Origin of the sequence: Pseudomonas sp. IT-P176 (genome assembly GCF_949767245.1) — a bacterium.
GTDB lineage: Bacteria > Pseudomonadota > Gammaproteobacteria > Pseudomonadales > Pseudomonadaceae > Aquipseudomonas.
The window spans coordinates 1-50,769 of record NZ_CATKPN010000051.1; the positions used below are offsets into that span (position 1 = coordinate 1).

Annotated in this window: 44 protein-coding genes; 32 read left to right on the forward strand and 12 right to left on the reverse strand. The window is 61.5% G+C overall.

Annotation, left to right across the window (positions count from 1 at the left end; translation table 11 throughout):
• Positions 1–226 precede the first annotated feature (226 nt).
• The 7 genes from prmA to ACM6IP_RS15230 all read left to right on the forward strand — a co-directional run bounded on the left by prmA (position 227) and on the right by ACM6IP_RS15230 (position 9,916).
• The gene (gene prmA / locus ACM6IP_RS15200; RefSeq protein WP_095171151.1) at positions 227–1,105 is read left to right on the forward strand and encodes a 50S ribosomal protein L11 methyltransferase; all 879 of its coding nucleotides are present in this window, start codon (positions 227–229) and stop codon (positions 1,103–1,105) included.
• A 30-nt stretch (positions 1,106–1,135) separates the two neighbouring features.
• Positions 1,136–2,389, forward strand: a complete 1,254-nt coding sequence (locus tag ACM6IP_RS15205) for a DUF3426 domain-containing protein (RefSeq protein ID WP_414861775.1) — start codon at positions 1,136–1,138, stop codon at positions 2,387–2,389.
• A gap of 186 nt (positions 2,390–2,575) precedes the next feature.
• Positions 2,576–3,586: a tRNA dihydrouridine synthase DusB gene (gene dusB / locus ACM6IP_RS15210; protein WP_095171147.1), complete on the forward strand. Its 1,011-nt coding sequence runs from the start codon at positions 2,576–2,578 to the stop codon at positions 3,584–3,586.
• Positions 3,583–3,903 carry a DNA-binding transcriptional regulator Fis gene (fis, locus tag ACM6IP_RS15215; protein WP_003186237.1) on the forward strand — a complete coding sequence of 107 codons (321 nt, stop codon included), beginning with the start codon at positions 3,583–3,585 and terminating at the stop codon, positions 3,901–3,903. Before dusB ends, fis begins: the two co-directional genes overlap by 4 nt.
• Positions 3,904–3,985: 82 nt before the next feature.
• The gene (gene purH / locus ACM6IP_RS15220; protein ID WP_159993535.1) at positions 3,986–5,593 is read left to right on the forward strand and encodes a bifunctional phosphoribosylaminoimidazolecarboxamide formyltransferase/IMP cyclohydrolase; all 1,608 of its coding nucleotides are present in this window, start codon (positions 3,986–3,988) and stop codon (positions 5,591–5,593) included.
• Between the two features lie 153 nt (positions 5,594–5,746).
• On the forward strand, positions 5,747–7,039 hold the full coding sequence (gene purD / locus ACM6IP_RS15225) for a phosphoribosylamine--glycine ligase (RefSeq protein ID WP_414861776.1): 1,293 nt from the start codon (positions 5,747–5,749) through the stop codon (positions 7,037–7,039).
• A 102-nt stretch (positions 7,040–7,141) separates the two neighbouring features.
• Positions 7,142–9,916 (forward strand): response regulator, encoded by a 2,775-nt coding sequence (locus tag ACM6IP_RS15230; RefSeq protein ID WP_414861777.1) that lies wholly within the window; start codon positions 7,142–7,144, stop codon positions 9,914–9,916.
• A 23-nt stretch (positions 9,917–9,939) separates the two neighbouring features.
• On the opposite strand, the gene ACM6IP_RS15235 is transcribed toward ACM6IP_RS15230, so the two are convergent.
• The 3 genes from ACM6IP_RS15235 to ACM6IP_RS15245 are packed head-to-tail and all read right to left on the reverse strand — an operon-like array spanning position 9,940 to position 12,113.
• The gene (locus ACM6IP_RS15235; protein WP_414861778.1) at positions 9,940–10,572 is read right to left on the reverse strand and encodes a hypothetical protein; all 633 of its coding nucleotides are present in this window, start codon (positions 10,570–10,572) and stop codon (positions 9,940–9,942) included.
• Complete coding sequence (locus ACM6IP_RS15240; protein ID WP_414861779.1) at positions 10,569–11,264, reverse strand: hypothetical protein; 696 nt, start codon at positions 11,262–11,264, stop codon at positions 10,569–10,571. Before ACM6IP_RS15240 ends, ACM6IP_RS15235 begins: the two co-directional genes overlap by 4 nt.
• A gap of 60 nt (positions 11,265–11,324) precedes the next feature.
• Complete coding sequence (locus ACM6IP_RS15245) at positions 11,325–12,113, reverse strand: hypothetical protein (RefSeq protein ID WP_414861780.1); 789 nt, start codon at positions 12,111–12,113, stop codon at positions 11,325–11,327.
• 247 nt (positions 12,114–12,360) lie between these two features.
• Here ACM6IP_RS15245 and ACM6IP_RS15250 point away from each other — a divergent pair, with 247 nt between their 5' ends.
• The gene (locus ACM6IP_RS15250) at positions 12,361–12,957 is read left to right on the forward strand and encodes a MarC family protein (RefSeq protein WP_095171137.1); all 597 of its coding nucleotides are present in this window, start codon (positions 12,361–12,363) and stop codon (positions 12,955–12,957) included.
• Here the strand turns inward: ACM6IP_RS15250 and ACM6IP_RS15255 are convergent.
• The 5 genes from ACM6IP_RS15255 to cobG form a co-directional block, all read right to left on the reverse strand.
• Entirely contained in the window at positions 12,935–13,141 is a 207-nt protein-coding gene (locus ACM6IP_RS15255; RefSeq protein ID WP_414861781.1) for a hypothetical protein, read from the reverse strand. The two genes, ACM6IP_RS15250 and ACM6IP_RS15255, sit on opposite strands and share 23 nt — an antisense overlap.
• A 177-nt stretch (positions 13,142–13,318) precedes the next feature.
• Positions 13,319–15,022, reverse strand: coding sequence for a precorrin-3B C(17)-methyltransferase (gene cobJ / locus ACM6IP_RS15260; protein ID WP_414861782.1), 1,704 nt, complete (start codon positions 15,020–15,022; stop codon positions 13,319–13,321).
• The gene (locus ACM6IP_RS15265) at positions 15,022–15,753 is read right to left on the reverse strand and encodes a precorrin-2 C(20)-methyltransferase (RefSeq protein WP_095171163.1); all 732 of its coding nucleotides are present in this window, start codon (positions 15,751–15,753) and stop codon (positions 15,022–15,024) included. Before ACM6IP_RS15265 ends, cobJ begins: the two co-directional genes overlap by 1 nt.
• Positions 15,753–16,379, reverse strand: a complete 627-nt coding sequence (locus ACM6IP_RS15270; RefSeq protein ID WP_095171133.1) for a precorrin-8X methylmutase — start codon at positions 16,377–16,379, stop codon at positions 15,753–15,755. Before ACM6IP_RS15270 ends, ACM6IP_RS15265 begins: the two co-directional genes overlap by 1 nt.
• Positions 16,372–17,679, reverse strand: a complete 1,308-nt coding sequence (gene cobG, locus ACM6IP_RS15275) for a precorrin-3B synthase (RefSeq protein WP_414861783.1) — start codon at positions 17,677–17,679, stop codon at positions 16,372–16,374. The genes ACM6IP_RS15270 and cobG overlap by 8 nt, the downstream gene beginning before the upstream one ends.
• 133 nt (positions 17,680–17,812) lie before the next feature.
• On the opposite strand from cobG, the gene cbiE reads away from it, so the two are divergent.
• The 11 genes from cbiE (at position 17,813) to ACM6IP_RS15330 (ending at position 27,511) form a co-directional block, all read left to right on the forward strand.
• Positions 17,813–19,024, forward strand: coding sequence for a precorrin-6y C5,15-methyltransferase (decarboxylating) subunit CbiE (gene cbiE / locus ACM6IP_RS15280; protein WP_414861784.1), 1,212 nt, complete (start codon positions 17,813–17,815; stop codon positions 19,022–19,024).
• The gene (locus ACM6IP_RS15285) at positions 19,017–20,114 is read left to right on the forward strand and encodes a cobalt-precorrin-5B (C(1))-methyltransferase (protein ID WP_401130841.1); all 1,098 of its coding nucleotides are present in this window, start codon (positions 19,017–19,019) and stop codon (positions 20,112–20,114) included. Before cbiE ends, ACM6IP_RS15285 begins: the two co-directional genes overlap by 8 nt.
• A complete protein-coding gene (locus ACM6IP_RS15290; protein ID WP_414861785.1) occupies positions 20,111–20,839 on the forward strand; it encodes a cobalt-precorrin-6A reductase in 729 nt (242 codons plus the stop codon). Before ACM6IP_RS15285 ends, ACM6IP_RS15290 begins: the two co-directional genes overlap by 4 nt.
• Positions 20,840–21,042: 203 nt before the next feature.
• A complete protein-coding gene (locus tag ACM6IP_RS15295; protein WP_095171113.1) occupies positions 21,043–21,345 on the forward strand; it encodes a type II toxin-antitoxin system RelE/ParE family toxin in 303 nt (100 codons plus the stop codon).
• Between the two features lie 3 nt (positions 21,346–21,348).
• Positions 21,349–21,639 carry an addiction module antidote protein gene (locus tag ACM6IP_RS15300; RefSeq protein ID WP_414861786.1) on the forward strand — a complete coding sequence of 97 codons (291 nt, stop codon included), beginning with the start codon at positions 21,349–21,351 and terminating at the stop codon, positions 21,637–21,639.
• A 96-nt stretch (positions 21,640–21,735) separates the two neighbouring features.
• Positions 21,736–22,137 (forward strand): DUF2946 domain-containing protein, encoded by a 402-nt coding sequence (locus ACM6IP_RS15305; protein ID WP_414861787.1) that lies wholly within the window; start codon positions 21,736–21,738, stop codon positions 22,135–22,137.
• A gap of 61 nt (positions 22,138–22,198) precedes the next feature.
• Positions 22,199–22,678, forward strand: coding sequence for a copper chaperone PCu(A)C (locus ACM6IP_RS15310; protein ID WP_095171161.1), 480 nt, complete (start codon positions 22,199–22,201; stop codon positions 22,676–22,678).
• Positions 22,679–22,750: 72 nt separating this feature from the next.
• On the forward strand, positions 22,751–23,152 hold the full coding sequence (locus ACM6IP_RS15315) for a DUF2946 domain-containing protein (RefSeq protein ID WP_256585539.1): 402 nt from the start codon (positions 22,751–22,753) through the stop codon (positions 23,150–23,152).
• A gap of 90 nt (positions 23,153–23,242) precedes the next feature.
• Complete coding sequence (locus ACM6IP_RS15320; protein ID WP_414861788.1) at positions 23,243–25,372, forward strand: TonB-dependent copper receptor; 2,130 nt, start codon at positions 23,243–23,245, stop codon at positions 25,370–25,372.
• A 115-nt stretch (positions 25,373–25,487) separates the two neighbouring features.
• A complete protein-coding gene (locus ACM6IP_RS15325) occupies positions 25,488–26,870 on the forward strand; it encodes a PepSY-associated TM helix domain-containing protein (protein WP_414861789.1) in 1,383 nt (460 codons plus the stop codon).
• Positions 26,871–27,088: 218 nt separating this feature from the next.
• The gene (locus ACM6IP_RS15330) at positions 27,089–27,511 is read left to right on the forward strand and encodes a hypothetical protein (RefSeq protein ID WP_414861790.1); all 423 of its coding nucleotides are present in this window, start codon (positions 27,089–27,091) and stop codon (positions 27,509–27,511) included.
• A 71-nt stretch (positions 27,512–27,582) separates the two neighbouring features.
• On the opposite strand, the gene ACM6IP_RS15335 is transcribed toward ACM6IP_RS15330, so the two are convergent.
• Complete coding sequence (locus ACM6IP_RS15335) at positions 27,583–30,975, reverse strand: hypothetical protein (protein WP_414861791.1); 3,393 nt, start codon at positions 30,973–30,975, stop codon at positions 27,583–27,585.
• Positions 30,976–31,255: 280 nt separating this feature from the next.
• Between ACM6IP_RS15335 and urtA the strand changes: the two genes are divergently transcribed.
• From urtA to ureC, 11 genes are all read left to right on the forward strand, one after another.
• Positions 31,256–32,521 carry an urea ABC transporter substrate-binding protein gene (urtA, locus tag ACM6IP_RS15340; protein ID WP_095171104.1) on the forward strand — a complete coding sequence of 422 codons (1,266 nt, stop codon included), beginning with the start codon at positions 31,256–31,258 and terminating at the stop codon, positions 32,519–32,521.
• A gap of 132 nt (positions 32,522–32,653) precedes the next feature.
• Complete coding sequence (urtB, locus tag ACM6IP_RS15345; protein ID WP_414861792.1) at positions 32,654–34,153, forward strand: urea ABC transporter permease subunit UrtB; 1,500 nt, start codon at positions 32,654–32,656, stop codon at positions 34,151–34,153.
• Positions 34,153–35,232, forward strand: a complete 1,080-nt coding sequence (gene urtC / locus ACM6IP_RS15350; protein WP_414861793.1) for an urea ABC transporter permease subunit UrtC — start codon at positions 34,153–34,155, stop codon at positions 35,230–35,232. Before urtB ends, urtC begins: the two co-directional genes overlap by 1 nt.
• A complete protein-coding gene (gene urtD, locus ACM6IP_RS15355) occupies positions 35,229–36,089 on the forward strand; it encodes an urea ABC transporter ATP-binding protein UrtD (RefSeq protein WP_414861794.1) in 861 nt (286 codons plus the stop codon). The genes urtC and urtD overlap by 4 nt, the downstream gene beginning before the upstream one ends.
• A gap of 68 nt (positions 36,090–36,157) precedes the next feature.
• Positions 36,158–36,856, forward strand: coding sequence for an urea ABC transporter ATP-binding subunit UrtE (urtE, locus tag ACM6IP_RS15360; RefSeq protein ID WP_095171098.1), 699 nt, complete (start codon positions 36,158–36,160; stop codon positions 36,854–36,856).
• Positions 36,857–36,886: 30 nt separating this feature from the next.
• Positions 36,887–37,726, forward strand: coding sequence for an urease accessory protein UreD (locus ACM6IP_RS15365; RefSeq protein ID WP_159993501.1), 840 nt, complete (start codon positions 36,887–36,889; stop codon positions 37,724–37,726).
• A gap of 66 nt (positions 37,727–37,792) precedes the next feature.
• Entirely contained in the window at positions 37,793–38,095 is a 303-nt protein-coding gene (locus ACM6IP_RS15370; protein ID WP_159993499.1) for an urease subunit gamma, read from the forward strand.
• Between the two features lie 9 nt (positions 38,096–38,104).
• Positions 38,105–38,638 (forward strand): GNAT family N-acetyltransferase, encoded by a 534-nt coding sequence (locus ACM6IP_RS15375; RefSeq protein ID WP_414861795.1) that lies wholly within the window; start codon positions 38,105–38,107, stop codon positions 38,636–38,638.
• Between the two features lie 6 nt (positions 38,639–38,644).
• Positions 38,645–39,178 (forward strand): GNAT family N-acetyltransferase, encoded by a 534-nt coding sequence (locus tag ACM6IP_RS15380; protein ID WP_095171091.1) that lies wholly within the window; start codon positions 38,645–38,647, stop codon positions 39,176–39,178.
• A complete protein-coding gene (locus ACM6IP_RS15385) occupies positions 39,175–39,480 on the forward strand; it encodes an urease subunit beta (protein ID WP_414861796.1) in 306 nt (101 codons plus the stop codon). The genes ACM6IP_RS15380 and ACM6IP_RS15385 overlap by 4 nt, the downstream gene beginning before the upstream one ends.
• A gap of 139 nt (positions 39,481–39,619) precedes the next feature.
• A complete protein-coding gene (gene ureC / locus ACM6IP_RS15390) occupies positions 39,620–41,320 on the forward strand; it encodes an urease subunit alpha (protein ID WP_414861797.1) in 1,701 nt (566 codons plus the stop codon).
• Between the two features lie 54 nt (positions 41,321–41,374).
• Here the strand turns inward: ureC and ACM6IP_RS15395 are convergent, their stop codons facing one another.
• On the reverse strand, positions 41,375–46,459 hold the full coding sequence (locus ACM6IP_RS15395; protein WP_414861798.1) for an NEL-type E3 ubiquitin ligase domain-containing protein: 5,085 nt from the start codon (positions 46,457–46,459) through the stop codon (positions 41,375–41,377).
• 392 nt (positions 46,460–46,851) lie between these two features.
• Here ACM6IP_RS15395 and ACM6IP_RS15400 point away from each other — a divergent pair, with 392 nt between their 5' ends.
• Complete coding sequence (locus tag ACM6IP_RS15400) at positions 46,852–47,757, forward strand: RHS repeat-associated core domain-containing protein (RefSeq protein ID WP_414861799.1); 906 nt, start codon at positions 46,852–46,854, stop codon at positions 47,755–47,757.
• 5 nt (positions 47,758–47,762) lie between these two features.
• On the opposite strand, the gene ACM6IP_RS15405 is transcribed toward ACM6IP_RS15400, so the two are convergent.
• Both ACM6IP_RS15405 and ACM6IP_RS15410 read right to left on the reverse strand, forming a co-directional pair.
• Positions 47,763–48,068, reverse strand: a complete 306-nt coding sequence (locus tag ACM6IP_RS15405; protein WP_095171081.1) for a chaperone modulator CbpM — start codon at positions 48,066–48,068, stop codon at positions 47,763–47,765.
• A gap of 39 nt (positions 48,069–48,107) precedes the next feature.
• On the reverse strand, positions 48,108–49,049 hold the full coding sequence (locus ACM6IP_RS15410; RefSeq protein WP_414861800.1) for a DnaJ C-terminal domain-containing protein: 942 nt from the start codon (positions 49,047–49,049) through the stop codon (positions 48,108–48,110).
• Positions 49,050–49,341: 292 nt separating this feature from the next.
• On the opposite strand from ACM6IP_RS15410, the gene ACM6IP_RS15415 reads away from it, so the two are divergent.
• Entirely contained in the window at positions 49,342–50,616 is a 1,275-nt protein-coding gene (locus tag ACM6IP_RS15415) for an Hsp70 family protein (protein ID WP_159993485.1), read from the forward strand.
• The last annotated feature ends 153 nt before the right edge of the window (positions 50,617–50,769 follow it).

Consider the following 50,769-nt stretch of genomic DNA (forward strand, 5'->3'; position numbering starts at 1 on the left):
TTCAAAAGTGAGCCGCCGTCAGGCGGAACCATAGGTGGCCGTTACCGCAGAAATGGATATGTCCTCGGCCCAATCCAACACCCCGGTCAGCCCAGAGGCCGCCACGCAAGCAAGCTCCCTCGCCCCAGCTCACAGCCCACTCCCACAAAACCTTCGCGCTCGCGTAAACTTGCGGGCTTCTCGCAGACCGCTAGGCTGCAATCAATATTTTTCAAAGGTGCCCGCCATGCCTTGGCTGCAAGTCCGTCTCGCCATCAGCCCAGAACAAGCCGAAACCTACGAAGACGCTTTCCTTGAAGTGGGCGCCGTCTCGGTGACCTTCATGGACGCCGAAGATCAGCCGATCTTCGAGCCGGAACTGAACACCACCCCGCTGTGGTCGCACACTCACCTGCTGGCCCTGTTTGAAGGTGGCACCGAGCCTGGCCCGGTGCTGGCTCACCTTGAGCTGCTGACCGGCGGCCCGCTGCCCGAGCATCACAGCGAAGTGATCGAAGACCAGGACTGGGAACGCAGCTGGATGGATGGCTTCCAGCCGATGCAGTTCGGCCAGCGCCTGTGGATCGTGCCAAGCTGGCACGCCGCCCCTGAGCCCGACGCGGTAAACCTGCTGCTGGATCCGGGCCTGGCGTTTGGCACCGGTACTCACCCGACCACCGCGCTGTGCCTGGAGTGGCTCGACGGCCAGGACCTGCAAGATTGCAACGTGCTGGACTTCGGCTGCGGCTCGGGGATCCTGGCCATTGCCGCCCTGCTGCTCGGCGCGAAACAAGCCGTCGGCACCGATATCGACGTGCAAGCGCTGGAAGCATCGCGCGACAACGCCGGGCGCAACAACATTGCCGAAGAGCTGTTCCCACTGTACCTGCCACAAGATCTGCCACCGGTGCAGGCCGATGTGCTGGTCGCCAACATTCTGGCCGGCCCCCTGGTTTCACTGGCACCGCAACTGTCCAGCCTGGTCAAGTCCGGCGGACGCCTGGCGCTGTCGGGGATCCTTGCCGAGCAAGGTGACGAGGTCGCTGGTGCTTATGCCCAGGACTTTGATCTCGACCCGATCGCCAATCGCGACGGCTGGGTGCGTATTACCGGCCGTCGGCGCTAGAATGAGCGCTTGCAGACTCCGGATGGCCGCATGACCGACAGCTTCGTCACTCAATGCCCGCACTGTCAGACCAGTTTTCGCGTCAGCCACACTCAATTGAGCGTGGCTCGCGGGGTGGTTCGTTGCGGCTCGTGCCTGCAAGTGTTCAACGCCGCCCGCCAGTTGCTCGAGCAACGCCAGGGTCAGCAAGCAGCCCCGCTTACCCCGCCGCCGGCCATACCTGCTCCCGAGCAACGAGCGATCAGCCAGAAGCAGTGGACCGCCGCCGAGCTTGACCTGGACCACCTCGACCTCGACGAGGAACTGGCCCGGCTGGAGCAGCGGGAAATCCAGCCGACCAAGGAGTTCGGCCAGGAACGCAAGCCTCGGGAAGACTCACTCAGTGCCCGGCGCGACAGCGGCGAAAGCGAAGAACCCTGGTCCGACAGCCTGTTCAGCGAGTCTGCCGCCGAACGCGCCTTGACCAACGACGACAGCCCGGCAACAGGCAACGTCTCGATCGACGATCTCGACGAACCCCACACCTCCTCGCGCACCGAGCCTTCGCTGTCGCTGGTCGATCTTGACGACGACGAACCCGAGGCTCCGCAGCTGCGCCTTGAGCCTGTGGACGAGGACGCCAGGCAGGACCTGCGCCACGAACGGCTGTCCGCCACCGATGACGACGAGCTGGAAGATCAGCCCCAGGTTATCGAACCGCCGCGCAAGAAACGCCCGCGCAACGAGTCCGCCCGCCATGATGAAGTGCTGCAGGACCTGGTCGACGACCCGTTGCAACTGGACTGGCAAAAGCGCCGCTCACCCTGGGGCCGACGCCTGTTCTGGGGCTTGATGGTGCTGCTGGCGGGCGGCGCCCTGGCCGGCCAGTACATCGCCTATCACTTCGACGAACTGGCCCGCCAGGACCAGTACCGCCCCTGGTTCCAGCAGCTGTGCCCACAGATTGGCTGCAATGTGCCGTCCAAGGTCGACATCGCCAAAATCAAGAGCAGTAACCTGGTGGTGCGCAGCCACCCGGACTTCAGCGGCGCCCTGGTGGTGGACGCCATCATCTATAACCGTGCGCCGTTCTCCCAGCCGTTCCCGCTGCTGGAGTTACGGTTTGCCGACCTCAACGGCCACCTGATCGCCAGTCGGCGATTCAAGCCGGGGGAATACCTCAATGGCGACCTTGCCGGCCTGGCGGAGATGCCGCCACAAACGCCGATCCACATCGCCCTGGACATCCTCGACCCCGGCTCCAAGGCCGTGAATTACAGCCTCAGCTTTCACTCGCCCGAGTGAATCGGTTCAGTGTCCTGCCTTTGACGGTGGCTTTCTGACGGCTGGCGAGGCGCACCAAACTACTGGCAATAACAAAGTAACTGTTCAGATTTTATCCAATTCAGCCTTTAACCAGTCATCGAGAGCGGGTATCATGCCAACCCTTTTTCGAACTCTCATGATCCGACCCCACAACAGGGAAGTCCTATGTCGGCGGTACGCATCGGCCCATATACATTGCACAACGGCTTGATTCTCGCCCCGATGGCGGGCGTCACCGACCAGCCCTTTCGTCAGCTGTGCAAGCGATTGGGCGCAGGGTTAGTAGTCTCGGAAATGGTAACCAGCGACATGAGCTTGTGGAACACCCGCAAGTCGCGCCTGCGCATGGTCCACGAAGGTGATCCCGAGCCTCGCTCGGTACAGATCGCCGGTGGTGATGCACAGATGCTGGCGGACGCGGCCCGGGCCAACGTCGAGCTGGGCGCACAGATTATTGATATCAACATGGGCTGTCCGGCAAAGAAGGTCTGCAACAAGGCCGCCGGGTCCGCCCTGTTGAAAGATGAAGCACTGGTGACCGAGATCCTGCAGGCCGTGGTGGCTGCGGTTGATGTGCCGGTCACCTTGAAGATCCGCACCGGCTGGGACCGGGCAAACAAGAACGGCCTGACCGTGGCGAAGATCGCCGAGCAGGCCGGGATCACGGCGCTGGCGGTGCACGGGCGCACCCGTGCCGACCTGTACACCGGGGACGCCGAGTACGACACCATTGCCGCGATCAAGCAGGCGGTGTCGATTCCGGTGTTCGCCAATGGCGACATCGACTCGCCCGAGAAGGCCCGGCACGTGCTTGACGCGACCGGTGCCGATGGCCTGCTGATAGGCCGGGCTGCCCAGGGGCGGCCATGGATTTTTCGTGAGATCGAGCATTTCCTGCGTACCGGCGAAAAACTGCCGGCTCCGCAGCTGAGCGAAGTGGAACGTATTCTGCTTGAGCATCTGGCCGCACTCCATGCTTTTTATGGAGACGTCATGGGCGTACGCATTGCGCGCAAGCATGTCGGCTGGTATCTCGCAACCTTGCCGGGCGCCAGGGAATTTCGCGCCCACTTCAATCGTTTGGATGGAACGGAAACACAATGCGCCAACGTCCGGGAGTTTTTTGCCGAGCGTTATAAGAGCCTGACAGGGGACGGAGAAGGGGTGGCCGCATGACGATGATGACCGAGACTTTAGTGAGTGGAACAACACCCGTGAGCGACAACGTGAATTTGAAACAGCACCTCAATACGCCGAGCGAAGAAGGCCAGACCCTTCGCGGGAGTGTCGAGAAGGCGCTGCACAATTATTTCGCCCACCTTGAGGGCGCTGCCGTCACGGATGTGTACAACCTGGTGCTCTCCGAAGTCGAGGCTCCCCTGCTCGAAAGCGTGATGAACTACGTCAAGGGTAACCAGACCAAGGCCAGTGAGCTGCTGGGACTGAACCGCGGCACCCTGCGCAAGAAACTCAAGCAGTACGATTTGCTGTAAGCATTTAATCAAACCAGAAAGGCGCCCGCGTAAAACCGGTCGCCTTTTTTGCTGACTTCCTTTGCTTTTGATGGAAATTGAGATGACCGACCAGACTACCCGCCTGCCGATCCGCCGCGCCTTGATCAGCGTTTCCGACAAGACCGGGATCCTCGAATTCGCCAAGGAGCTTGAAGCCCTTGGGGTTGAGATCCTCTCCACCGGTGGGACGTTCAAGCTGCTGCAGGACAATGGCGTAGCCGCTGTGGAAGTCGCGGATTACACCGGTTTTGCCGAAATGATGGACGGTCGGGTGAAGACCCTGCACCCGAAAATCCACGGCGGGATCCTCGGCCGTCGCGGTATCGACGACGCGATCATGAACGAGCACGGCATCAAGCCGATCGATCTGGTGGCGGTCAACCTGTACCCGTTCCAAGCCACCATCAACAAGCCGGGCTGCGACCTGCCGACCGCGATCGAGAACATCGACATCGGCGGCCCGACCATGGTCCGTTCGGCAGCCAAAAACCACAAAGACGTAGCGATCGTGGTGAATGCCAGCGATTACGCCAGCGTCCTGGAAAACCTCAAGGCCGGCGGCCTGACCTACGCCCAGCGTTTCGACCTGATGCTCAAGGCGTTTGAACACACCGCCGCCTACGACGGCATGATCGCCAACTACATGGGCACCGTGAACCAGGCGGCTGACACCCTCAGCACCGAAGGTCGCAGCGAATTCCCGCGCACCTTCAACAGCCAGTTCGTCAAGGCCCAGGAAATGCGTTACGGCGAGAACCCGCACCAGAGCGCGGCATTCTACGTAGAAGCGACGCCTGCCGAAGTCGGGATCGCCACTGCGACCCAACTGCAGGGCAAGGAACTGTCGTACAACAACGTGGCCGATACCGACGCCGCGCTGGAGTGCGTGAAGAGCTTCGTCAAGCCAGCCTGCGTGATCGTCAAGCACGCCAACCCGTGCGGCGTAGCCGTCAGCCCAGACGCCGAAGGCGGTATTCGCCAGGCCTACGAGCTGGCCTACGCCACCGACACCGAATCGGCCTTCGGCGGCATCATCGCGTTCAACCGCGAACTGGATGCTGAAACCGCCAAAGCCATCGTCGAGCGTCAGTTCGTCGAAGTGATCATCGCCCCGAGCGTCAGCGCCGAGGCCCGCGCCATCGTTGCGGCCAAGGCCAATGTGCGCCTGCTGGCCTGCGGCGAGTGGTCGGCTGAGCGTGCCGCTGCCTGGGACTACAAGCGCGTCAACGGCGGCCTGCTGGTACAGAGCCGCGACATCGGCATGATCGGCGCCGACGACTTGAAAGTCGTGACCCAGCGCGCACCGACCGAACACGAGATCAACGACCTGATCTTCGCCTGGAAAGTGGCCAAGTACGTCAAGTCCAACGCCATCGTCTACGCCAAGAACCGCCAGACCATCGGGGTCGGCGCTGGCCAGATGAGCCGTGTGAACTCGGCCCGTATCGCTGCGATCAAGGCTGAACACGCCGGCTTGCAGGTAGTCGGTTCGGTGATGGCTTCCGACGCGTTCTTCCCGTTCCGCGACGGCCTGGACAACGCAGCCAAGGCCGGCGTGACGGCGGTGATCCAGCCAGGTGGCTCGATGCGTGATGCAGAAGTGATCGCAGCGGCCGATGAAGCCGGCATCGCGATGGTCTTCACCGGCATGCGCCACTTCCGTCACTGATTAACCGATTCCCTGTGGGAGCGGGCTTGCCCGCGATGCAGACACCTCGGTTTTTCAGATGGACCGCAGTGATGCTATCGCTGGCAAGCCAGCTCCCACAGAAAAGCGCCCCTGCGGTGCTCCACAGAATTAGCGTCATCCGAGGTTTTTGAAATGAATGTTTTGATCATTGGCAGCGGTGGCCGTGAACACGCCCTGGCCTGGAAAGTGGCTCAGGATCCGCGTGTGCAGAAGGTTTTCGTGGCACCCGGCAACGCCGGTACCGCCATTGAAGCCAAGTGCGAAAACGTCGCGATCGACGTCCTGGCCCTGGAACAACTGGCAGACTTTGCCGAGCAGAACGTCGCCCTGACCATCGTCGGCCCGGAAGTCCCGCTGGTGGCTGGCGTGGTTGACCTGTTCCGCTCCCGTGGCCTGGATTGCTTCGGCCCAACCGCCGGCGCGGCCCAGCTGGAAGGCTCCAAGGCCTTCACCAAGGACTTCCTGGCGCGCCACAAGATCCCGACTGCCGACTACCAGAACTTCACCGAGATCGAGCCAGCCCTGGCTTACTTGCGTGAAAAAGGTGCGCCGATCGTGATCAAGGCCGACGGCCTGGCTGCCGGTAAAGGCGTGATCGTCGCCATGACCCTGCAGGAAGCCGAAGACGCGGTGCGCGACATGCTCGCCGGCAATGCCTTCGGTGACGCCGGTTCGCGCGTGGTGATCGAAGAGTTCCTCGACGGCGAAGAAGCCAGCTTCATCGTCATGGTCGACGGCAAGAACGTCCTGCCGATGGCCACCAGCCAGGACCACAAGCGTGTGGGCGATGGCGACACCGGTCCGAACACCGGCGGCATGGGGGCCTACTCCCCGGCGCCAGTGGTCACCAGCGAAGTGCATCAGCGGGTCATGGACCTGGTGATCTGGCCAACCGTGAAGGGCATGGCGGCCGAAGGCAACGTCTACACCGGCTTCCTGTATGCAGGCCTGATGATCGACAAGGCCGGCAATCCGAAGGTCATCGAATTCAACTGCCGTTTCGGCGACCCTGAGACCCAACCAGTGATGCTGCGCCTGCAGTCGAGCCTGGTGCTGCTGGTCGAAGCGGCACTGGCCCAAGCGCTGGACAAGGTCGAAGCCCAGTGGGATCCACGCCCAAGCGTCGGCATCGTCCTGGCTGCGGGTGGCTATCCGGCTGACTACGCCAAGGGTGATGTGATCCAGGGCCTGGATGCAGCCGCCGCACTGGAAGGCAAAGTCTTCCACGCCGGCACTGCGCTCAAGGACGGTAACGTCGTGACTGCCGGTGGCCGGGTGCTCTGCGCCACGGCGATGGGCGCCAGCGTCGATGCCGCCCAGCAGCAAGCCTACCAACTGGCCGCCAAGATCAATTGGACCGGCTGCTTCTATCGCAAGGACATTGGCTACCGCGCCATTGCCCGCGAGCGTGGCGAAAACCAGTAATAAGCCAGCCGTTCGGCCAGGCAAGGGCCGCTGGTCCTTGCCGCCCTGTTCCAGGCCCGCGCATAGTTGTAATCTGGCATCAACCTAAGAAGGGATTCCGCCGTGCGCTGGCTCAGGATTGCCATTGGCTTGACCGTCACCCTACTGACCCTGCTCTGCATGCTCCCGGCCCAGGCCACGCAAGGCAGTGGCTGGGCGGTATTGCTCGACGAACAGGGCAGCCTGCAACTGACCGACATCCGCTCGGCCCGCTACACCAATCAATTCAGCCCGATTGAACTGGACCAGATCACCGCCGCCGACCCTGATGGCGCGCTGTGGCTGCGCTTTCGGCTCAATCCTGGCAAACACGAACAACTGCTGCGCATCTTCGCCCCCGACCTGGTGCACCTGGACCTCTATGTGCTGGACGGCGACACGCTGATCGAGCAGACCCACAGTGGCAACGACCAGGCACTGAGTACCCGCCCGCTGCCCAGCACCGACTTCATGGTGCCGCTGCCGCAGGTCCAGCAGCCACTCGACGTATATCTACGCTTGGTGTCCGAACACCAGTTGCGGCCCTACATCACCCTGCAATCAGCGGTCATGTCCGCCGCCAACCAGACCCAGACGCTGATCTACGGCCTGTTGTTCGGTTGCATCGCCATGCTGATCCTGCACAACCTCACGCGCTATGCCTTCACCCGCTCGCAAACCTGCCTGTGGCTCGCGGCGTGTGAAGGCCTGCTGATGCTGGGCATGCTGCTGCTGTTGAACCTGGCCGGCCCATGGCTACCCGACTGGCATGCCCTGCAAACCCCCGACGCCTACCTGGCCCTGCTACTGACGGCGCCGTGCGGGCTGATGTTCACCTATCGGTTCTTTACCCCGCTGGGCCCGCACCCGCTGAACAAGCTGCTGATGGGCGATATCCTGTTCATTGTCCTGTGCAGCCTGTTGTTGCTGTTCGTCGAGACCTTGCCGCTGAACCTGATGACCTATGCACTGGTCGCGCTGGCCGGCCTGAGCATGCTCCTGGTCAGCGCCTACCACTGGCAGCAGGGCTACCGACCGGCCCGCTTCTTCGTCATGGCGATGGTGGTGTTCAACCTCGGCACGCTGATCATCTTGCCGGCGCTGCTGGGCCTGACAGTGGTCGCCCCGCAAAGCCTGATCACCGCCTTGTTGGCCTTTATCGGACTGAGCGGCCTGCTGATGGGGATTTCGCTGACCGAGCGCCAGCGCAGCATCATCGAGAACCGCTTCAGCATCAGCCGCGACCTGGCCGCCAGCAATGCCGAAATCAACGCCAAGGCCGAGTTCCTGGCGAAGATCAGCCATGAAATTCGCACCCCGATGAATGGCGTACTGGGCATGACCGAACTACTGCTGGGCACGCCACTGTCAGTCAAGCAGCGCGACTACGTGCAGACCATCCACAGCGCCGGCAACGAACTGCTGACGCTGATCAACGAGATCCTCGACATCTCCAAGCTGGAGTCCGGGCAAATCGAACTGGATGACGTGCAGTTCGACCTCAATGCCCTGGTCGACGACTGCCTGAGCATCTTCCGCGCCAAGGCCGAACAGCAGAACGTCGAGCTCATCAGCTTCATCCAGCCCCAGGTGCCACGCGTGATCAGCGGCGACCCGACACGCCTGCGCCAGACCCTGCTGAGCCTGCTGGAAAACGCGCTGAAAAAAACCGAGGAAGGCGAGATCCTGATCGTTGTCGCCCTCGATGAACGCAGCAGCAAACCGCGCCTGCGCATCGCCGTGCAGGACAGCGGGCTGCCCATGGAGGCGCAAGAACGTGAAGCCTTGATGCACGCAGAACTGCACAGCAAGAACTTCCTCTCCGCGACACCCCTGGGCGGCAACCTGGGCCTGGTGATTGCCCGCCAGTTGATCCTGTTGATGCACGGCGAGTTCGGCATCAAGTGCGGCAGCAATCAGGGCAATACACTGTGGCTGACCTTGCCCCTGGACCCGGACCGTCTCGAACACCCGACATCCGACCTCGACAGCCCGCTGCAAGGCGCACGGGTGCTGGTGGTGGACGACAACGACACCTGCCGCAAGGTCCTGGTGCAGCAATGCACGGCCTGGGGCCTGAATGTCAGTGCCGTGCCTTCCGGCAAGGAAGCCCTGGCCTTGCTGCGTACCAAGGCGCACCTGCGCGATTATTTCGACGTGGTCTTGCTGGACCAGAACATGCCCGGCATGACCGGCATGCAACTGGCCGCCAAGATCAAGGAAGACCCGAGCCTGAATCACGACATCCTGCTGATCATGCTCACCGGTATCAGCAACGCCCCGAGCAAGATCATCGCGCGCAACGCCGGGATCAAGCGCATCCTGGCCAAGCCCGTGGCCGGTTATACGCTCAAGACCACCCTGGCCGACGAGTTGACCCAACGCAACAAAGGCCAGGCCGTCTCCCCGTCCCTGCCCGGTAACCCGCCCCTGGAGGTCAGTGTGCCCAGCGACTTCCGCATCCTGGTCGCCGAAGACAACAGCATCTCGACCAAAGTGATTCGCGGCATGCTGGGCAAACTCAACCTGCAACCGGACACCGCCAGCAACGGCGAAGAAGCCTTGAAGGCGATGAAGGCCCAGCGTTATGACCTGGTGTTGATGGATTGCGAAATGCCGATCCTCGACGGGTTTTCCGCCACCCAGCAATTACGCGCCTGGGAAGTCGGCAACCAGCGCACTCGTACCCCGGTGGTAGCACTGACCGCGCACATCCTCGCCGAACACAAGGACCGCGCACGCCAGGCCGGCATGGACGGGCACATGGCCAAGCCGGTGGAGCTGTCGCAACTGCGTGAGCTGGTCGAGTACTGGGTGGTCCAGCGCGATCAGCACAATCGCAACACATCGCCCGTCTGATCAATCCCCTCGCTGCGTCCCAGTCAAATCGACAGCCCGCGGATGGACGTGAGTGATTGCTCCAGGACCGCTTTTTTAACTTTCTCGCGAAACTGCGCGTAGTAAAGCGTATTGAAGGTCAGCAACGCCATCTGCTCCCTGCTCTCTCGCACCTGTTCTTGCGCGAATAGAAACTGCGGAGCGCTTCGATACAGCCTGAACTGTCGGTGGTAGAGACCCAGGTCGATCTTGTTCGGGCCGTTGGCGATGCAGGGAATCATCTGAAAGACCCCGGCCTGCTGTGTCAGGCTGCTGGACTCGAACAAATCGAGCGCCGCCTGGTTCTGCTCCAGGGCTGCCATTGCACGACTGATAGGACTGGAAAAAACCTCACCCAGGCGCCTGGAAATCTGCTGAATGACCTGACGGCCCATCGAGTCGGTGGACGTGAGCGGCAGCCCCTCCGGCCGTGGCACATCCCAGCCGATGAACTTGAGCGTGTTGCGGTAATACTCAAACCAGTCGCCTTCCAGGCCATCGGCAACTGCCGCGCGGGTCGCCCTTTGCGCGTACAGGGTACTGAGGTAAATGTCTTCCCGATGGGACTCCGGTAGATCACCGGCAAAGGCGATCAGGCTGCCACCCACCACGGCGGCCTGTGCAGTGGTATCGATCATGAGCGGCCCTCCACCGTGAAAGGTTTACAGGTGACATCGGTGATTTCACCCAGCTTCGCAAGGTTGTCGCTCAGTTTATCCCTGAGTTTCAGGTCAACCGCCTCACGAGCCCGTGCATAAAGGAGTTCGGAAAGATTCGCCCGCGCCTGGCGAATGCATACAGGGCCCACCACCTCCTCAACGCAAAATGCCTGCGACCAGGGGTTTGCGCTCAGCACCTGGCGAGTCTGGAAGACGATATACAGGCTGATGATCGAGGTTGGCGTCAGCGCCAGGATCGCCAACAGACGCACGTCCTGAAGGGCTGGACTGGCGTTTCCAGGCAGCTCGCCAATGGCTGCAACGGAGCTGTTCAAGTGCGCTATATGGGGCAGGAAAGCGGCAAAAACCTGCCCCGAACGATCTTTGCAATTGGTCATCATCCCGGCTGCCCATTCCAAGGGGGAACTGCCACTCTGAGGTCCCAGGGAAAAATGCTGCTGCGCCTTGAGCGAGCGTATCCAAAAATCATCGACCACCTGCAGATAGGCGTCGTACCAATCGACAGCCGCCTTCATCTGCATTTTTTTATTAGCCACCAGTTGGGCCAACAGGCACGATTTGACGACATCAGAACACGTGGCCAGGCCATTGACTCCGGGCAATGCAACAACCGCATCCCTTACTGCATACACCATGTAATGCTGTTCCATAGCAAACCCCCAAAACTAAAAGAGCAGCCACTGCATGGCTCCCCTTTTATTTTTATTCCGTTAAATTGGGTAGTTGGAGATCTTGGTTTTTGCATTGATACCTAACTTCTCTAGAATGACCTCGCGAGTCTGCTCGACAATAGCCGGTACTTTTCTGAATACCGACTCACCGCGATACAGCTTCACATCGCGAGAATCCCAGTCGGAAAACAGAACCTGGGTCGAAGTATTCTTGCGAATAAACCGCACGGTCCCCAAGGCCAGTGTCACTTCACCATTGATTTCCGTGCAGGTTCCGGCCGCGGTACCGCCTACGCCATTTTCGAGCATGTTGCGCTCATACAGGGTCAGCGCGGTTTCGCGCTTTTTCAGTGCGTTGATGGCGGAACTTGCCACTTTCAGCATCAGTGCGGAGGTAGAACCCGGCAAGGCAATCCCGGCCACGACAGCCCCAAGGATCTCCAGGACCAATTCATCCATGCGCACCGAGTTACCCCCGATATTGATGTCGTTATAAAACTTCTGGGTGGGCAGCCAACCGGCATCGGTCATGACCTGGACAAAATGGTAGTACCACTCCTTACCCTGCTCCTCGCGCGGAAATGCTTTGTTCGACGCCAGCGTTGCAAAAAGAAACGCGTGCAAGACATCGTCGATATTTTGCCCAGCGAGATTACCGGTAAAAGACAAAACACCTTCCCCGACAATAGCAGCTTTTTCCGGCGCCTCAACTTCCGGCAAAGCAAAACTGCGGGAGCGTAGAGTCGAGGAGTCCGCTATCTCATAATTCCTGATACGTTCAACACATCCGACGGCAGTCATTCCATACACACCATCAACAACATTCATGACCAGCTCCTTGATTATAATTCCAGCCTCTTCATGCGACTGCAGAGCGACCATAAACAGGAACAAGGAAAATCACAAACAGCAACCTGTAACTTTCCAATAATAACTGCCACCCAAGTATTGAACTACCTAAACAAAACAACTAACTACGTACCGACAAAATAATCATTGATCTCCCAGCCATCTCCCACAACCCATAGACCGACTGATAGACTCCCCCAACACTCTCCCGCCGCGAGCCAAAACCATGCTCCACGTGCTATTCAGCGTTTACCTGAAAATGTTGGTGCTCTATAGCCCGTTCTTCGTGCTGTCGTGCTTCATCAGCCTGACCCGCGGCTATTCCAACAAGGAGCGTCGGCGCCTGGCGTGGAAGGTCGCCCTCGCGACCCTGATTTCCAGCATTTTGCTGTACCTGTTCGGCCGGGTGATTTTCAACGTGTTCGGCATCACCGTAGACGCCTTTCGCATCGGCGCCGGCAGCGTACTGTTCATCTCGGCATTGGGCATGGCCCAAGGCAAATCCGCGGTGCAGACCGACAACGTGCAGCAGGATGTGACCATCGTCCCGCTGACCATCCCGCTGACCGTCGGTCCCGGCACCATCGGTGCCTTGCTGGTGATGGGCGTCGGCCAACCGCACTGGGACGATAAACTCACCGCGATCATGAGTATTGCCCTGGCCAGTCTCACGGTGGGCGTGGTGCTGTACCTTTCCAATCGCATCGAGCGGATTCTCGGTGACCAGGGTTTGCAGATCGTCAGCCGCCTGATGGGGCTGTTTGTCTGTGCACTGGCGGCGCAAATCATCTTTACCGGGGTCAAGGGCTACCTGGTGCCCTGAGGCCCGGCTCAAGCCCCGCCATCAGCTCTGCCGGTGACAGCGAGACACGCTCGCCAGAAAACTCCATGGCCAGTTCCAGTCCATGCCTTGACGCCGCATCGAGCGCTTCGGCACCGCGAAACAGCAGGCAACGCCCGTCACTGGAGTCGATCAGCAGCAGATGCCCAGCCACCAGGGTGATCAACCAATGTCCGTGCGTGTGCTGTGGTCAACTCGCCCACTCAACAGCAGACCGAGAGAATGACTTCAAGCTGTGATTTATTCAGCGTTATACGGCCACGGTTATCTGCCCCCAATACAAACTTCACAAATCCGTTAACAGGGGTAAAACAATAACGCCCCTAAGAAGGGGCGTTATTATTCAAGTGCCAGGCTTTTCACCATACCAACGTGGCGTATAGACCCACTCACCGCCGTCGCTACGTGGAAAAGTGCAGGTCATGGACGAACCGACCAGCACCATAGTGCGCATGTCGACTTGATCAGGGGTCAGCGCACCGAGGGTGGTGATGCGCAGGGTCTGGCCGGGACGGCCGATATCCCGGCCCAGGACTACCGGCGTTGCAGGTGCGCGATGCTGGGCGACAATCTCCAGCGCGCGCCCCAACTGCCAGGGGCGCGAGCGGGAAATCGGGTTGTAGAACGCCAGCGCCAGATCGGCCTCCGCTGCCAGGTCCAGGCGCTTCTCGATGATCGACCAGGGCTTCAGGTTGTCGGACAGCGACATCACGCAGAAGTCATGCCCCAGCGGTGCTCCGGCCTGGGCGGCGGTGGCCAGCGAAGCAGAGACCCCGGGCAGGATCTGCAGTTCGACGTTATGCCACGCTGGGTCATCCGACTCGTGCAACGCCTCAAGCACCGCCGCCGCCATGGCGAACACTCCCGGATCACCGGACGACACCACGATCACCGAACGCCCCTGGGCGGCCAGTTCAAAGGCGTGCCGGGCCCGTTGCATCTCTTCGCGGTTGTCGGTGCAGTGCTGCACCTGGTCCTCACGAAACGGTCCGGCCATGCGTACGTAGGTTTCATAACCGAGCACATCGGTGGCTCGCGCCAGTTCGGCTTTCACCGCTGGCACCATCAGTTCGGCGGCGCCCGGGCCGAGGCCAATCACCGCCAGACGCCCACGGGGACGGCCGATAAGATTCACCTGCAGCGGCTGTTCGGCCACGGCAATCATCAGCTCCTGGGTGCAGGCGATCAGACGCCCCTCTGGCACGGCGCTGCGCGCCAGGGTTTCAAGGTCGATCGCCGAGGCGACAAAACGCAGCGGTACGGCCAACGCCAGCGCGGCTTCACGCAACACCGGGCAGGCCATCTGTGCCTGCGGCGCCACTAGGCAGGCCAGGGCCGGCAGCGCGAGTTGCGCCTCCTGCAAGGCCGCGCGAATCCGCTCTGGCAGATCCTCTGCGGCGCTCGCCACGATCACCGCGACGCTGCGCGGATAGATCAACAACTCGTTGACCGTCGCCACACGCTCGGCACTGCCGATGTGGATCGAGTGTCGAGCCTGCGGATCCTCCGGCAGTTGGGCTTGCGCCAGCCAGGGCGCGGCACCTTCGACGCGCACGGAGTGACCGGCCAGCAGATCGGAGACAAAACGTTTACCCGCCTCCAGATCACCCAACGCATATCCGCTGGGTGGATTGAGCAAGCAAGTGCCGAAGCGCAGCTCACCGCTGGTGGTGATCGCTGGCGCCACCTCGAATGCCGCGGCAATCTCCCGAGCCATGCCATTCACCCCGCCGAGACCACCCAGCAGCGGCACTACTGCGCTGCCGTCTTCAGCTACCGCCAGCACCGGCGGCTCGGCACCTTTCTCCAGCAGCAACGGTGCCAGGGTGCGGATCACGATACCGGCCGCACACAGGGCAATGATCGGCGTGCCCTGTTGATAGAGTTCGCGCAGGGTCGCGCCGAACTCCTGATACACCCGGTCTGCGCCTTCTACCCGCCCACCGAGACCGTGGATCAAGGCGGTGGGATACACCTGCTGCAGGCGACGCGCAGTGGCCAGGCTACCCTGGCCGAGAATGACAATGGCTGGCGTGGAATGGGTCATCAGCCTTGCCACCTTTCGCCAGGAACGATAATCAGCGAGAAGTACGGCGAGGACATCGGCTCGACCTGATCCAGCGGCACAATCTTCTGATTGGCCATGGTCGCCCGCTCGACATACAGCGCTCGCTCGGCCAGTCCCAGCTCCTCGAGCACTTGGCGCACTTTCGGGAAGTTACGGCCAAGCTTCATGATCACCGCCGCGTCCGCATCGGCCAGGCGGCGCTTGAGGTCTTCGTGGGGCAGCACGCCGGACAGCACCGACAGGCTCTGGTTGCGATACACCAACGGCGCGCCAAGCACCGAAGCGCCACCGAGCATCGAGCACACACCTGGCACCACTTCGGCTTCATAGCGCGTGGCCAGACGGTCGTGCAGGTACATGTAAGAGCCGTAGAAGAACGGATCGCCTTCGCAGATCACCGCCACGTCGCGGCCGGCGTCCAGGTGCGCGGCCACCGCTTGGGCAGCGCCGTCGTAGAAATCGCTGATGATTTCTTCGTAGGACAGCGGCGCTGGCAACGCTTCGGTGGTCACCGGGTACACCAGCGGCAACAGGTTCTGCGCCTCTTGCAGGTGGGCTTCGATGATGCCGAAGGCATTGCCTTTCTTGCCCTTGGCCACGAAGTACGCCACCACGGGCGACTCGCGCAGCAGGCGCAGGGCCTTGACGGTAATCAGTTCCGGGTCACCGGGGCCCACGCCCAGGCCGATCAAGCGTCCAGGTTGCTGCATCATTCAATCTCCGTGGCGAGGGCATTGACCGCAGCGGCGGCCATGGCGCTACCGCCCAGCCGGCCTTGCATGATCACGAAGGGCACGCCACGACTGTCCGCCGCGAGCATGGCCTTGGATTCGGCGGCGCCGACAAACCCCACCGGGAAGCCGAGAATCAGCGCCGGCTTGGGTGCGCCGGCGTCGAGCATTTCCAGCAGGTAGAACAACGCGGTCGGGGCGTTGCCGATCACCACCACGCTGCCTTCCAGGTGCGGACGCCACAACTCCAGCGCCGCAGCGGAACGGGTGTTGCCCAGTTCGCGCGCCAACTCGGCCACGCTGTCGTCGCGCAGGGTACAGATCACTGGGTTGTTGGCTGGCAAGCGGGCCCGGGTCACGCCCTCGGAGACCATCCGCGCGTCACACAGAATCGGTGCACCGGCCGCCAGCGCATCACGCCCGGCCTTGCCCGCCCCGGCGGAAAACTGCAGGCCATCGATGGCCTCGACCATGCCGCAGGCGTGGATCACCCGCACCGCGAGTTTTTCCAGATCGGCCGGAATACGGTCCAGGTTCGCCTCGGCGCGAATGATCGCGAAGGAGTTGCGATAGATCTCCTGACCGTCGCGGATGTAATCAAGCATCAAGGGGGCTCCGTGGGCGGGCATCAAGCAGTGCACCCGCCGCTTCAATAGTGAGGTTACGTGCTTGCAGGGCGCCGAAACCGGCCTGCCCCGCATCGCGAAAATAGAGGTCGTAGTGACCGGGGCTGACCGCCAGCAAGGTCACGGGCGCCGTATGGGCGGCGGCGCAGGAACGCGGGCAACCGGATAAGTGCACCTGCAGTGGCGCGTCGGCTGATTGGCGCAGCGCGGCCAGGCGCTGGCCGTCGCGCTTGGTGTCGGCCAGGCCCTTGGCACAACCGGTGGAACCGGTGCAGGCCAGCACGTGGGCCAGGGCCTGATCGGCGCTCAACAGGAACCCCAGCGCTTGCAACTGTTGGCTGAGGGCGGGCGCGTCCTGCTCGCAGATGTTGGGCAGCAACAGACTCTGCCAGGGTGTCAGGCGCAGACTGGCATCACCGTATTGCTCACACAGTAGCGCCGCGCCTTGGAGCATTTCCGAGGTCAGCCGTCCCAACGGCGGCACGGCCCCTACATGGACCAGGCCCGGCTGACGCTGTGGATAAGTACCCAGGTGCCGCCCCGACGGTGCCGGCGTGCGCTGCCAGGTATCGAGTCGCTGCAGCGGCAGCCGTTCACCGAGCAGCACCAGCAGCGAGTCCAAGGAACGCTCGGCCAGCAAGTGGCGCATGCGAGTCTGCTCCGGCCGCGCCAGTGCGAGAAACAGCTCCAGCACCGCCACCACCAGGCAGTGACCGTCGTCGAGCCGCACGGCACCCGCGCCCGTGTCCGTCGGGCATCCGGCCAGGCCAAAGGCCAACCAGGTCTCACCCTTGCGCTCGAACGCACTCAACCACAGGTCATGGGGGTGCTCGAGCATGGCCAGCGACTCGCCGCCATCCAGTTGCACGGCGAACTTGGCGGACAGGTCATGCAGGCCCGGATTGCTCTCCAGGGTCGCGAGGATCTGCGCCGCCAGCGCCCGGGTATCCAGCACCATGGCGCGGTCGATGCCGGCGGCCGGACTAAGCATCAGGTTGCGTACATCGTCACCCGCCGCCGAGCGCGGACCGAGTCCGGCCGCCAGCAGGCGCTCGATCAGCCGCGAGTGCTCGCCGGTAATGCCGCGAATCTGCAAATTGGCGCGGTTGGTCGCCTCGATCACCCCGCCGGCAAATTCCTCGGCAGCCGTGGCTACCGCGAGGGCCTGGGCGGCACTGATCGAGCCGCCGCTCAACTTGATCCGGCAGATCCCGCCATCCAGCGCCTGGACGATACGCAGCAACCCCGGACAGGCCGAGGGGCGTAAGGCAGGATGCAACGGACGTTCGTTCAAGGGGGCGACCGACTCAAGAGGTAGAAGCACTTCGCGGGCGAAGGCGCGGTATTATGCCTGCTTTGTCCGACGGCATGAAAAGCCTGCCCGTCGGAACCTTCATGTTTGAGGAATATAGATGGCCCCCTGGCTGACAGTCGTAGGCATCGGAGAAGACGGCTTCAAGGGACTGGGCAAGCAGGCCCGGCGTGCATTGCTGGGGGCCGCACGGATTATCGGCGGCCAGCGCCAACTCGATCTGCTGCCGGTGTGCATCCGTGGCGAGCGCCAACTGTGGCCAAGCCCATTCTCCCTCGAGCCGCTCCTGGCGCAACGCGGCGCACCGGTCTGTGTGCTGGCCAGTGGTGACCCGATGTTTTTCGGCGTCGGCGCCAGCCTGGCGCGTCAGGTACCCAGCGAAGAGATGCTGATCCTGCCCGCGCCGTCGTCCTGCTCCCTGGCAGCCGCCCGTCTCGGCTGGCCACTGCAAGAGGCGGTCTGCCTGTCGCTGGTGGCCCGGCCACTGGCCGCGCTCAACGGCCAATTGTTCAGTGGGGTACGCCTGTTGGTGCTGAGCAACGACCGGCACAGCCCGGCTGCGCTGGCCGCGCTGTTGCGTGAACGGGGCTTCGGCCCGAGCCGGATCAGCGTGCTGGAACACCTGGGCGGCGAGCAGGAGCGGCGGATCGACGGCCTTGCCAGCGAATGGGACGATCCCACGGTCGCCGACCTCAATGTGCTGGCCATCGAGTGCATCGCCGAACCGACTGCGGCGCGCCTGTCGCGTCTGGCCGGCCTGCCGGACTCGGCCTTCGCCCACGACGGCCAATTGACCAAGCGCGACGTGCGGGCCGTGACCCTGGCCCACCTGGCGCCGATACCCGGCGAATTGTTGTGGGATGTCGGCGCAGGCTCAGGCTCGATCGGTATCGAATGGATGCGCGCCCACCCCAGTTGCCGCGCCTTGGCCATCGAGGCGGACCCAGGTCGCCAGCTACTGATCGAGCGCAACCGCGACACCCTCGGCGTCCCCGGCCTGCAGCTGATTCGCGGCAGCGCACCACAAGCGCTGGCCGGACTCGAACGCCCGGACGCGATATTCATTGGCGGCGGCGTGACTCGTGCCGGCGTGCTCGAAACGTGCTGGGCGCAACTCAAACCCGGCGGCCGACTGATTGCCAACGCCGTCACCCTGCAAAGCGAAATGACCTTGCTGGCCTGGCGTGAGCGGCACGGCGGCGAACTGACCCGGCTGCACATCGCCCAGGCCCAGCCATTGGGCGAGTTCGACACCTGGCGCCAGGCGCTGCCGATTACCTTGCTGGATCTGGTCAAACCCCTCGATGCGTGACGAAACCGGCGAACAACCCGCCCCCCTGCGCAGCGGCCTGACCACCGGCAGTTGCGCCACCGCCACCAGCCTCGCGGCGGCGCGCTTGCTGCTGGGCGGCGGCAGCAGTGATGCGGTGCAGATCGTCCTGCCCAAGGGCAAGCAGGTGCAGATGCGCCTGGAGTTCTGCCGGCTCCTGGCTGACGGCGCCGAGGCTGGCACGATCAAGGATGCCGGCGACGACCCGGACGTGACCCACGGTGCCTTGCTCTACAGCCAGGTGCGCCTGACCGCCGAGCCCGGCATTCGCTTCAGTGCCGGGCTTGGCGTCGGCACCGTGACACGCCCAGGCCTGGTGCTGGGCGTCGGCGAGCCGGCGATCAATCCGGTGCCGCGCAAGATGATCAGCGACCACCTCGGCGCCCTGGCCCTGGAGCTCGGTTATACCGGCGGTTTTGCGGTGACGGTCAACGTCCAGGACGGTGAAGCCCTGGCGCTGAAGACCATGAACCCGCGCCTGGGCATTCTCGGTGGCCTGTCGATTCTCGGCACCAGCGGCATCGTCCGGCCGTTTTCCTGCGCGGCGTACATCGCCTCGATCCACCAGGGCATCGACGTCGCCAAGACCAACGGCTACCTGCACATCGCCGCCTGCACCGGCAACGCCAGCGAAGACACCATGCGCCGGGTCTATAACCTGCCGGAAATCGCCCTGATCGAAATGGGCGATTTTGTCGGTGCGGTGCTCAAGCACCTGCGCAAAGTGCCTGTGGATAAACTCAGCCTGTGTGGTGGCTTCGGCAAGATCAGCAAGCTCGCCGCCGGCCACATGGACCTGCACAGTCGACATTCGAGCATCGACCTTGTGCAACTGGCCGAATGGGCCGCTGCGGTGGGCGCCGACGCCGCACTGCAGCAGCAGATTCGCCAAGCCAACACCAGTCAGCAGGCCCTGGCGATGGCCAGCGCCGCCGGCATCGCCCTGGGTGACGCGGTGTGCCAGCACGCCCTGGCGTTCGCCCGCAGCGTGGTGCCGGCCCAGGTCCAGGTCGAAGTATTTGCCATCGACCGCCAGGGCGGCATTGTCGGTCAAGCGGGAGTCTTGCCATGAAACGGCTGTTGTTGCTCGGCGGTATCACCGAAGCCCTGGCGATCGCTCGCACGCTTGGCGCGCAGCACATCTACAGCCTGGCCGGTGTCGGCCGGGTACCCAGCGACCTGACGTGCCAGGTGCGCGTCGGCGGTTATGGCGGCGCCGAAGGCCTGGCCGGTTTCATCCAGGAACAAGGCATCGACCTGCTGCTCGACGCCACCCACCCCTACGCCGCACAGATCAGCCAGAACGCCGTCACTGCCGCGCGACTCAGCGCTATCCCATGCTGGGCGCTGCGCCGGCCAGCGTGGCAGGCGCAAGCCGGCGATGACTGGCGCGAAGTCAGCGACTGGGCCGAGCTGAGCGCAGCCCTCAAGCCGTTCCAGCGCCCGCTGTTCACCTTGGGCCGCGAGCCGCTACAACACCTGGACGAAATCCCTGCCGGGCAGTTCTGGACCTTGCGCGCGCTCGAGGTTTACCCCGGCAACCCGCGCTGCGAAGTGCTCGGAGCCCGCGGCCCATTCCACCTCGAAGACGAACGCGCGCTGTTCCAGCGTCGGCAGATCGACGTCCTGATCAGCAAGAACAGCGGCAGCAGCGCCACCGAACCGAAACTCGAAGTAGCCCGCGAGCGTGGGGTGCCGGTGCTGATTCTCAAGCGTCCAGTGTTGCCAGCGGCGGATCGGGAATTTGTCACTGTGGAGCAGGTATTGAAGGCACTGTCGTTGTCAGACGGTTCCTGACTACAACCGGCAAGAAAGAAAAAACAGGCAAGACAACCAGAAAGCGCTGTCTGGTGTAACCCGACACGCCTGCTCTACATTGCGTCAACTCTTCGTAAACACCTCAATACTTCGAGCACACGACCCAAGATTACTCGGCACCCGCCGTTCGCCCTGGAGAAAGTGCTGCTTGCCAACCTGTATCCTAAGGAATACGATCAGCCATGATCGACTTCGAACAGTCAGACCTATTTTCCGACTGGCTTGGCTCAATCAAGGACACCATCGGCAAGGCTCGCCTGTTGGCGAGGCTTCGAGCTGCGGAACATGGCAACTTCGGTGATTGTGAACCTGTGGGTGAGGCTGTTTATGAAATGCGTGTTCATTACGGGCCTGGCTATCGAATGTACTTCACCCGCAAACATCGAGTGGTTTATCTGTTGTTGGCGGGAGGGGACAAGTCGACGCAAAAACGCGACATCAAGCGCGCGCAGTCGATGGCGCGAAACATCGGTAGCGAGGAGTAAGCCATGGCTGAACAATTTAGCCGTTTCGACGTCGCCCAATACCTCAAGACACCTGAGGAAATGGCGGCTTACCTGGACGCCTGCTTTGAAGAGGATGCAGGCGACGGTGTATTGATCCGTTGCGCGCTCAATGACATTGCGCGCGCCAAAGGCATGACGCAGATCGCCCGCGACACCGGGTTGGGCCGTGAAAGCCTGTACAAGGCACTCGGTAGCACTGGCAATCCGGAATTCGCGACTATCATGAAGGTGATGAAGGCCCTGGGCCTCAAGCTTCACGCAACACTCGCCTGAGGATGCTGCGACACCACACCGCACGACAGCTTTTTACTTATCCACCCCGATCAGGCTAAATACGCCGCCTGATCTCCCACTTCACCGGATCTGACCATGTCCCGACAACGGCTAGCAATTGCCTGGATCGCCTGCTTCGCAGTGCTGTTCAACATGCTCGCCATGCCGATGTCCAGCGCCATGGCCAAAGCGTCCGGCCAGTCGCCGACCGAGCAGTTGATGTGGGGCAGTTTCTGCTCGTCCAGTGGCACCCGCATGGTCGCCATCTCCCTGGGTAGCCTTGAACAGAAAACCCCGCCCGGCGAGCAACACTCCAACATGCAGCACTGCTGGTGCTGCTCGGGTTCAGCGCCCCTGGTGGCATTGCCCGGGCATACGCCGCAGCTGTACTTCGCCCGGTTCGAAGCCAATCGCAGCCTGCCGGCGCCGACCCTCGACTCGCCGACACCGCGCCAGCAATGGCCCAGTCTCAACCCCCGGGCCTCTCCCCTGGTCTGATTCGATTCGCAACTACCCTGCGTTTTAATCGTTTCGGAGAACTGCCATGTCAAAACCATCCCTGGTGAAGCACACGTTGCTGCTCGCCGCATTGCTGTTGCCTGCCTGCTTTGCCAATGCCCATGAATACAAGGCCGGTGAGCTGGACATCGCCCACCCCTGGTCACAAGAGCTGCCGCCCAATGCCCCAACCGTGGCGGCCTACTTTGTCATTCACAACAATGGCAAAACCGCTGACCGACTGCTCAGTGTGGATTCGCCCATCTCGGGCAAAGCCGAGTTGCACGAACACCTGATGCAAAAAGACCTGATGAAAATGCAGCAGGTGCCCAGCGTCGAGATTCCCGCCGGTGGCACCATCACGTTCGCGCCAATGGCCTACCACGTGATGCTCATGGAGCTTAAGGACCGCAGCCTGCTGAGCGACGGCAAGCGCTTCCCGTTGACCCTGCATTTCGAGAAGGCCGGCAACCTCACCGTGGACGTCGCGGTGCAGAAACAACCGCCCGCTGGCACCGACACGCACCAGCACGCCCAGTAACCGGCAGCACCACCGCCCGTGAACGCGCAGCGCTCACCCGGCCGCAGGCGCACAGCTCCACGCAAGACCAGCTTGACGGTCGCGCGTGGCAGCTGGGTCAGTCTGTTTGCCATGCTGTTGATCTTTATCGGCCCACTGATTTCTCAGTCGATGCCGATGGATCAACGCGCCCCAATGTCCATGAGCATGTCGATGGACATGAGCATGGACATGGCGCCCGGAGCCCATGCCGAGCATGAGGCCCAAGCGCCTGCCGAACACTGCGCGCCCCAGGCCGATCACCATGCAATCTGGGAAAAGTGCGGCTACTGCAACCTGCTCTTCAATTGCCCGGCACTGCCAGGCAGCCTGGCCCTGGCGACTTTCGACCCGCCTCTGGCGCAAGGTTTCATCAGCTCATCACCTCGCCTGGGTCATGCCCGGCTGACCGTCTTCCCCGGCGCCCGCACCCGCGCCCCACCCATCAACGCGTAAACACCCACATCCCCACTGACACGGCCAACTGTTGAACTCGACAGCCACTGGCTGCTGGCCGTGTGTTTACGACTGATTGATGGAACTGTTATGTCCAGGTTTTCTGCTGCCCCACGCCTGAGCGCTGCCCAGGCAACTTTCGCCCCTAATACCTTGCGCGTTCGCCTCAAACAGGCCACCGCGCTGCTGTGCGGCGCCCTGCTCACGCCATTGGCCGGCGCCGCCGAGACGGCCGTTGATCACAGCCAGCACGCCGAAGAGCTGAGCCCCACCGTGATTACGGGCATTGCCCCCAGCTCGCCCCTGACCATCGTCACCAACCCCAAGGACCCGCGCCAACCGGTGCCGGCCAGCGACGGTGGCGATTACTTGAAGACCATTCCCGGCTTCGCCCTGGTGCGCAACGGAGGCACCAATGGCGACCCGGTGCTGCGCGGCATGTTCGGCTCGCGGCTGAACATCCTCACCAACGGCAGCATGCTGCTGGGCGCCTGCCCTGGCCGCATGGACGCACCCACCTCGTACATATCCCCGGAAACCTACGACACGCTCACGGTGATCAAGGGCCCACAAACCGTGCTCTGGGGCCCCGGCGCCTCGGCTGGCACGATCCTCTTCGATCGCGAACCGGAAAGTTTCGGCGAACTCGGCAGCCGGGTGAATGCCAGCGTGCTGGGCGGCTCCAACGGGCGCTTCGACAAAGTGCTGGATGCCGCTGCGGGTGGCCCACAGGGCTACGTGCGGGTGATCGGCAACACTGCCCACTCCGATGACTATAAGGACGGCAACAACGACAGCGTGCCGTCGCGCTATGACAAGTGGAACGGCGACGTCGCCGTCGGCTGGACCCCGAACACCGACACCTTGCTGGAGTTGACCGCTGGCAAGGGCGACGGTGAAGCGCGTTATGCCGGACGCGGCATGGACGGCTCGCAGTTCAAGCGCGAAAGCCTGGGCCTGCGTTTCGTGCAGTCGGACCTCAGCGAAGTGCTGGAAAAACTCGAGGCCCAGGTCTACTACAACTACGCCGACCACGTGATGGACAACTACACCCTGCGCACGCCCTCCGGCACCGGGATGATGGCCGGCCCCATGGCCTCCAACGTCGACCGCCGGACCCTCGGTGCGCGGGTCAAGGCCACCTGGCGCTGGGCCGACCTGCAACTGGTCAGCGGTGTCGACGCACAGACCAACGAGCACCGCCAGCGCAGCGCCATGGGCATCGACACCTACAAGGACGTGCCACGCAACAAGGATGCGGACTTCCACAATTACGGCCTGTTCGGTGAACTGACCTGGTACGCCGCCGACCGCAACCGCCTGATCACTGGCGCACGCCTGGACCGTGCCTCGGCCAAGGATTTTCGCCAGAGCATCGGCTCCGGAATGATGAGCAAGCCCAACCCGACGGCCGACGACACCCGCGCCGATACCTTGCCCAGCGGCTTCGTGCGCTACGAACACGACCTGGCGAACAGCCCGACCACCCTGTACGCAGGCCTGGGCCACGCTGAGCGTTTTCCGGATTACTGGGAGCTGTTTTCGCCCAAGTCCGGTCCCGTGGGGTCGCTCAACGCCTTCGACTCGATCCAGCCGGAGAAAACCACCCAGCTCGACGTCGGCCTGCAATACAAGACCCAGGACCTCGAAGCCTGGGCCTCGGCCTACATCGGCGAAGTGCACGACTACATCCTGTTCGACTACACCCCCACGCCCATGGGCACCAGCTCGCGGGCCGAGAACATCAACGCCCGCATCATGGGCGGTGAACTGGGTGCAGCCTACAACCTGACCTCCCACTGGAAAGCCGACGCCACCCTGGCCTACGCCTGGGGCAAAGACACCACCCACGACACCGCCCTGCCGCAAATGCCGCCGCTGGACGCGCGTTTCGGCCTGACCTACAGCGAAGACAACTGGAGCGCCGGTGCCTTGTGGCGGGTAGTCGCCGCGCAAAACCGCATCGACCAGAACAAGGGCAACGTGGTGGGCAAGGACTACGACAAGAGCCCCGGCTTCGCGGTGTTCTCCCTCAATGGCGCCTACCGCATCGACCAGCACTGGAAGGTCAGCAGCGGCATCGACAACCTGTTCGGCAAGGACTACGCCGAGCATTTGAACCTGGCCGGCAACGCCGGGTTCGGCTACCCGGCCAGTGATCCACAAGCGATCAATGAACCGGGGCGCACGTTCTGGACCAAAGTGGACATGAGTTTCTAAAACGCTTCGCAAGGACGCCATGCCTGTAGCAACTGGCGCTGCCCGCGCCAGTTGCTGCAGAACCAGCAGCCACACAACACCTATAAAAGATTCATAGCCGAGCGGAGTGCTATTGATGAGCCAACCCAAAGTGTCCTTCTACAACCTGGCCTGGCGCTGGCATTTTTATGCCGGGCTGTTCGTCGCCCCTTTCATGGTGATGCTGGCGCTGACCGGCACCATCTACCTGTTCAAGCCACAACTCGATCCCCTGATGTACGGCAACCTGCTGAATGTCCCGGCCGGCCATCACACCCTCAGTGCCGATGATCTGCTGCGCAGGGTACAAACGGCGTATCCACAGGGCCAGGTCACCCAGTACCTGCCGGCGATCAATGCCGAGCGCAGCGCGCAATTTGTGCTGCACAACCAGGGCAACGAACTCAACGTATTCGTCGACCCCTACCACGGCGACATCCTCGGCGAGCAGGATGCCAAGTACAACCTGCAAGCCATCGCCCGCGCGATTCACGGCGAACTGATGATCCGCACCCTCGGCGATCGCCTGATCGAGATGGCGGCCGGCTGGGGCATCGTGCTGGTGGTGTCCGGGGTCTACCTCTGGTGGCCTCGTGGCAAGGGCGGCGCCGGCATTCTCTGGCCTCGCCTGAACAGTCGTGGTCGGGTGCTGTGGCGTGACCTGCACGCCGTCACCGGCTTCTGGGGGGCGGCATTGCTGCTGGTCATGCTGCTCAGCGGTATGACCTGGACCGGTTTCTGGGGCAAATCCTACGCCGAACTCTGGAACCAGTTCCCGGCCGCCATGTGGGACAACGTCCCCAAGTCCGACGAGCAAGCGCGCAGCCTCAACACCGCGGCCCGCCAGACCGTGCCCTGGGCCATGGAAAATACGCCGATGCCGATGTCCGGCGACCACGCCGAACACATGGCCCACAACGGCGCCAGCAGCGCGCCGGCAGCTCCGGGCATCAGCCTGCAGGCGGTGCAGGACATCGCCGAGCAAGGCCGGGTCGAGCCGGGCTACAGCATCACCTTGCCGACCAGCGCCAGCGGTGTGTTCACCATCGCCGTGTTCGCCGACGACCCGCGCAACGACGCCACTCTGCACGTCGACCAGTACAGCGGCAAGGTCCTGGCCGATGTGCGCTGGGAACACTATGGCAATGTCGCCCGCGCCACGGAAATGGGGGTAATGCTGCACGAAGGCAAGATGTTCGGCGTGCTCAACCAGCTCATCGTGCTGCTGATCTGCCTGATGATCCTGCTCAGCGCCGTCAGTGGCGTGGTGATCTGGTGGAAGCGCCGGCCCCAGGGCAAAGTCGGGGTACCACCGTTGCGCCATGGCCTGCCGACCTGGAAAACCGGGGTGCTGATCATGCTGGTGCTGGCCGTGCTGTTCCCGCTAGTGGGCGCTTCGCTGGTGGTGATGTGGGTGCTGGACCGTTTCCTGCTGGCGCGCGTGAGCCGGCAGACTGCAGCGGCCTCCTCTTCTTCCTGAACATCGCCAGGGACGGAGCAACGGTATTTCAAGGGCGCTTGAAATACCGTTGAACAACTTGAAAAGTCTTGTCTTGGGTTGGTTTTGAGCCGCCGCCTAATCCTCGGCATACTCCCGCTCCCGCAACTTAAGCACCCACTAACCAGACAACATTAGTTGCGGGAAACTTCCTACTTTTCAATCCGTACAATTCCTACAAAGAATTGAAAGAGGTCAACTTGATAAAGAAGATCCTAGCCTCCCTCGCCTTCATTTCACTGCCGTCAATGGCAGCCCAGCCACCATTTACCGGCACTAACTATTCAGGGCATTACCAATGTACTGGCATGGACAGTCATATCGGAGAGTACAAAGGCACCGTCGACATGCAGCTCAACCCCGAGCAAAGTACCGGTCCGTATGGCGCCTACAGTTTCACCCTGACCCTGGCCGACAACTCCCTCTATAACGGCTTCGCCGCCGCGCACAAAAAGTCGCTGGCGATCTACTTTGCCCACACCGACCCGGCCCTGAAAGATTACGGCGTGGGAATCGCGCAGGTTAAAACGGCCGCCGATGGCCGTGTATCTTTCAGTAAATATTATTACGGTCCCGAGTATGAAGGCGGTGGCCACGGCATGGAAACCTGCACGCGCCAATAGCTCTCGCCGGTTTACCGCACGATCAAAGGCGTTCCAAAAAACGCCTTTGATCGTACACAGGTGCCCAGACGCTACAGTTCATCACGGTGAAAACTGACTGGCGCCAGCGGCGCCTGTAGCCGATCAGTCTTCCAGTTACTGCCCAGACGCCCAGACTGATTCCAGTAGTGCGCGGCTGTAAGTACCCGCAATTCACCGATGTCGGCCAATTGCGAAATGAAGTCTGCCGTCGACAATCGAGTGACCCACTGGTCGCCAACCCGCTCGGCTTGTTTGGTCCGCAGCAAGGCCGTTTCTGCCTGGGTGTACTGCGGCACATACTTCAGCAACGCGCCATGGGGTGTTGAGTAGTAATACGAAATGATCTTGAATCCTTTGTCCTTCAGGGCATGGGTGTGCAGATACACCAACCAGGGCGAGGCAAAGTTTGCATAGACCTGTTCAGCATCGGTTGCCAGCGTGCTGGTACCTGATAGATAAAGTTGGTGGCTGGCAAACACTTCATAGCCCGCAGGAAAAATCGGCGGTTGATTCCTCTGGGTCGTAGTGGGGTCACTCGGCGTCCGGAAAATGCGATCAAGCAGATGGTTGGAGTCGTCACTGCGCGCCAGGGGCTCCAGTGCACAAAAGCAATGCTTGTCCTTTTGACGCAATATTGCGCTTTCGTAAGAAGTTGCCTGCTCATAAGCACTTCCCGCCTGGTGCTGGATGTAGCGGGCCGCATCGTCGGGATGCTGGAAAATCGGTCCCATTGCCAATTTCGGCATCCACGACCAGAGATCCTGCTCACTCATGCCCGCTTTGCGCGGCTGCCAATCCCGTGCCAGGAATCCGATCCCCCAGACAGCACTTGGCACCATGACTTGCAAACGCCCAGCCTTTCTCATGTTTCGTATGTAGGTCGGCAGACTGAAAGTGCCGTCGAGTACATCGCGCCAGTCTGCACTCGCCTGCACAAGGCTCGCGAACGGATTGCGCTTAAGCGCTAACTGAGCGGCTTCGTCCGGTGGATCGAACGGATCATAGTAATCCCTCTCAAATCGCAACAACGCCCCGTCACTGCACGATAAGTAGAGGGGTAAGTTGCCCCGCTCCGTTTGAACATGCGCAAGTGCCAGGTGCATGTCCATCGGTGAAAAAAAATGCCGGTAGTCGTTATCCGACAGCTTATCGGGTGCTTGGGCGGCGCACAGGTACAGACTGTCGACGACGTAGCCCTGGGGCAGGAGCCCGTCGGGGAATACCTGGTCATAGGCCAGAGTCGAGCCAGGTACCTGGATCGCAAGAGTGGCAATGAACCTGTCATGCCAACGATCCCGCAGAATGTAACCGAAACTCAGCGCCCCACGCTCTGCGGTGTGTTCATGAACATGACGTGCCACCGCAACGCCGTCAGCAAATACGGGACTGTAGTGCGGCTCACTGCGTGGCAGTTTGGGCACAGTGTCGCCGCTCGCCTGGCGCACCAGGCTGAAATCGGTGACTAAACGCGGCGCCCCCCAAACAGAGCTGCCTGCCACCACGTACAGATAACCGTTCTTCGCCAGCGAATCGACCCACGCCGACGGTTTCAAATCCCCCTCATGGATACGCTTTTTTACCCAGGCTGCATCCAGGTCATGGGGCAGACTGCCGAAATCGGTCAAGGCATGGGCAAGGTTGGCTCGAACCTTATTCCATGCACCACTGCGATAGCGAATCACCGAGCCGTCAGGCCCGAACAGGTACTCCTCCATCGTTCGCGTCCCGCGCTCGAACGCGGTATGGACTGCCTTCACGGACAACATGTTGAGGTACAGTTGTTTTTCCGACGCAGACAAGAGCACCGGAACCTCCCGGGCATGGCGCGCGCGATAGCGAGCCACAATTGTGCATCCGGCAGGGAAGAGTCCGGCACTGACACTTTCATCCGGGAAGATCCATTTCACATCGAAGTCTTCCTCAGGCGTGATCACCGGCAAGGTGCCAACAAACAAGCCATCGGCACGCTTCAGGATCAGGCCTCCATAGACCCTATCGGTCGTCACGGGGACCTGCGCGCGAGCATGCAGCGCCGCATCATCCAGGGTCGGGAAAACAGGCCCCAAAAGACGCCGTTCGAGGTTCTGCGCCGGCGTCCATTGCGCATTGACCAGCCCTTCCCTGTCCCAGCACATATTGGTGTGCAGGACTCGCAACTCGCCACTGTTGGCCACTAACCTGACAAAACCGGTCTGGGTCAGAGTGCCTTTGACCAGGCTGCTCTGGACATCATCCAACCCCATGTTCGGGGTGTTGTTATCAAACAACTTGGTGCTCTTGCGCGCGACATACCTCAACAGTGCGCCATCCTGTGTCGCGATATAGGTGGGAATCGACTCAGGCCCTTCGAGGATCGACGGCCTCTTGGAGTCGTCCACTACGACATACAGGTCCCTGGGCACAATGAAGTGCTGGGCCAACCAGAGTCGGCTGGGACGCGGAGTCTGCGTAACCCGCTGGCGCGAATAAAAATACGAATGGCGCTGGAAGGATTCCGGGTACACAAAATCAATGCCGGCTCCCGGACGGGAGCGGCGGAACAGGCTAGCGCGTGAAAACAGTTTGTCTCGAACACCATCGACCGCAACCAACTCCGTGGCGATGTACTCCTCCCTGCCCTGTCGCTTGAGGATAAAGCCGAACCAGGTCTGCTCCTTGTCGTCGGCCCCTGCCCCGCGGGAGAAACGATCCTGCGCCGCTTCGTCTGCGGACGAAAAAACCGCGCCATAGGCGACCTGCTTCGGTACCGGTCGCGGAGTCTGTGGCGGGTAGGCCGTCCAGTCCTGGGCCACTTGCCCCCGATAGCCCCAGAGCAGACTGTCGACAACGACCCGCAACGTTCCTGCGCCCGCCACCGCTTTTACAAACTCCACAGGAACAACGCTGCCATCCTCTAGCCCCCGCGCCAGTGGCCCCGGGTTGCTCACGGTGCCCAAGCGCACCAGCAACTGCTGCCAGCCGCTGGTATCGGGCTCGAACCACAACAGACTGTCGTCGGCACCTGACAGATAGGCCGGAACACCTTGCGTGACCACATGGAACAACTCGTGAACCTTGAACATCTGCAAGCTCACGCTGGCGTCTGCGCGCGACCATTGCAAACCCTGCACCTGATCGGCATCCAGCGTCGAGAGCGCCCGGTGCGAATAAAACACGCTGTGTAGCAGGTGGTTCGCCGGATAGATTGGCCGGCCTTGGGCGTCCACCGGGAACAGCGGGGGCGCTTCGAGCGCATCGGTTCCGGCGTCGACCGGTTCAGTCACGACGAACCGCTGGTTGCTGCACTCGAAGATCATTGCAACAAACTCGTGGTCACGTCGCTTACCGACCTGTTCATGAGCATGCCGCGCTGCGTCATCCGCCGAGAGAAACTCTCGGCTCATGCGCACAATTGCAGCGCTGGAATGCCGGGATGCATTACTCGGGCCTTCTCTCTCGTCCATGAAATAGCTCCAATCTGTGTACGACCTTAGTGAGCCATCAGGTTATCCAGCGACAGCGTGACTGTGCGGTACATATGTAGGGACCACAGGCACCACTTCAGCGCACCGCCATGCCCCACATAGCGTTGCACGCCCGTCCCTGGTGCGCTCGCGCATCAGTCCTCCTCGGCGGCGGCACCAAACCGCAGGCCTACGCGCTTAGGCACAGCCCTTGCTAAAGACTCTTCAGCCTTCCACCAATGCCAACCAGAAACCCCAACACGTTCATGGAGATCGCACAATGAAGCGTCGCAGCTTGATCAAGGCTTTCACACTTTCGGCAAGCATTGCCGCGATGGGCATGACCTGGACAGTCCAGGCCGCCGAGACCATCAAGGTTGGCATCCTGCATTCCCTGTCCGGGACCATGGCGATCTCTGAAACCTCGCTCAAAGACATGGCGTTGATGACCATCGACGAAATCAACGCCAAGGGCGGCGTCAATGGCAAGCTGCTGGAGCCGGTGGTCGTCGACCCAGCGTCGAACTGGCCACTATTCGCCGAAAAGGGCCGGCAACTGCTGACCCAGGACAAGGTGGCCGTGGTATTCGGTTGCTGGACCTCGGTGTCGCGTAAGTCGGTATTGCCAGTGTTCGAAGAGCTCAATGGCCTGCTGTTCTATCCGGTGCAATACGAAGGCGAGGAGATGTCGCCGAACGTGTTCTACACCGGTGCCGCGCCGAACCAACAGGCGATCCCCGCCGTGGAATACCTGATGAGCGAAGAAGGCGGCAGCGCCAAGCGCTACTTCCTGCTGGGCACCGACTATGTCTACCCGCGCACCACCAACAAAATCCTGCGCTCGTTCCTGCACGCCAAAGGCGTGGCCGACAAGGACATCGAAGAGGTCTACACGCCGTTCGGCCACAGCGATTACCAGACCATCGTCGCCAACATCAAGAAGTTCTCGGCCGGCGGCAAGACCGCCGTCATCTCCACGGTCAACGGCGACTCCAACGTGCCGTTCTACAAGGAGCTCGCCAACCAGGGCTTGAAGGCCACCGACGTGCCCGTCGTCGCATTCTCGGTAGGCGAGGAAGAACTGCGCGGCATCGACACCAAGCCATTGGTGGGCAACCTCGCAGCGTGGAACTACTTCGAGTCGGTGGAGAACCCGGTCAACCAGAAGTTCGTCGCAGACTGGAAGGCCTACGCCAAGAAACACAACCTGCCGGGCGCCGACAAGGCCGTCACCAACGACCCGATGGAAGCCACGTACGTCGGCATCCACATGTGGGCGCAAGCCGCCGAGAAAGCCAAGTCCACCGATGTCGACAAGGTCCGTGAAGCCCTGGCCGGCCAGACCTTCGCCGCACCGTCGGGCTACACCCTGACCATGGACAAGACCAACCACCACCTGCACAAGCCGGTGATGATCGGCGAGATCCAGGCCGACGGTCAGTTCAACGTGGTATGGCAGACCGAAGGACCGATCCGCGCCGAGCCCTGGAGCCCGTTCATTGCCGGCAACGACAAGAAGCCGGATTACGCGGTCAAGAGCAACTGAGCGGACCAATAGAATCCTGTGGGAGCGGGTGCCCGCTTGCGGCTTGCTCACGATGGCAGTGTGTCTGATGCACCGCTATCGCGAGCAAGCTCGGCTCCTACAGGGGTAGTCGCTGCTATTCAGGACATCACCATGTCGCTTTTTCGCCTGCTCCTTACACTCGCAGCGCTACTGCTGCCTCTGGCCAGCCACGCCGGCGATGCCGAAGACTTCGTCACCGCCAATCCGGCGCAGCAAGCCCGGCTGCTCGAAGCCTGGGCCGCGCAGCCCGATCCGGCGCGCGTCGAATTGATCAATGCCTTGCAGCAAGGCGTAGTGACCGTCGACGGCCAAGCCAAGACCCTGCGCCTGAACAATCGCCTGCGGGGTCTGATCGACACCGCCGTGGCCAGCCAGCAACTGCTTGCCGTCGATCCCCGGGTGCGACTCGGTGCGGCGCAACAACTGCAGAAAAGCGCCAAGCCGGCGCAATTGAAATTCCTCGGCCAGCAACTGGCTGGCGAAGCGGATGAACCGGTGCACGCGGCCCTGAGCCTGGCCCTGGCCAACCTGCAACTGGTCGACAGTGACCCGGCCGTGCGCCTGGCCGCAGTGCGCCTGCTCGGTGAAACCGGCGACCCACTGGCCCGCACCCGCCTGGAAAGCCTGCTCCAACCTGGAGTCGAGGCCGATGCCGCGGTCCTCACCGCAGCGCAAACCAGCCTCGGTCAGGTCAAGCGCAAACTGCTGGTGGGCGAGTTGCTCGGCCAGGCATTCAGCGGCATGTCGCTGGGCTCGATCCTGCTGCTGGCGGCCTTGGGACTGGCGATCACCTTCGGCCTGCTGGGGGTGATCAACATGGCCCACGGCGAAATGCTGATGCTCGGCGCCTACTCCACCTACATGGTGCAAATGCTGCTCCAGCGCTTCGCCCCCAACGCCATCGAGTTCTATCCGCTACTGGCCTTGCCGGTGGCGTTTTTTGTCACCGCTGGCATCGGCATGGCACTCGAGCGTACGGTGATCCGCCACCTTTACGGCCGTCCGCTGGAGACCCTGCTCGCCACCTGGGGCATCAGCCTGATGCTGATTCAACTGGTCCGCCTGCTGTTCGGCGCGCAGAACGTCGAGGTCGCCAACCCGGCCTGGCTTTCGGGCGGGATCCAAGTCCTGCCCAACCTGGTGCTGCCGTACAACCGTATCGTGATCATCGCCTTTGCGCTGTTTGTGGTGGTGCTCACCTGGCTGCTGCTGAACAAGACCCGCCTGGGTTTGAACGTGCGCGCCGTCACCCAGAATCGCAACATGGCCGCCTGCTGCGGCGTGCCCACCGGGCGCGTGGACATGCTCGCCTTTGGCCTCGGCTCCGGGATCGCCGGGCTCGGCGGCGTCGCGCTGAGCCAGATCGGCAACGTCGGCCCGGACCTCGGCCAGAGCTACATCATCGACTCCTTCTTGGTAGTAGTGCTCGGTGGCGTCGGCCAACTGGCCGGTAGCGTCTTCGCCGCCTTTGGCCTGGGGATCGCCAACAAGATCCTCGAGCCGCAGATCGGTGCGGTGCTGGGCAAGATCCTGATCCTCGCGCTGATCATCCTGTTCATCCAGAAACGCCCGCAAGGCCTCTTCGCACTCAAAGGACGGGTAATCGACTGATGAACCAGCCCCTGCTCATTACCGCCACCCGCAAGGCCGGGCCCAAGGTGACGATTGCCGTCGGTACGCTACTGGTGTTGTTGCTGCTGGCGCTACCGCTGCTGTCGCTGCTACCCGCCGACAACGCCCTGCATGTCACGGCCTATACCCTGACCCTGGTCGGCAAGATCCTCTGCTACGCCATCGTCGCCCTCGCCCTGGACCTGGTCTGGGGTTACGCCGGCCTGCTGTCCCTGGGCCACGGCCTGTTCTTCGCCCTCGGTGGCTACGCCATGGGCATGTACCTGATGCGCCAGGCCTCGGGGGACGGCTTGCCGGCGTTCATGACCTTCCTCTCCTGGACTGAGCTGCCGTGGTTCTGGACCGGCACCAGCAGCTTTCTCTGGACCCTGTGCCTGGTGGTGCTGGCCCCCGGCTTGCTGGCGCTGGTGTTCGGCTTCTTCGCCTTTCGCTCGCGGATCAAGGGCGTGTATTTCTCGATCATGACCCAGGCCCTGACCTTCGCCGGCATGCTCCTGTTTTTCCGCAACGAGACCGGATTTGGCGGCAACAACGGCTTCACCAACTTTCGCACCATCCTCGGCTTCGGCATCACCGAACCCGGCACCCGCGCGGTGCTGTTCAGTGCCACCGTACTGCTGCTGGTGGCCAGCCTGTTCATCGGCTGGCGCCTGGCGCAAAGCAAGTTCGGCCGGGTGCTGACCGCCCTGCGCGACGCGGAAAACCGGCTGATGTTCTGCGGCTACGACCCACGCGGGTTCAAGCTGTTTGTCTGGGTCTTGAGCGCGGTGCTCTGCGGCCTGGCCGGTGCGCTCTACGTGCCCCAGGTAGGCATTATCAACCCCAGCGAAATGTCCCCGACCAACTCCATCGAAGCCGCCGTCTGGGTCGCCCTGGGCGGACGCGGCACGCTAATCGGCCCGCTGCTGGGCGCCGGCGTGGTCAACGGCATGAAGAGCTGGTTCACCGTGGCCTTTCCCGAATACTGGCTGTTCTTCCTCGGTGCGCTGTTCATCATCGTCACCCTGTACCTGCCCAAGGGCGTGATCGGCCTGCTGAGAAAAAGAGGTGAACAATGAGAGTCACTGCGACCGCCGAATTCATGCTCGAACCGATCCTGGAACCGAACAAGGATGCCGGCAGCAGCCGCGATGCCATCGGCCTCGGGCAGCGCGCCGAAAAAGGCCTGAACACCCGCCACGGCACCCTCCTCACCCTGGAGGACATCAGTGTCAGCTTCGATGGTTTCAAGGCGTTGAACAGTCTCAACCTGTACATCGGCGTTGGTGAGCTGCGCTGCATCATCGGCCCCAACGGAGCCGGCAAGACCACCCTGATGGATGTGATCACCGGCAAGACCCGCCCCACTCACGGCAAGGCCTGGTTCGGCGAGACCCTGGACCTGACCCGCATGAGCGAAGTGCAGATCGCCCAGGCCGGGATCGGCCGCAAGTTCCAGAAACCCACGGTGTTCGAAGCCCTGAGCGTGTTCGAGAACCTGGAGCTGGCGCAAAAGACCGACAAGTCGGTATGGGCCAGTTTGCGCGCCCGACTCAATGGCGAGCAGCGCGACCGGATCAGTGAGGTGCTGGATACCATTCGCCTGACCGCCTCGGTCAATCGCCCCGCCGGCCTGTTGTCCCACGGGCAAAAACAATTCCTGGAAATCGGCATGCTGCTGATGCAAGACCCGCAATTGCTGCTGCTCGATGAACCGGTGGCGGGCATGACCGACGCCGAGACCGAGTTCACCGCCGAGCTGTTCAAGCGCCTGGCCGGTAAACATTCATTGATGGTGGTGGAGCACGACATGGGCTTCGTCGGTTCGATCGCCGACCACGTCACCGTATTGCACCAGGGCAGCGTGCTGGCCGAGGGGTCACTGGCGCAGGTGCAGGACAACGAGCGGGTGATCGAGGTTTATCTCGGGCGCTGAACGCAGGTGTGGATTGCTCTCTGTAGGAGCGAGCGCCCGCTCCACAGGGAATTGAGGAGAATTTGAACATGCTGCAAGTCGATAAATTGCACCAGTACTACGGCGGTAGCCACATCCTGCGCGGCCTCAGCTTCGAGGTGAAGGTTGGCGAAGTCACCTGCCTGCTCGGGCGCAACGGCGTGGGCAAGACCACCCTGCTCAAATGCCTGATGGGCCTGCTGCCGGCCAAAGAGGGCGCGGTGAACTGGGAGGGCAAGACCATCAGTGGGCTCAAGCCGCACCAGCGGGTTCATGCTGGTATCGCCTATGTTCCCCAGGGCCGGGAAATCTTCCCCCGGCTGAGCGTCGAAGAAAACCTGTTGATGGGGCTGTCGCGTTTCCCCGGCGCCGAAGCCCGGGAAGTGCCGGCCTTCATCTACGAGCTGTTCCCGGTGCTGCTGCAAATGAAGCTACGCCGTGGCGGTGACCTCTCCGGTGGCCAGCAGCAACAGTTGGCCATCGGCCGTGCGCTGGCCAGCCGGCCACGCCTGCTGATCCTCGATGAACCCACCGAAGGCATCCAGCCCTCGGTGATCAAGGAGATCGGCGCGGTGATCAAGCAGCTTGCGGCACGCGGTGACATGGCGATCCTGCTGGTGGAACAGTTCTACGACTTCGCTGCCGAGCTGGCCGATCAGTACCTGGTGATGTCGCGAGGCGAGATCGTCCAGCAAGGTCGCGGCGAAAACATGGAAGCCGAGGGTGTACGCGGCCTGGTAACGATCTAGTCTTTAGCGTCCTGACGATAATCAGAAAATATGACTGCCACTGCCCAACACAACGCATTCACACCCAGCTGGCATGCCGAGCTTGAGCTCGGCTACGCCCGTTTCGGCGCCAGCACGCGGCCGACCCTGCGCCGCCATCAGGGTCCGCTGCGGGTGCAAAAACACCTGTACGCCGAAGGCCCCGAAGTGTGCCAGCACATCATCGTCCACCCACCCGGAGGGATTGCCGGTGGCGATCGCCTGGAGGTCCGCGCGAGCGTCGGACCCAACGCCTGGGCGCAGTTGACCAGCCCCGGCGCCGCCAAGTGGTATCGCGCCGCCAGCCCCGCCTATCAGCAGCTCGACTTGCAGGTTGCCACCGGTGCCACACTGGAATGGCTGCCCCAGGAAACCATCGTCTTCAGCGCCGCCCAGGCCGAGCTCAAGACCTCGATCGAACTGCAGGGCGATGCGCGATTGTTCTATTGGGACGTGGTGGCACTGGGTCGCCCGGCCAGCGGCGAACGCTTCGAGCATGGGCACTTTCAAGCGCAACTGGAGATCCGCCGCGACGGCCAGTTGCTCTGGCACGAACGCCAGCGCATTGTCGGCGCTGACGGTTTGCTCGACTCGCCGATTGGCCTGGACGGCCAGCCGGTATTTGCCACCTTGCTGGTGACCGGCGAAATCGACAGCGAACTGCTGCAGGCCTGTCGCTCATTGCCCAACCCGGTACGCGGGGATTTGACCCAACTTCCCGGGCTGCTGGTTGCCCGCTGCCTGGCCAGTGAAACCTTGCTGGCGCGGGGTTGGTTGATTGATTTATGGACACTGCTGCGCCCGGCCCTGCTCGGCCGCGAGGCTCTGGCGCCGCGAATATGGAATACCTGAACACCGACAACGGGTTCGGGTCGACCTTACGAATGCTCTTTTTTTCTGCCCAGATGGATTTCCACGATGGACCTGACCCCACGCGAAAAAGACAAGCTGTTGATCTTCACTGCCGGCCTGGTGGCCGAGCGGCGGTTGGCCCGCGGCGTCAAACTCAATTACCCGGAGGCCATGGCGTATATCAGCGCAGCGCTGCTCGAAGGCGCGAGGGACGGCCAGAGCGTCGCCGAGCTGATGCACTTGGGCACCACCCTGCTGCAGCGCGAACAGGTGATGCCCGGCATCCCGGAAATGATCCCGCAGATCCAGGTCGAAGCCACCTTTCCCGACGGCACCAAACTGGTCACCGTCCATCAACCTATCGCCTGAGGTCGCGCCATGCCGTATCACATCCGCGATGCCGTGCCCGCCGACCTGCCGGCGATTCGCGACATCTACAACGACGCTGTGCTCAACACCACCGCGATCTGGAACGAACAGGCGGTCGACCTGGCCAATCGCCAAGCCTGGTTCAGTGCTCGCCACGCCCAGGGCTACCCGATCCTGGTGATCGCCGCTGCCGACGAGCAGGTGCTCGGCTACGCCTCTTTCGGTGACTGGCGGCCCTTCGATGGGTTTCGCCACACCGTGGAACACTCGGTGTACGTGCGCAACGACCAACGCGGCAACGGCCTCGGTCCGCGCCTGATGGAAGCGCTGGTGGTGCGCGCCAGGGACACTGGCAAACACGTGATGGTGGCGGCCATCGAGAGCGGCAACGTGGCATCGATCCGCCTGCATGAGCGGGCCGGCTTCATCACCACCGGACAGATGCCGCAGGTGGGCACCAAGTTCGGTCGCTGGCTCGACCTGACGTTCATGCAATTGACCCTCAACCCAGGCTCGAAGCCACCCCAGGCCCACAAGGAGTAAGCCACGATGAACGCCGCCCAACTACGCCGAGTCAATCCGGAAAGTTTTGCCCACTACCGCCAGGGCTTGCACGACTTGCTGTTCGACGCCGTGCAGCACGGGGCCTCGATCGGCTTTCTGGCCGACATCGATGACGCCCAGGCCCGCGCCTACCTCAACGCCGTCCAGGCCGACCTGGAGAACGGCAGCCTGCTCTTGTGGGTGGTGGTCCAGGAAGAAAGGGTCCTGGCCAGTGTGCAACTTGGCTTGTGCCAGAAAGCCAACGGGCGCAATCGCGCCGAAGTGCAAAAACTCCAGGTCCTGCACCAGGCCCGTCGACGCGGCCTCGGCCAGCAGTTGATGAATGCCCTGGAACTTGCCGCGCGCCAGCACCAGCGCGGCCTGTTGTACCTGGATACCGAAGCCGGCTCGGCCGCGGAAACCTTCTACCAGTCACTGGGTTATACCCGCGTCGGCGAACTGCCCAACTACTGCCAAAGCCCGGACGGCCACTACGCGCCGACCGCCATCTACTTCAAGACCCTGGGACAACCTGCATGATTCCTGGCGAATACCGGATCCAGCCCGGCGAGATCGAGCTCAACGTCGACCGGCGCACCCTGAGCCTGACCGTGGCCAACAGTGGCGACCGGCCGATCCAGGTCGGTTCGCACTATCACTTTTTCGAAACCAATGACGCCCTGGCTTTCGACCGCGCCGCCACCCGCGGCATGCGCCTGAATATCCCGGCCGGTACCGCGGTGCGCTTCGAACCGGGGCAGAGCCGCGACGTGGAACTGGTGGACCTGGCCGGGCATCGCCGGGTGTTCGGCTTTGCCGGACGGATCATGGGTGACCTTTAAATTTTACGGCGTCTGCCCTGGCCTCTTCGCGGGCAAGCCCGCTCCCACAAGTGATCGCATTCCCCTGTGGGAGCGGGCTTGCCCGCGATAGTGAGCGCAGCGAACGACTTCAAATTTTCCTGAATCTCAAGGCGAACGAATGAAAATCTCCCGTCAGGCCTACGCCGACATGTTCGGCCCCACTGTCGGTGACAAGGTCCGCCTGGCCGACACCGAGTTGTGGATCGAGGTCGAGAAGGACTTCACCACCTATGGCGAAGAAGTGAAGTTCGGTGGCGGCAAGGTGATCCGCGACGGCCAGGGGCAGAGCCAGTTGCTGGCGGCCGACGTCGTCGACACGGTGATCACCAACGCGCTGATCCTCGACCACTGGGGCATCGTCAAAGCCGATGTCGGCCTCAAGGACGGGCGCATCGCCGCCATTGGCAAGGCCGGCAACCCGGATATCCAGCCCGACGTGAGCATGGCCATCGGCGCCGGGACCGAAGTGATTGCCGGCGAAGGCATGATCCTCACCGCTGGCGGCATCGACACGCATATCCACTTCATTTGCCCGCAGCAGATCGAAGAAGCCTTGATGAGCGGCGTTACCACCATGATCGGTGGCGGCACCGGTCCTGCCACCGGCACCAACGCCACCACCTGCACCTCCGGGCCCTGGCACCTGGCTCGCATGCTCCAGGCCGCGGACGCCTTTCCCATGAACATCGGCCTCACCGGCAAGGGCAACGCCAGCCTGCCGGGACCGTTGATCGAGCAGGTCAAGGCCGGCGCCATTGGCCTCAAGCTGCACGAAGACTGGGGCACCACCCCGGCCAGCATCGACAACTGCCTGACGGTGGCCGACCAGTACGACGTGCAGGTGGCGATCCACACCGACACCCTCAATGAATCGGGTTTTGTCGAAACCACCCTCGCCGCCTTCAAGGGCCGCACCATCCACACCTATCACACCGAAGGCGCGGGTGGCGGTCACGCCCCGGACATCATCAAGGCCTGCGGTTTTGCCAACGTGCTGCCGAGTTCGACCAACCCGACCCGGCCATTCACCCGCAACACCATCGACGAACACCTGGACATGCTGATGGTCTGCCATCACCTGGACCCAAGCATTGCCGAGGACGTGGCCTTCGCCGAAAGCCGTATCCGTCGTGAAACCATCGCCGCCGAGGACATCCTGCACGACCTCGGGGCATTCTCGATGATCAGTTCCGACAGCCAGGCCATGGGCCGGGTCGGCGAAGTCATCATCCGTACCTGGCAGACCGCCGACAAGATGAAGCTGCAGCGCGGCCCACTGCCGGGGGATGGCGAGGGCAACGACAACTTCCGCGCCAAGCGCTACCTCGCCAAATATACGATCAACCCGGCGATCACCCACGGCATCAGCCACGAAGTGGGTTCGATCGAAGTGGGTAAATGGGCCGACCTGGTGCTGTGGCGCCCGGCGTTTTTCGGGGTCAAGCCCAGCCTGATTCTCAAGGGCGGGGCGATTGCCGCCAGCCTCATGGGCGACGCCAACGCCTCGATTCCGACGCCGCAACCGGTGCACTACCGCCCGATGTTCGCAAGCTACGGTGGCTCGTTGCACGCCACCAGCCTGACCTTCATCAGCCAGGCCGCAGAGGAAGCAGGACTGGCGCAGGCATTGGGCTTGAAGAAGACCATCGCCGTGGTCAAGGGTTGCCGCAGCGTGCGCAAGACCGACCTGATCCATAACGACTACCTGCCCAGCATCGACGTCGATCCGCAGACCTATCAGGTCAAGGCCGATGGCGAACTGTTGTGGTGTGAGCCGGCGGATGTGTTGCCGATGGCGCAGCGGTATTTCCTGTTCTGACTACGCAAAACCCCGAAGGCTGCCGCAGGCAACATTCGGGGTTGGAGCTATCCGCTAAGCAGCATTACCGCCATTTTCCAGGCTGAGTATTTCCTCGGGTGTCAGCAGGTCGATGAGCCGTTGCTCGACAACCCTGGCCTCGACGGCCAGTGCCTTGGACTGAGTGTTGTAGGCATCACTGGTCATCGAAGTGCGGGCGATGTCCAACTGCTCCAGGCGTTCAAGGGTTGGCTCATAGGCCAGATCGAACCTGGAGCGATATTTTTCTTTCAAATACTGCGCCCAGAAATCACGCTGCGCGATCGATTCAATCTCGGCCTTCGAGTCCTTGAGGCTGTGCACATACTGTTCTGCTTCCTGCAGCTTGGCGCGAGGCACGTATTGCGAACCCGCGTATTCTGCCTTCGTAGGCTGCCCCGGCAAGTCCAGCCTGTCCCTAAGGTTGACCCGATAAGAAAGCCGCACTTCGATTTGATCCATCAACAGCAGTTGGAGGCCCTTGTCGCGCGTCGAAGTATCGGAACGGACTATGGTTTTGATGCGCTCGTTAATGTCCTTGAGCGCAAACGCTTCCACCTCATCCAGACGAAACAGACCTTTGGCCAGATTGAGCAATTGAAGACCTGCGTCGCTATCGCCGACGCGCGCCAGGGCCTTGTGAGTCAGGACCTTGATTTCCAGCTGGCTGAACATCAGCGCAGCACGATCGCTGCAGGTTTCTGGCTCCCCTGCCAACTGGAACAGTTCACGACGCAGCACTGCGTTTTCTTCAGCCGCATCCAGCACCGCCCAAACCCTTGCCTTGAGGTCTGGATAGGCTTTTTTGTACTCGGCCGTCTGATGTAGTTTTTCCAGTAGCCGGAAAAACTCCTCGCTTTCACTGACCGCCCTTCCAGCCTCTCCTGCGGCGGCTTCCCTAGCGAGGGCTTCACTGTCGAGGAGTGCCCATTGCGTCCTTCTGACATTCTGCTCCGGCGCTGGCGTATCGCGCATCCAGCGCTCTAGACGCTGCGCCGAGGGCGCCAGGGTGCCGCCGGCAGCACCACGATCAGCCGGCGAATCAGGGGGGACGGGCGCCAATCCGGCCTCATCGTTGTCCAGGTAGATACGTGTCAGAATCTCCCCATATTGCGCGATGCCTTGATCGGAAAGAGGATTGCCGTTCAGTTCAGTGAACCTTAATACCCGATTGATTGCCGCCGACTGCTGCGCAGGTGGATTCACCGCCCATTCGGGAAACGAGGTGAGCTGGTTATCACGCAAATCGACCATTTCCAGGCGGGGTGGATCGGCCAGCCCGACTGGCCATTGACTGATTCCGGTGCCCTGCAAGCGAACCACGCCCAGTTCCTTCATCTGGCTTAGATCAGGCACTCGCTCCAACGGGTTGTGGTTTAGATTCAACTCTCTGAGCCCCCTCATCCGAGCCAGTGAATCCGCTTCGCCGGTGGTTAACCTGATGCGGTTACCGGACAGGTCCAAATAGGCAAGACTGGGCATTTCATCCAGTTGCGTGGGTATGTCTACAAGACGGTTGGCCTGCAGTTCCAAGCGTTGAACAAAGGGAAACGATTCGAGAAACTCATTGGGAGCCGCCATGAGGTCCATGCCACTGAGGTCCAGAAAATTCACATGACCAAAGTCCACTTCCAGAGCAGGCAGCGCCCCAACCGCTCGACCTCGCAGCCTCAGTTCATACCCCCGACGAACACCATAGCGCGAGTATCTGAGTGACTGTCTTTGCCAGCTACGCTTGAGCAACTCAGCGACCACTTGTTTTTCATACTGCTCGACGGCGACAACACTGCCATCTGGCAAGACACGCGTCGACGGAGTCGCCAGCCATTGCTCAGACCAGCTCAGCAACCGTTGATGCTCCGCCTCAAAATTGACCAGATACACTTCCCGCTCGGCTCCCAACATCTCCAGGAAACCCTCAACCTGACCATCAGTGAAGCTGGGAAACAGCTTGAGCACTCTTGCCTCGTCCGATACCGGTACGGAATTCAAACCCGTCCCGCGCCCCGACAGTGGATAACCCAGGCGACCATCGATCAAGCGCTGGGGCGCCCTGAATCCGGGATTGATCGGCTGCATCCCCAATAACGAGCGCAACTCACCGCGCGTCAATAGGTGCTGCCTGATCAACGCCTTCAACTCTGGCCCCTGCCCCACATCAGGCAAGCCTAGCGCTTTGCGCTGGGTATCCGGCAAGGCATGCTGAAGAGCAGCATAAAGATCATCGGCCCCGTGCAAATGCTCATTATTCTGATCTCGGGCCTCGTACCGCCCTTGGTCATTACGCACCAGCACCTTTCGGCTATCAGCACTCTCGGGGCCGACACTGGACCGCAGCGCACCGCTGAACGAGCCGTCTCGAACCTCAATGCGCAAATCATCCGACCAGCCTGGCAGCTTTTTCAGTGAGTTGAGTACCAGCCTCTCTGCGTCCTGCCCCATCAAATCGTCCAGGTAAAGCCCCTCATAGGCTCGTGACAGGCGTACCTCGCGCTGGATCCAGCGCAGTTCTTCCGCCAGGTGCAGGGGTATGGGCTTGGTTTGCAGCTTGTCGGCAAAGTCCCATTTGGCCATTTGCTGACGCTCACCAGGGCTAGCGTCGGCCAGCAACTGTTCAACCAAGCTCGTGGGCACATTGGAAAATCGCGACTTGATCAGATTGAGCCGTGGATCGCTACTGTCGGTCCTCGCGTTGTAGATATCATTGAAGAACTCGACCTTATGGCTTTCGGCAACACGAGCAATGCGCGCGCGCAGTCCCTCGATGCGTTTTTCCAGAACTTCCCGCGGGGCCCCAGGCGCTTGGCCAAGCACAACATCGGTTTCACTTTCAGTGAGACTTTCCAGGAGCGTTTTCAGTAGTCGCCCCCCTCGAACCTGTGCGTCATGGATCTGCACGATCCGCACCTTGCCCTGTACACCCTGGGGATTGACGTATTCCCAGAGCGTCTTCGCCTGCGCATCGATGATCCGTACCGATACCGTGTCCGGCCACGTGCCATACCGCGTCAGGACATGCAACTGGTTGATCGAATGATCGGTTGCAGAAGCGCTGGATGAGGCGCTCTTCATATCAGCGATAAATTCCTCGACCTGCCTGTACGCCTCAAATCGACTGATCGTATCGGCCAGCATCGGTGCAGGTGGCTCGCTCTCGACGTGCATTCGACGCAAGACGCCCTCATCGGTGTCGCTGACATGGCGAATCTGTTCAAGCTCAGCATCGCTGAACTCGCCGACACCAGGCCCGACCCGTCGCATCAGTTCGCGGCCCTCCCAAGTCCGAGGCTGCTCCACTTCATGGCTCCAGGCACCGAAACCGTTGTGGCTGAGTTCAGGCCCATAGGCCTCTGCCCTGGCAGGATGGACGACCCGGTACTTGCCGCTGGCAGGGTCCATTTTCACCCTGTAGCGCTTATCCCCCAGGACCAGGAACGCCTGGCCATCGTGATGCAGCAATCCCAGGTCATCGGGCTTCAGACCTGCCGGCAATGCTCCAGTGTGCTCGTAGGGTTCTAGATCGGGTTTCCATAACCGAGTCTCGCCATCCGGCAAGGTGACCTGTTTCAAACTATCGATAAACGGCGAGCGCTTGAGGGGGGTAACTGGTTCTGCGCCCTCAACACCAAAAGCTGCCTGCAGCGCTAGCTGAGCGAGGTTTTGTGCAACATCCATCAGATAGACAAAACCCTCATCCGTATCGCCCTGCGCCAATGCCTCGACGCCTTCTACCACCTCATAGGTCAGTTGCGTCGCCATCACAGCCATCATCGCCACACCCAGGGGCGGGACAAACAACGCAACGACATTGAGCACTGCCAGCGCCGTACCCAGATAGCCGAGCAGTTTGTCATTACGCGCCTGCGCATCGACATCTGCCGTGGACACTGCAACAAACGTTGCATCGTTGAGGAGCTTGTTCAGTTGCTGGTCGAAGAGAAATACCCAAAGCGCCCCTAAAACCGGCGTTTCCTCCATATGGATCCTGGCCTCAGGATCTGGAGTTCTTACATAAACACGGCCGTTGGGCTGCGATTTAAGCGGCGTCAGCCGATCATTCAACCGCCTGAAAAAACGCGCCTTGTCTTCCTGCCTGACAAACCGACTGAAAAATTCCTGATAGGCAGGATCACGCAATCGCTCACGCAGCTCGCTGTGGAAATGCTGCACCGATGGGTACTCCTTGATCGGGCTGATCGGGTCATGCGGAATGTACACAACCAGGCGCTGCACCGATTCACTGCTGATGCGGTCCGGCCCAATCAGTACCACGCCGATCAACTCGGTTTCCCCGAGCAGTTTCAGCCCGTTGAATTGCACAGGCTTGTCATCCAGAGTCAGGTCATTGAGGTTGTCCCGGACCTGGATAAGCAGGTTATAAATAGTTGAATCGGGTGTGACCCTGTCGATATCACCCTGCATTCGCGCAAGATCGATGGCCGCACTGAACGCATGCTGTTGACTCAGTATGACCCTGGCCTTCAAGACACCTTCAGCCACGACCTCGGCGATACCCAGTGCGCTCTTGATATGCGCCTGATACTTGGCACCCAGGTCCAACTGTCGAGACAACGCTGCAAACTGTTCAACGGTAAACGGCAACCTTCCTTGCGGTGAAACAAGCAACACACTACTGCTACTGCGCGTCTCACCATAAGTGTCAGCTTCGTCAGCTTCGGTGAAGTTATGCAAGGCTGCATCCAGCAAGCTGCTGGTTAATCGAATATCGTTGCCAAAGGGTTCGGGGTTCGCGACCGCGTACACCAACTGCGTAGTATCAACATCCACCGCAACGTTGAACTTCTGCATAATTGCAGCCGTCAGGAGTGGGCGGGAAAAGGCCTTGACGTCCTGCAGGTTAACCAGCATCTGATCGAGCGTATTTTGCGTAGCGTAACTCTGCCGACTGCTACGCTTGAAAGCAGCCTGGTGATCCTGGGTTGCAGCTTCGTGCCGGCTGGGCCTAGCCAACCCGGCATCGCGCAGTTCCCTGCGTCTTTGTGGTGTTGCCTGCAAAAGCCAGGCAGGCAGTTTATTCTTTACATAATCATAGTGAGGCCCTTTATCCTCAGCGAGCGCAGTTTCAGCACTACTTGCAAACGGTTTATTTAACTCAGCCATCGTCTGGTCCACTCACGTTATTTTCAAGAGCACCAAACTTACTAAAAAGCCGAGCCGATAAATAAACCAAATAGCTGCAAGGAAACCTGCCAAATAACGAGCTAATCTTCGACTATCCGAATACCGAAAGTACTTATATACCACCCGCCCGGATGCACCGCGCAATAAGCCGACAGATACCATTATCAATGGCGCAGCATTACTTCCTGTTCTGAGGTGGTGCCCTGGTAGTATTTGCATGTCGAGCACCTTCGACGAACGGTCCGATTTGATATGACGGGTGCATTTCGGTGGCAAGGGTGACGCTTTACTAGCAGTTCTGCTAGTTACCCGCGTTATGCGTTATCGGTAAAATTGATTCGCGTCGCACCTCTTCACAAGGAAGACCGGTCATGACCCACTCTCGATCTGACAGTAACGACGGCTCGCGCCAGGCACGAACCCTGCTGCTGGCCACCGATAACAAACGCTCGATCATCGCTGAGATTACGGCGGATCGGACCAACCCTATCGCTTACCCTCCTTACGGCCAGCAATCCGGACAACAGGTAGTTACGACGGGGCTGGGTTTTAACGGTGAACTGCGCGAAGCGCGACTGGGCTGGTACTTGCTAGGCAATGGCTACCGCGCTTACAACCCGATATTGATGCGTTTTCATAGCCCAGACAGTTGGAGCCCGTTTGGACGAGGTGGGTTGAATGCGTATACGTATTGCGAGGGGGATCCGGTGAACTTTTCGGATCCGACGGGGCATATTAAGTGGATGGATTTTCTCTCCAGCCGCCGTACCTCACTGGCTAGGACCTCCAGCACCTCTAGCGTAACCCCTTTACTAACTTCTACGGATACTCCCCTCGTCTCGCCTGCCAACCAAATGCAAACGGGCATTAGCAATCCAAACTTCCCTGGCGGGGCTGCGCCCCAAACTACGCCGCCATTGGTCAGGAAGCACTCGGGTGAAACCACTCGCAACTTTCCTGATCACGCAATTCGGAGTGAAGCTCCTCCGCCGATTCCACCAAAGAGACAGTTACCCCGCTTTAATGATACCGGTGGGCAAGTAGGTATTCTTAGTCCCGACCAGCAACCTGGAGAACCTAGTAGTTCCCGTCAGATCTGGGACAGCCCCCCCTATGAGCCTCTACTCGCACCCGTTCCGCCGCCGAGAACACTACCAAGTGGCGCCACCCGCGAATATTCCGTAACTTACGACCGCAGCGGAAACCCCAGGCAGCGCAGTGTGCAAAAAGTCAGTTTGTCGATGATTCAAGGCAGTATCAGAACGCGAAGGGAATAGAACACTTACTCCACCACCAACCGCGCCAGGCGTTGCTTGAGCATCTGGTTTTCGGCGCGCAGTTGCTGCACTTCTTCGAGCAGGTCGAGCGCCAGGGCGACGCCTTCCCACTCCAGTTCCAGGTCGTGGCGCAACTTGGCGGCGCGCTTGGCGACCGCCAGTTCGTAGTCGTTGAAACGCCAGTCCTTGGGCTGGGCGCCCTGAGGTTCGAGGATGCCGTGCTCGACGATTTCGATCACGTAGACGTCCGGTAAATCGGTCGCCTCACAGAATTGCGCCATGTCCAGTTGAACGATCAGGGGACTGCTCATTGTCAGTTACTCCAGGTTCTGGAACGCGAATGTGCTCGATCAGAAGTACTCACGCGGGTTGAACGCGGCTTTGCTCGCCAGTTCCTGCCACAGCGCCTTGACCTCCTCGTCGCAGGTCTTGGGCATCACGGCCTTGAGCTGCACGAACAGGTACCCGCGCTCGCCCGCCTTGTTCAGCAGGCCATGGCCTTTGGCGCGCATGCGCTGGCCGTTCTGGCTGCCGGCCGGGACCTTGAGGTTGATCTTGCCGGTCAGGGTCGGCACCGCCACTTCGGCTCCCAAGGCCAGTTCCCACGGCGCCAGCGGCAAGGTGATGATCAGGTTTTCGCCTTCGACGTCGAATTTTGGGTGCGGCGCAAAACGAATCGTCAGGTACAGGTCGCCATTGGCGCCGCCACCGATCCCCGGTGCGCCCTGGCCCTTGAGGCGGATGCGCTCGCCGTCGGTCACGCCGGCGGGGATCTTCACGTTGAGGCTCTTGGCCGTGTTGCTGACGTGCTGGCCAGCCGCGTTGTATTGCGGCACCTGGAAGCTGATCTTCTTCGACTCGTTCGACAGGGTCTCTTCGAGAAAGACCGCCAGTTCCATTTCCACGTCTTGCCCTCGCCGACCGGCGCTGCGGCCAGACTGTGCACCACCGAAGCCTGGGCCACGGTTACCGAAGATCGAACTGAAGAAGTCCGAGAAGTCGCCGCTGTCCTGCGCGCCGCCAAAACCACCACGGCTCTGCCAGCCAGGCGGGCCCTGGAACGGCTGCCCATGCTGGCCATAACGGCGCAGGTCGTCGTACTCGGCGCGCTTGTCGGCACTTTTCAGCGCCTCATAGGCTTCCGAGGCGTCCTTGAATTTGGCTTCGGCGTCTTTTTCCTTGCTGACGTCAGGGTGATATTTACGCGCCAGCTTGCGATAGGCGGCCTTGATCGTCTTGTCGTCAGCGGTCGGTTCGACACCGAGAATCTTGTAATAGTCTTTGAAGTCCATCGCGGGAATCACCATCCGTTATCGATATCGCGCCGTCTGCCAGCATGCACCAGCGGGGCGCAGCGGGCTTGACCGATCTCAAGGTTGTGACCGGACAGCGCAGCAGAAGTTTATCGGCAGCCGGGCGAATCCGTTGATCGCGCAGTGGCTGCCAAGCCATGCCTGTAAGTTTGGGGAGCAAGGATAGTCTTTCAAGGCACTTAAAGCTGAGATTTAGCGGATAGTCGGCCTTCGATTCTGCGTCGCACTGACATACACTGCGCGGCCGTTTTTTAACCGGAACCAGAAAGACATGAAAAACGCATCTCCAGCTCGTGCCTGCGGTATCGACTTCGGCACGTCCAACTCCACTGTCGGCTGGCTGCGCCCTGGCATGGAAACGCTCATCGCGCTGGAGGACGACAAGATCACCCTGCCTTCGGTGGTGTTCTTCAACATCGAGGAACGCCGCCCGGTGTACGGCCGTCTGGCGCTGCACGAGTACCTGGAAGGCTACGAAGGGCGCCTGATGCGTTCCCTCAAGAGCCTCCTGGGTTCCAAGCTGATCAAGCACGACACCAGCGTCCTGGGCACGGCGATGCCGTTCAAGGACCTGCTGGGCCTGTTCATCGGCCAGTTGAAGCTGCGCGCCGAGACCGCCGCCGGTCGGGAATTCGAAGAAGTGGTGCTGGGCCGGCCGGTGTTCTTCGTCGATGACGACCCGATGGCCGACAAGGAAGCCGAAGACACCCTGGTGGATGTGGCACGCGCCATTGGCTTCAAGGAAGTGTCGTTCCAGTACGAGCCGATCGCGGCTGCCTTCGACTATGAGTCGACCATCGAGCGTGAAGAGCTGGTGCTGATTGTCGACATCGGCGGCGGTACCTCCGACTTCTCGCTGGTGCGCCTGTCACCCGAGCGCCGCGGCCTGGACCAGCGCCAGGACGACATCCTCGCCACCGGCGGCGTGCACGTCGGCGGGACCGACTTCGACAAGCAACTGAGCCTGCAAGGCGTGATGCCGCTGTTCGGCTACGGCAGCCGGATGAAAAGCGGCGCCTATATGCCCACCAGCCAGCACATGAACCTGGCAACCTGGCACACCATCAACTCGGTGTACTCGCAAAAATCCCAGCTGGCGTTGGGCAGCATGCGCTATGACATCGAGGACACCGGTGGCATCGACCGCCTGTTCAAACTGATCGAGCAGCGCGCCGGGCACTGGCTGGCGATGGAAGTGGAAGAAACCAAGATCCAGCTGACCCATGCCGACAGCCGCCACGTGCCGCTGGACCGCATCGAGCCGGGGTTGAGCGTGGAGCTGAGCCGGGCGTTGTTCGAGTCAGCCATCGATGGGCTGCTGGAGCGCGTGCGCAACAGTGTCAGCCAACTGTTGCTGGACGCCAACGTCAGTGTCGACCAGGTAGACACGGTATTCTTCACTGGCGGTTCGAGCGGGATTCCGGCCCTGCGCAACAGCGTCTCGGCCATGCTGCCGAACGCCCGCCATGTCGAAGGCAACATCTTTGGCAGCATCGGCAGCGGCCTGGCGATTGAAGCGGCGAAGCGTTACGGCTCGATGGATTGATCCGATACTGCGGCGTGCCCATCGCGGCATAGGTATCTACACAACTTTGTAGCGGCCTGTGGGCTGGCCGGGGTGTTGGATTAGGTCGAGTACATATCCATTTCTTCGGTAACGGCCTCCTATGGTTCCGCCTGACGGCGGCTCACTTTTGAA

Bases quoted from the DNA above. Each gene is read 5' to 3' on its own strand.
- ACM6IP_RS15250 (WP_095171137.1), top strand. From the start codon at position 12,361: ATGCTCCACGTGCTATTCAGCGTTTACCTGAAAATGTTGGTGCTCTAT.
- ACM6IP_RS15295 (WP_095171113.1), top strand. From the start codon at position 21,043: ATGATCGACTTCGAACAGTCAGACCTATTTTCCGACTGGCTTGGCTCA.
- ACM6IP_RS15380 (WP_095171091.1), top strand. From the start codon at position 38,645: ATGAACGCCGCCCAACTACGCCGAGTCAATCCGGAAAGTTTTGCCCAC.
- ACM6IP_RS15300 (WP_414861786.1), top strand. From the start codon at position 21,349: ATGGCTGAACAATTTAGCCGTTTCGACGTCGCCCAATACCTCAAGACA.
- ACM6IP_RS15410 (WP_414861800.1), bottom strand. From the start codon at position 49,049: ATGGACTTCAAAGACTATTACAAGATTCTCGGTGTCGAACCGACCGCT.
- ACM6IP_RS15400 (WP_414861799.1), top strand. From the start codon at position 46,852: ATGACCCACTCTCGATCTGACAGTAACGACGGCTCGCGCCAGGCACGA.
- ACM6IP_RS15395 (WP_414861798.1), bottom strand. From the start codon at position 46,459: ATGGCTGAGTTAAATAAACCGTTTGCAAGTAGTGCTGAAACTGCGCTC.
- purD (WP_414861776.1), top strand. From the start codon at position 5,747: ATGAATGTTTTGATCATTGGCAGCGGTGGCCGTGAACACGCCCTGGCC.
- ACM6IP_RS15335 (WP_414861791.1), bottom strand. From the start codon at position 30,975: ATGGACGAGAGAGAAGGCCCGAGTAATGCATCCCGGCATTCCAGCGCT.
- prmA (WP_095171151.1), top strand. From the start codon at position 227: ATGCCTTGGCTGCAAGTCCGTCTCGCCATCAGCCCAGAACAAGCCGAA.
- purH (WP_159993535.1), top strand. From the start codon at position 3,986: ATGACCGACCAGACTACCCGCCTGCCGATCCGCCGCGCCTTGATCAGC.
- ACM6IP_RS15305 (WP_414861787.1), top strand. From the start codon at position 21,736: ATGTCCCGACAACGGCTAGCAATTGCCTGGATCGCCTGCTTCGCAGTG.
- ACM6IP_RS15320 (WP_414861788.1), top strand. From the start codon at position 23,243: ATGTCCAGGTTTTCTGCTGCCCCACGCCTGAGCGCTGCCCAGGCAACT.
- ACM6IP_RS15235 (WP_414861778.1), bottom strand. From the start codon at position 10,572: ATGATCGATACCACTGCACAGGCCGCCGTGGTGGGTGGCAGCCTGATC.
- ACM6IP_RS15370 (WP_159993499.1), top strand. From the start codon at position 37,793: ATGGACCTGACCCCACGCGAAAAAGACAAGCTGTTGATCTTCACTGCC.
- cobJ (WP_414861782.1), bottom strand. From the start codon at position 15,022: ATGACCCATTCCACGCCAGCCATTGTCATTCTCGGCCAGGGTAGCCTG.
- ACM6IP_RS15285 (WP_401130841.1), top strand. From the start codon at position 19,017: ATGCGTGACGAAACCGGCGAACAACCCGCCCCCCTGCGCAGCGGCCTG.
- urtC (WP_414861793.1), top strand. From the start codon at position 34,153: ATGAACCAGCCCCTGCTCATTACCGCCACCCGCAAGGCCGGGCCCAAG.
- urtA (WP_095171104.1), top strand. From the start codon at position 31,256: ATGAAGCGTCGCAGCTTGATCAAGGCTTTCACACTTTCGGCAAGCATT.
- ACM6IP_RS15385 (WP_414861796.1), top strand. From the start codon at position 39,175: ATGATTCCTGGCGAATACCGGATCCAGCCCGGCGAGATCGAGCTCAAC.
- ACM6IP_RS15245 (WP_414861780.1), bottom strand. From the start codon at position 12,113: ATGAATGTTGTTGATGGTGTGTATGGAATGACTGCCGTCGGATGTGTT.
- ACM6IP_RS15405 (WP_095171081.1), bottom strand. From the start codon at position 48,068: ATGAGCAGTCCCCTGATCGTTCAACTGGACATGGCGCAATTCTGTGAG.
- ACM6IP_RS15325 (WP_414861789.1), top strand. From the start codon at position 25,488: ATGAGCCAACCCAAAGTGTCCTTCTACAACCTGGCCTGGCGCTGGCAT.
- ACM6IP_RS15240 (WP_414861779.1), bottom strand. From the start codon at position 11,264: ATGGAACAGCATTACATGGTGTATGCAGTAAGGGATGCGGTTGTTGCA.
- urtD (WP_414861794.1), top strand. From the start codon at position 35,229: ATGAGAGTCACTGCGACCGCCGAATTCATGCTCGAACCGATCCTGGAA.
- urtE (WP_095171098.1), top strand. From the start codon at position 36,158: ATGCTGCAAGTCGATAAATTGCACCAGTACTACGGCGGTAGCCACATC.
- ACM6IP_RS15365 (WP_159993501.1), top strand. From the start codon at position 36,887: ATGACTGCCACTGCCCAACACAACGCATTCACACCCAGCTGGCATGCC.
- fis (WP_003186237.1), top strand. From the start codon at position 3,583: ATGACGATGATGACCGAGACTTTAGTGAGTGGAACAACACCCGTGAGC.
- ACM6IP_RS15290 (WP_414861785.1), top strand. From the start codon at position 20,111: ATGAAACGGCTGTTGTTGCTCGGCGGTATCACCGAAGCCCTGGCGATC.
- ACM6IP_RS15375 (WP_414861795.1), top strand. From the start codon at position 38,105: ATGCCGTATCACATCCGCGATGCCGTGCCCGCCGACCTGCCGGCGATT.
- ACM6IP_RS15205 (WP_414861775.1), top strand. From the start codon at position 1,136: ATGACCGACAGCTTCGTCACTCAATGCCCGCACTGTCAGACCAGTTTT.
- urtB (WP_414861792.1), top strand. From the start codon at position 32,654: ATGTCGCTTTTTCGCCTGCTCCTTACACTCGCAGCGCTACTGCTGCCT.
- cbiE (WP_414861784.1), top strand. From the start codon at position 17,813: ATGGCCCCCTGGCTGACAGTCGTAGGCATCGGAGAAGACGGCTTCAAG.
- ACM6IP_RS15415 (WP_159993485.1), top strand. From the start codon at position 49,342: ATGAAAAACGCATCTCCAGCTCGTGCCTGCGGTATCGACTTCGGCACG.
- dusB (WP_095171147.1), top strand. From the start codon at position 2,576: ATGTCGGCGGTACGCATCGGCCCATATACATTGCACAACGGCTTGATT.
- ACM6IP_RS15265 (WP_095171163.1), bottom strand. From the start codon at position 15,753: ATGCAGCAACCTGGACGCTTGATCGGCCTGGGCGTGGGCCCCGGTGAC.
- ureC (WP_414861797.1), top strand. From the start codon at position 39,620: ATGAAAATCTCCCGTCAGGCCTACGCCGACATGTTCGGCCCCACTGTC.
- ACM6IP_RS15270 (WP_095171133.1), bottom strand. From the start codon at position 16,379: ATGCTTGATTACATCCGCGACGGTCAGGAGATCTATCGCAACTCCTTC.